This window comes from Kineococcus auxinigenes (assembly GCF_050871525.1).
In the GTDB taxonomy this organism is placed as follows: Bacteria; Actinomycetota; Actinomycetes; order Actinomycetales; family Kineococcaceae; genus Kineococcus.
The window spans coordinates 1-50,603 of the sequence record NZ_JBKBCT010000021.1 but is presented as its reverse complement, the minus strand read 5'-3'; the positions used below and the strand labels follow the sequence as shown (position 1 = coordinate 50,603).

Genomic DNA, 50,603 nt, shown 5'->3' with positions numbered 1-50,603 from the left:
CCCCCCCCCCCCGCCGGCCCCGCCCCCCCCCCCCCCCCCCCCCCCCCCCCCCCCCCCCCCCCCCCCCCCCCCCCCCCCCCCCCCCCCCCCCCCCCCCCCCCCCCCCCCCCCCCCCGCGAGGGGACGGTGGGGTGGCGCGGTGGGGTGAGGTCAGGGGCGGCGCCAGCGCAGGGTGGCGATCTGGAAGGGGCGCAGCTCGACGAGCGCGGCGCCGTCGCGCACCTCGCGCAGGGCGCGCGGTGCGTCCACGTCCCGCTCCAGCAGGTCGGTCTCGGTCACCGACGCGACGGCGAACGAGGGGCGGACCAGCGCGCGGGCGCGCCCGCCGTGGGCCTCGTAGAGCCGGACGACGACGTCGCCGCTGCGGTCCTCGGCGAGCTTGACCGCCTCGACGACCACCCCCTCCCCCTCCACCGCGAGCAGCGGCTCGACCGGCCCGGCACCGCGCACCTCGCGCAGCGGCAGGTTCAGCCGGTACCCCTCGCGCACCGCGTCGGGGATCTGCGCACCCGCGAGCAGCGAGGTGCGCAGGACGTGCCGGCCCTGGTCGGCGTCCGGGTCGGGGAACAGCGGAGCACGCAGCAGCGACAGGCGCACGGTCGTGGTGGTGCCCCCGTCGGGACGGGTGGCGCGGCCGGTGTCGTGCCCGTAGGTGGAGTCGTTCGCGACGGCCACGCCGTACCCGCTCTCCCCCACGTGCACCCACCGGTGCGCGCACGTCTCGAACCGCGCGGCGTCCCAGGAGGTGTTCGCGTGGGTGGGGCGCAGGACGTGCCCGAACTGGATCTCGGAGGCGGCGCGGTCGGCGTGCACGTCGAGCGGGAAGGCGAGCTTGAGGAGCTTCTGCCGCTCGTGCCAGTCGACGTCGAAGGACAGCTCGACGGCCGCGGAGCCCGCCGCGAGGGAGAGCACCTGCTCCACGCGCGAGTCCCCGAAGCGCCGCACGACGCGCACCGCGACGCGCTGCGGGGTGTCCTCCACCAGTTCCACGGACTCCGCGGCGGTGAGGTCGGTGGTGTGCCGGCGGTAGTGCTCGTCGACGTCCCAGGCGTCCCACTGCGTGGGGGTGTCGCGGTGCAGCTGCAGCAGGCCGCCGCGGGCGCCCGGAGCCAGGACCTCCCGCCCGGCGGTCAGGTCCAGCACCGAGGACAGCAGCCCGTCGCCGTCCACGACGACGCGGACGCGGCCGTTCTCCAGGACGAAGCCGCCCGCGGACGCCGACGCACGAGCACCGGCGCCCGGCTGCGGCGCACCGGCCCCCAGGGCGGCGACGCCCCGGCGCGCGAAGGGTGAGGCGTTGAACGCGACCACCTGCCCACCGTCGCCCGCCAGCGCGCCCAGGGACGCACCGATGAGCTCCTCCAGCTCCGCGGCCACCTCGGCGTAGCGGGCCTCGGCCTCCCGGTGCACCCACGCGATGGACGACCCCGGCAGGATGTCGTGGAACTGCTGCAGGAGCACGGTCTGCCACAGCCGTTCCAGCGCCTCGTGCGGGTAGTCCGCACCGCGCTGCACCGCGGCGGCAGCGGCCCACAGCTCGGCCTCGCGCAGCAGGTGCTCGCTGCGCCGGTTGCCGCGCTTGGTGCGCGCCTGGGAGGTGTAGGTGCCGCGGTGGAACTCCAGGTAGATCTCCCCGCTCCACACCGGCGGGTCGGGGTACTCCGCCTGCGCCTGCCGGAAGAAGTCGTGCGGGCCGGCGAGCTCCACGACGGGTGAGCCCTCCAGCGAGCGGGTGCGCGCCGCGGCGGCGAGCATCTCGCGGGTGGGGCCGCCACCGCCGTCGCCGTACCCGAAGGGCAGCAGCGAGCGGCGCGCCCGGCCCTTCTCGGCGAACTGCCGCTCGGCGCGGGCCAGGTCCTCCCCGCCCAGGTCGGAGTTGTAGGTGTCCGCGGGCGGGAAGTGGGTGAAGATGCGGGTGCCGTCGACGCCCTCCCACGCGAACGTGTGGTGCGGCATCCGGTTCACCTCGTTCCACGACGGCTTCTGGGTGAGGAACCAGCGGGCGCCGGCGGCCACGGCGATCTGCGGCAGGGCGGCGGTGTACCCGAAGGAGTCCGGCAGCCACACGTCCAGCGGCTCGACGCCGAGCTCCTCGGCGAAGAACCGCTTGCCCACGACGAACTGGCGGGCCAGCGCCTCCCCGCCGGGCATGTTGGTGTCGGACTCGACCCACATGCCGCCCACGGGCACGAAGCGGCCCTCGGCGACGCGCTTCTTGATCCGCTCGAACAGCTCCGGCTGGGCGTCGCGGACCCACGCGTACTGCTGGGCCGAGGAGCAGGCGAACACCAGGTCCGGGTCCTCGTCCATCAGCGCCAGCACGTTGGAGAACGTGCGCGCGCACTTGCGCGCCGTCTCCCGCGTCGGCCACAGCCACGCGGAGTCGATGTGGGCGTGCCCGACGGCGGTGACGCGGTGCGCGCTGGCCGACGCGGGCTGTGCCAGCACGCCGGCCAGCGCGGCGCGGCCGGCGGGCGCGGTGCCGGCCACGTCCCACGGGTCGACGGCGTCGACCGCGTCGTCCAGGGCGCGCAGCACCTCGGCTCGGCGCGTCGAGGACTCCGGCAGCTGGGCCAGCAGCCCGCGCAGCGTCCAGACGTCCTGCTGCAGCTCCCACACCTGCACGTCGAGCTCGGCGAGGTCCGCTCCCGCGAACCGGTACAGCGGGTCCGTGCCCGCCGTGGCGGGGTCGCCCAGCCGGGTGGGGGTGGCGAACACGCCGTCGCCGGAGACGTCCGGGTTCGAGGAGGCCTCCAGCAGGACCTCCACCGCACCGTCCGGGCCCGTCACCGCGGCCAGCGGCAGGTACCGGTTGCGCGGGTGCAGGCCCTTGAGGACCGTGCCGTCCGGGCGGTACGCAGTCGCCTCGGCCTGGAACCCCGGCTGCACGTCGGAGTAGCCGAGGTCCACGACGACCTCGGCGCGGGTGCCGGCACCGCCGAAGCCCTCCGGGGCGCGACCGGTCAGCCGGAACCACGTGGTGCCCCAGGGCCGCCCCCACGCGGTGCCCACCGCGAACGGCTCGTACGCCGCGGCCGCCGCCTCGGCGAACGGCACGGGCTCACCCGGCGCCACCCAGGCCGCGACCTGCAGCGGGACGCGCCGCCGGTACGTGGCGGGCTCGAGGCGCTCGCGCACGAAGCGCTCGACGCGCATCTCGACGAGGGCGGGGTTGACGTGCACGGGGCGGCTCCTGGGCGGTTCGGGGGTGGGGCGATCGGGGCGGCGGGGCGGCCGTTCGAGCGTGTCAGCCCTTGACGGAGCCCGCCAGGGCGAACGAGCCGCCGGCGAGGCGCTGGACGACGAGGTACAGGACCAGCACGGGCGTGGCGTAGAGGAGGGAGAACGCGGCGAGCTGACCGTAGGCGACAGCGCCGTTGGTGCCGAAGAACGTGTAGATCGACACGGCGGCGGGCTGGCGGGCGGGGTCGAGCAGCAGCACGAACGGGACGAAGAAGTTCCCCCACGCCTGGGTGAACACGAAGATGAACACCACGGCGATCCCCGGGCGCATGAGCGGCACGACGATGCGGCGCAGCGCGGTCATGGCGCTGGCCCCGTCCACCCAGGCCGCCTCCTCCAGCGACACGGGCACGCTGTCCATGAAGTTCTTCAGCATCCACACCGCCATCGGCAGCGAGGTGGCGGCGAGGAAGAGGACGGTGCCGGTCAGCGAGTCCAGCAGCCCCAGCGCGACGAACAGCGCGTACACCGGCACCATGATCGCCGTGATGGGCAGGCAGCTGCCGAAGAGGATGGCGTAGAGGAACGAGCGGTTGAAGCGCATGCGGTAGCGCGACAGCGGGTAGGCCGCCAGGGTCGCCACGGCGACCGTGACGAGCGCCGCGCCACCGGAGACGACCAGGGAGTTCCGCAGCGGCAGCAGCGTCAGCTCGTACGTCAGGACGTCTCGGAAGTTCTCCAGCGTGGGAGCGCCCGGCAGGGACACCGACACGGTGGCGTCGGGGTCCACCGAGGCCAGCACGATCCAGGCCAGCGGCACCAGGAAGACGACGCCCACGAGGAGCAGGGCGAGGTTCGCGGCGATGCTCGCTCCCCGCCGCTGCGGCGAGGTGACGTGCAGGCCGGGGCGCACCGGCGCCGCCGGTGGCACCGCGAGCACCGCGTCGGGCCGGGTGGTCGCTCCCGCACCGGCCATCAGTCCACCTCCGGCTTGAGCACTCGGACGTACACGGCGGCGAACACGGCGCCGACGACCAGGGTGACGACGGCGATGGCGGTGCCGTAGCCGACCTGGGCGAACTTGAACGCCTCCTGGAAGGCGAGCACCGGCAGCGTGGAGCTCTGCGTGCCGGGGCCTCCCCCGGTCATGACCCAGATGAGGGTGAAGACCCCGAGGGTCTGCAGGGTGGTGAGCATGAGGTTCGTGGAGATCGACCGGCGGATCATCGGCAGGGTGATGCGGAAGAAGCGCTGGGCGCCGCTGGCGCCGTCCAGGGACGCCGCCTCGGTGACGTCGGGCGGGACCTCCGACAGCGCCGCGCCGTAGACCATCATCGAGAAGGCGGTGCCGCGCCAGACGTTGGCCAGGACGACGGCCATCATCGGGAACGTGACCAGCCAGGCGGTGTCCCCGGCGCCGACCGCCCCCAGGACGGCGTTGAGGGTGCCGTCGGTGGAGAAGAACGCGTACAGCGCGAAAGCGGCGACGATCTCCGGCAGCACCCACGCGGTCACCACGAGGGCGCTGACGAACGAGCGCAGCGGGCCGAGGGCGACGCGCAGCAGCAGGGCGACGGCCATGCCGAGGACGTTCTGGCCGACCACCGCGGAGGCGATCACGAAGAACAGCGTCAGCCACGCGGACTGCCAGAACTCCCCGCTGGACAGGAGCTGCGCGTAGTTGTCCAGGCCGACGAACTGCGGGTCCGCAGCGCGGTAGCCGCTGAGGGCGGTGTTCGTCAGCGAGCCGTACAGCGCGTAGGCGATGGGCCCGGCGAGGAACACCAGCATGAGCGCGCAGGCCGGCAGCAGGGGCGCCAGCTTGACGATCGTGCCGGACCCGCGCCGGGCGGGGGTCCGCTCCGCCCGGCGCGGGCCGTGGGTGGTGACGGCGGTCGTCACGGTCAGCTCGCGGCCTGGGTGCGGTCCTCGCCGACGATGCCGACGAGCCCCTCGTCGTAGGCCTGGGCGGCCTCCTCCGGGCTCTGGCTGCCCGTGGCGACGGCCTCGGCGGCCACCTGGATGTTCGCGGAGATCTGCGAGTAGTCCGGGGTGGCGGGGCGGAAGTTCGTCACCGGGACGAGCGAGGAGAAGAACTCGAAGGACGGGTTGTACGCCAGGTACTCCGGGTCCTGGGCGACGTCCTTGCGCACCGCGATCTGGCTGTTCTCGGTGTCGTACTTCAGGGCGTTCTCGCGGTTCAGCGCGACCGTGATGAAGTCGAACGCGGCCTGGGGGTCGGCGGCCGTCGAGCCGACCGACAGGAGCCAGCCGCCGGACATCGAGGTGCGGCCGGGGTCCTGGCCGTTCTGCGTGGGCATGGCGGCGATGCCCATCGTCTGCTCCCACTCCGGCCACTCGTTCTCCCCGGAGATCCAGGCGCCGGGGAGCCAGGAACCGTCGATCGCCATGGCCAGCTCCCCCTGCGGGAGCAGTTCGGTGCTGATGCGCGCGCCGAGGGCCGCGTCGAGCATGAGGGAGGCGTCCGGTCCCAGGCCCTCGGAGTACACGGTGTCGTAGAAGCCGAGAGCGTCGCGGAACCCCTGGGACCCGGTGATCCACTTCTGGGTGTCGGCGTCGTAGAGCTCGTCACCGGTGCCGTACAGCAGCATCTCGAACCCCTGCATGGACGTCGCCTCGCCCGCGGCGCGGCCGGCGTAGACGTTCAGGGGGATGACGCCGGGCACGCGCTCCTTCACGGTGCGGGCGGCGGTCAGCACGTCGTCCCAAGTGGTGGGCTGCCAGTCGGTGGGCAGCCCGGCCTGCGCGAAGATCTGCTCGTTGAAGTAGATGCCGCGGGTGTCGGTGCCCATGGAGACCCCGTAGGTCTTGCCGTCGTCGCCGAGGCCCGCCTGCTTGGCGGTCTCGTCGAACTGCGGCCAGTCCTCCCACTCGGCGAGCATGTCGTCGACGGGCGCCAGGTAACCGGCGGCGGCGTCGGAGCGGACCTGGAAGCTGTCCTCGTAGATGACGTCGGGCGCTGTGGACGGCGAGCGGTTCATCAGGGCCAGCTTGGTGAAGTACTGGTCCTGCTCGGCCTCGATGGGGACCAGTTCGACGGTCCTGCCCTCGTTCGCCGCCTCGTACTCGGTCTTGGCCTTCTCGAGGACGTCCTCGAGCTGGGTGAACTGGGCCGTCCGCTGGTAGGCGACCCGGATGGTGCCGTCGTCGTCACCGCCGCTGCTCGCTCCCCCGCACGCCGTCAGTGCGAGGGTCGCGGCCGCGGCCGTCGCGAGGAAGTGCCGTCTGCGCGCCATGGTGCTCCTCCACGTGCCACGGGGTCGCCGTCGACCCGTCACGGAGTATGTAAATCAATTGGACTTGCTCTCGTCAAGAGCTGACGAGCAACACCGAGGAACGAGGGCTGAACGCGTCGTCCAGCACCAGGCAGGCGGCGCCCACGGCGGCCACGTCGCGCCCCACCCGGGTGCCCCGCAGCTGCACAGCGTGCAGCGGTGCCGCCACCTCCCGCGCCCGCACCAACGGGGGCACCACCTCCAGGAAGCGCCGTTCCAGCCGCGGCCACAGCGGCCCGCCGAAGACGACGAGGTCCAGGTCCAGGAGGTTCTGCACCCCCGAGACCGCGCGCGCCACGCGGGCGGCCGCGGCGTCGACGACCGCGACGGCCGCGGGCACCCCCTCGTCGGCGAGCCGGCACACCTCCCCCAGCGCCCGGTCGACGCCGAGCTCGCCGTCCAGCGGCCACGGCCCCAGCCCGGCCGCCTGCGCCTGCAGCACCAGCGAGCGCGTCGCGTTTCGCTCGCCCAGGCAGCCGCGCTGCCCGCACTCGCACACCGGTCCCACGCCGTCCGCGGCCAGGTGCCCGACCTCGCCGGCGTTGCCCGAGGACCCGCGCAGCACCTCCCCGCGCAGCACCAGCCCGGTGCCGATCCCGGTGCCGAGGTAGAAGAACGCGAAGCTGCCCGTCGGCCCCGCGCCGCCGGCCCACATCTCGGCGACGGCGGCGGCGACGACGTCCTTGTCGAGCAGCACGGGCAGCCCGGTGGCCTCGGCCAGGGCGCGGCGCACCGGCACGCGCGCCCACCCGGGCAGGTTCGGGGCGCCCACCACGTCCCCTGCCGGCCCGTCGACGGGGCCGGGCACCGCGACGCCCAGACCCGCGAGGCGCTCGGCCGGCACCCCGGAGGCCGCCACGGTGGCCGCGACCTCCGCCGCGACCAGCGCCAGCGTCTCCTCCGGCGGGGCCTCCGGCGCCAGCGGGGCGTCGGAGCGGGCGACGACCCCGCCGCGCAGGTCCAGCACCACGGTGGTCACCACGACCGGGTCCAGGTGCACCCCGACGGCGTAGCGGCCCGAGGGCGCCAGCTGCAGCATCGTGCGGGGCTTGCCCGGCCCCCCGCCCTGCTTGCCGGCCTCCACGACGAGCCCCTGCTCCAGCAGGTGCCGGCAGATGTTGGAGACCGTCTGCGCCGACAGGCCCGTCAGGGCGGCCAGCTCCACGCGGCTGAGGCCCTCGGCGTGCCGGCGCACGGCGTCCAGGACGACGACCCGGTTGTAGTCCCCGACGCGGGGCAGGTTCGATCCGCGGCGCACCGCGGCGGGACGGGGAGGTGCTGCCACCGCGTCAGGGTGCCACGGCCGGCGGCCGGCCGAGCGAGCCCGCACGGCGGGCGGGCAGCGCCGCCAGGTGCAGCAGGCTGTACCCCCGGTGCGGGAGCCAGCGCCATCGACCGCCCCCTCGGCCCTGCCTAGCGTCTGTGGCACCGCGGACGCCGAGCTCCGCGGGACCATCGACGAGAGGAACCACGCCCGTGCCCACCACCACCGTCGGCACCGAGAACAGCGCCCCGGTCGAGCTGCACTACGAGGACCACGGCACCGGCCAGCCCGTCGTGCTCATCCACGGCTACCCCCTGGACGGGGACTCGTGGGAGAAGCAGCAGCCGGCGCTGCTGCGGGCCGGCTACCGGGTCATCACCTACGACCGGCGCGGTTTCGGCCGCTCCAGCCGCCCCACCACCGGTTACGACTACGACACCTTCGCCGCCGACCTGGACGCACTGCTGACCGCCCTCGACCTGCGCGACGTCGTGCTCGTGGGTTTCTCCATGGGTTCCGGCGAGGTGACGCGCTACCTGGGGCGGTACGGCTCCGAGCGGGTCGCGAAGGTCGCGCTGCTGGCCTCGCTGCAGCCCTTCCTGCTGAAGACCGACGACAACCCCACCGGGGTGGACGGGACGGTCTTCGAGGGCGTCCTGGACGCCGTGACCGCTGACCGGTACGCGTACTTCGAGGCCTTCCTCGCGGACTTCTACAACCTCGACCGGACGCTGGGCGAGCGGATCAGCCAGGCCGCGGTGGACGCCAGCCGGGCGGTGGCCGTCGCCTCCTCGCCGCACGCCGCCTCAGCGTGCGTGCCGACGTGGCTCACCGACTTCCGCGAGGACCTGCTGAAGTTCGACGTTCCGCTGCTGGTCCTGCACGGCACGGAGGACCGGATCCTGCCGATCGACGCCACCGCCCGCCAGACGCTGCGGCAGCTGCCCTCGGCGACGTACGTGGAGGTCGAGGGCGCTCCGCACGGGCTGCTGTGGACCCACCACCAGGAGGTCACCGAGGCGCTGCTGGAATTCCTGGGCGAGCCGGCGCCGGCCGCCTGAGCGGCGCGCGGGTGTCCTCGCCGTGCTCCGCCGCGGTGGCTCGACAACGCCACGACGGGGCCGGGACCATGCCGGCGTGGACGACGCGCTGACCGCGACCGGCCGCTGGCAGGGGCACCTGCGCGGCTTCCGGTTCCTCGTGGACGGCACCGGCACCGCGCTGGCGGCCGGTGCCCTGCTGGTGGCGCTGGCCGTCTGCGCGGCTCTGGTCGTCACCTGGCCCCTGGTGCCGCACCTGCTGCGCGCGGTCGGCGCGCTGGCCGAGTTCGAGCGGCGGCGCACCGGCCGCCACCTGGGGCACCCGCCGCCGGCGCACGCCGCGCTCGCCGGCGCGCTGCCGGTTCCCGCGGTGCGCCGCGACCTCGGTTGGCTGGTGCTGCACGCCACCGTCGGCACGCTGGCCGGGGTCGCCGCCCTGAGCGCACCGATCGGGCTCGTGCAGAACCTCGCCCTGGCCGCCGCGTGGCCGTTGCTCCCCGGCACCGTGTCCACGCTGAACACGCCGGTGGCCTCGTGGGGGCAGGCGGGGCTGACGGTCCTGATCGCCGCCGGGTACGCCGCCGCCGGCTTCCTCGTCGTCCCGCTCCTGGCGCGCGGGTACCTGCGCCTGAGCTCCGCCCGCCTGGCGCCGCCGCCCACGGCGCTGGCCCAGCGGCTGGCGCAGGTCACCGCCACCAGGGCCGCGGCCGTCGACGCCCACGCCGCGGAGCTGCGGCGCATCGAGCGCGACCTGCACGACGGCGTCCAGAACCGCGTCGTGGCCGTGGCGATGCACCTGGGCATCGCCGAGCGCGCGCTCGGGCGCGACCCGTCCGCCGCGCTGCCCGTCGTCCTGGCGGCGCGCACCGCTGCCGAGGAGGCGCTGGCGGAGCTGCGGGGCGTGGTGCGCAGCATCTACCCGCCGGCCCTGGCCGACCGGGGGCTCGCCGGTTCCGTGGCCGGCCTGGCGGCGCACAGCCCCGTGCCGTGCAGCGTGCGGGAAGAACCGCTGCCCGCAGTGGCGGCCGCCGTGGCCTCGGCGGCCTACTTCACCGTGGCCGAGGCGCTGACGAACACCGCCAAGCACAGCCGCGCCACGCGGGTGCGGGTGCACCTGCGCGCCGACGCGGGGCGGCTGGTGGTGGAGGTCCAGGACGACGGCGCGGGGGGCGCCGACGAGCGTGCGGGCACCGGGCTGGACGGCGTCCGGCGCCGCGTCGAGGCCCTGGACGGCACGATGTCGCTGCACAGCCCGCCCGGGGGGCCCACCACGGTCCACGTCACCCTGCCCACGTGGGCGTGACGCGCCGCCGGGCTCAGCCCGGCCGCTCCAGGTAGCGCAGCACGGCGATGACGCGCCGGTCGCTGTCGTCGGTGGGTGCCAGGTCCAGCTTGGCGAAGATGGCGCGGACGTGCTTGTGGACGGCCCCCTCGGTGACGACCAGCCGCCGCGCGATCGCACCGTTGCCCAGCCCCTCCGCCATCAGGGCCAGCACCTCCCGTTCCCGCGGGGTCAGCCGGTCCAGGCCCCGGTCGCCGTGCACGCGGGTCAGCAGCTGGGCGACGACCTCGGGGTCGACGGCCGTGCCTCCCGCCGCCACGCGCTGCAGGGCGTCGAGGAACTCCCGGACGTGGCCGACGCGCTCCTTGAGCAGGTACCCCAGCCCGCCCGCCCCGCCCGCCAGGAGCTCGGTCGCGAAGGTCTGCTCGACGTGGGCGGACAGAACCAGCACCGCCAGGGCGGGGTGGCGCCGCCGCGCCTCGACGGCTGCGAGGATCCCCTCGTCGGTGAAGGTGGGGGGCATGCGCACGTCGACGACGGCCACCTCGGGCCGGTGCTCGTCGACGGCCGCCGAGAACTGCGCGGCGGTGCCGGTGGTGGCCACCACGTCGAGGGACTCCGCGCGCAGCAGCAGCGCCAGCCCTTCGCGCAGCAGCGCGTCGTCCTCAGCGATGACGATCCGCACGCCGACCCCCCGCCCCTGATCGCCCGTCGGTGACGACGCCCTCCAGCAGTTCCAGCGCCTCGCGCGCCCAGTCCGCACGGGCCCGGGCGGCGTGCCGGCCCGCCGAGACGGTCAGCAGGCGGAACACACCGCGGGTGGCGAAGTCGGGTTCCCGCTCGATCTCGGCGCGCAGCTCGTCGTAGTGCTCACAGGCCCGCTCCGCCCCGGTCAGGGCCTCGGTGAGCCAGGTGCGCACGAGCGCGGGCTCGACGTGGTGGCCGAAGAACAGGCGCAGCAGCAGCGGGTCGCGCGGAGGGGGCTGGGAGAAGGGCTGGGCGAGGAGTTCGCGCAGCCGCTCCCGGCCGGCCGCGGTCAGGTGGAAGACGTTGCCGGAGCGGCCGGTCGGCTGATCCCCATCAGGTTCGCGCTCGAGCAGCCCCTCCTCCTCCAGGGCTGCCAGCGCCGGGTAGACCTGCCCGAAGCTCTCCTGCCAGAAGTGCCCGAGCGTCTGCACGATCTCGGCGCGCAGTCGGTAGCCCGTCATGGGCTCGATCGACAGGGCGCCGAGCACGGCCAGCTGCGTCTGCGAGGTCCTCGCCACCCCTTGAGGGTATCTGACAGATACCCTATCTTCCAGACATGTCATCCGCCGCGCTTCCGCTCCCCCGTCCCGGCCGGTCGGCCGTCGCCGCCTGCGCCCTGTGCGGCGGCGTGGCCGCGTTCCAGGTCGCGCTCGCCGCGGGCGCACCGTGGGGCGCCGCCGCCTGGGGCGGGACGAACCCCGGCGTCCTGCCGCCCGGGCTGCGCGCGGCCAGCGCGGGTTCCGCGCTCGCCTACGCGCTGCTGGCCGCGACGGCCGGTTCGCGGGTCGTTCCCGACCGTGCGCGGCGCCGGGTCCTCACCGGCGCAGCCGGCCTGATGGTCGTGGGCGCGGCGCTGAACCTCGCCTCACCCTCGGCCGTCGAGCGGGCGCTGTGGACGCCCGTGGCCGCCACGCTGACCGTGCTGCTGTGGCGGTCGAGACGGCTCTGACCGTGCTCAGTCCCGCACGACGAACGGGTCCACCGACGACCCGTCCCGCATCGAGCTCTTCTCGATCACCGAGAACTCCCCGTCGGCCTGCAGCACCACGGCGGCCACGCCCTGCAGCGATCCCAGGCCGTTCTCGCGGGCGGCGGAGTGGATGTCGGCCTCGGTGAAGCGGTGCCGGCGCATCGTCCCGCGCACGAACTCGCCGTCGTGGAACAGCAGGACCGGGCTCGTCGCGACCAGCCTGTTCACGGCACCGGAGCGGTGGCGCAGGAACGCCATCACCCACTGCAGCACCACCAGCAGGGTGAAGACCACCAGGGCCGTGGCCAGCGAGGTGTCGCTCGAGGTGAGCACCCGGCCGAAGGCCGATCCCAGGGTCACCGTCAGGACGAAGTCGAACGGGGTCATCTTCGCCATGTTGCGGGGCCCGCTGATCCGCAGGATCCCCACGATCCAGACGTAGCCGAGCGTGCCGACGACCAGCGCCCGCACGATCGGGGCCCAGCCGTCCCACCAGAGCGTCACACCGTCCATGCCCGCCACCGTGCCACGGTGACCGGGCACCCGCGCGGTGGCCGGAGGAGCGCTCTCGGCCACCGCGGAGCGGTGACGGCGTCCTCAACCCTGCCGCTGCAGCGCTTCCACGAGCAGTTCCGCCAGGTGCTTCGGGCGCACCCCGGCGAGGTTGTCGGACTGGGTGCGGCAGGAGTACCCGTCGGCCACGACCACCGCGTCCGGGTCCCCCTCGATCCCGCGCAGGGCCGGCAGCAACCGGTGCTCGGCGACCTTCACCGAGACGTCGTAGTGCCCGTCCTCGGCGCCGAAGTTCCCGGCCAGGCCGCAGCAGCCGGACAGGACCTGCGCGTCCACGCCCGCCTTGGCGAGCAGCGCGGCGTCGGGCGCGAAACCCATGACGGCGTGCTGGTGGCAGTGCGGCTGCACCACGGCCCGCACGTCCCCGTCGGGGTCCAGGCGCGGCGGCACCCACTCGGGCCGCTGCTCGGCGATGAGCTCGGCGAGCGTCTTGACGCGGGACTTCAGCGCGTGGGCGCGCGGGTCGCCCGGCAGCAGTTCCGCGGCGTCCTCGCGCAGCAGCGCGGTGCAGGACGGTTCCAGGCCGACGACCGGCGCGTCGGCGGGCAGGCCGGGAGCGCTGAGGGCGTCCAGGGAGGCGCGCAACTGCTTCTTCGCGCCGTCGAGCTGGCCGGTGGAGACCCACGTCAGCCCGCAGCAGACCTTCTCGGTGGTGATGGAGACGTCGAAACCCAGGTGCTCCAGCAGCGTCACCGCGGCCCGGCCGACCTCCGGGGAGAAGTGCTCGGTGAAGGAGTCCACCCACAGCACGACCGGCTGCCCGCCGGTGCGCGCGGGACGGCGCCCGAACCACCCGCGGAACGTCTGCTCGGCGAACTTCGGCAGCGGCCGCTCCTGCGCGATGCCGCCGACGCGCTTGGCCAGCGCGGCCAGGGCGGGCACGCCGGTGAGGGCGTTGACGAGCTTCGTCTCGAAGCGGTGCAGCGTGGCCAGCCTCGACCAGCGCGGCAGCCAGCCGAGCAGGTAGTGGTTCATCGGCCGCAACCGGCCCGCGTAGTGCTTGTCGAGGAACTCCGCCTTGTACGTGGGCATGTCCACGCCGGCGGGGCAGTCCACGGTGCAGCCCTTGCAGGACAGGCACAGGTCCAGGACCTCGTGGACCTCCTGCGAGCGCCAGCCGTCGGTGACGAGGGTGCCGTTGGCCATCTCCTGCAGCAGCCGGGCGCGCCCGCGCGTGGAGTCCTTCTCGTCGCCGGTGGCCAGGAAGCTGGGGCACATGACGCCGCCGGAGTCGGCGCGGCACTTGCCCACGCCGACGCAGCGGTGCACGGCGCGGGTGAGGTCGCCGCCGTCGTGGGAGTAGGCGAACTTCAGCGGCATCCCGAGGGCGTGGGCGGGGCGGGCGGCGGGCACGCGCAGGTCGGCGTCGACCGGTGCCGGGCGCACGAGCACGCCCGGGTTGAGCAGGTCGGCGGGGTCGAAGGCGCGCTTGACCTCCTCGAACGCGGCGACGGACTCCGCGTCGTACATCAGCGGCAGCAGAGCGCCGCGGGCGCGGCCGTCGCCGTGCTCACCGGACAGCGAGCCGCCGTGCTTCGCGACGAGGCGCGCGGCGTCCTCCAGGAACGCGCGGGTGCGCTGCGCGCCGCCGTCGTCGTAGAGGGGGAAGTCGATGCGCACGTGGATGCAGCCGTCGCCGAAGTGCCCGTACGCCAGGCCGTCGACGCCGTGCGAGGCCATCAGCGCGTCGAACTCGCGCAGGTACCGCCCCAGCTTCTCCGGCGGGACGGCGGCGTCCTCCCAGCCGGGCCAGGCGGGCTGGCCCTCCGGGGAGCGCCCGGCCAGGCCGGCGCCGTCCTCGCGGATGCGCCACAGCTTGCGGGCGTCGGCGGCGGTGGGGATGACGACGGAGTCCAGCGCGGCGGAGTCGGCGACCATCGCGCGGGCGGCGGCCAGGGACTCCTCGGCGCTCTCCCCGCCCATCTCCACGAACAGCCAGCCGTCGCCGGTGGGCAGCCCGTCGACGGAGCCGCCGCGGCGCACCACGGCGTCGGCCAGGCGGCGGTCGATGCCCTCCACCGCGAGCGGGTGGTGGGTCAGCAGGGCGGGGGTGGCGTCGGCGGCCTCGTGCATGGAGCGGTAGCCGAGGACGACGAAGGTCGTGGACGGCGACTGCCGCACGAGCCGGACGCGGGCGCGCAGGATCGTCGCCAGGGTGCCCTCGGAACCGGTGAGGAGGCGGGCCAGGGCGGTCCCGCGCGGACCGCCGGTCTCCGGCAGCAGGTGCTCCAGCGCGTACCCGGACACCTGCCGGCCGAACGTGCCGAACCCGGTGCGGATCGTGGCCAGGTGGCGGCCGGCCACCGCCTCCAGCTCGCCCAGCAGGTCCGCGGGCGGCTCGTCCGTCCAGAACCGGCGCCCGTGCCCGTCGAGGACCTCCAGCGCGAGCACGTTGTGGCTGGTGCGGCCGTAGGCGAGGGCGTGCGAGCCGCAGGCGTCGTTGCCGATCATGCCGCCGACGGTGCAGCGGGCGTGGGTGGAGGGGTCCGGGCCGAAGCGCAGGCCGTGCGGGGCGGCCTCGCGCTGCAGGTCGTCGAGGATCACGCCCGGCTCGATGAGCGCGGTGGCGCCCTCCGCGTCGATCTCCAGGACGCGGTTCAGGTGCCGGGAGAAGTCCAGGACGACGCCGGTGCCCACCGCGTTGCCCGCCACGGAGGTCCCCGCCCCCCGGCTGGTGAACGGCACGCCCAGTTCGCGGCAGACGGCGAACACGGCCTCGACGTCCTCGATCGAGCGGGGGAAGACGACGACCTGCGGCACGACGCGGTAGTTCGAGGCGTCGGTCGTGTACTCGGCGCGGCGGCGGGTGGAGGCGTCCACGACGCCGGAGCCGGCAGGGGTGCCGAGCGCGGCGGCGAGGCGGTCCGCGAGCCGGGCGGCGGCCCCCTCGTCGGTGGCGGGTGCCGGGGCGGCGCCGGTCACCGGGGCGGGGTCGGTCATCGTCACGGCACCAGTGTGACGCCTCGCGGAGACGTTCCCGGCCGCCGCCCGCCGGTGTGGTCACCACCACACCCGGAACTACGCGAAGGCGTACTCTCGTTCAAGAAGTCCCGCCGATGCTTGACGACCAGCGTCGCAGATCCGTACTTTTGATGCGTGACCGGGTCCGCGGAGGGGCGGGAGCCGACCGTCTCCGACAAGCTCGACGAGGTCCTCGCGCTGCTGCGCGCGGGTGCCGGCGGCGTGCGGGCGGGCCCGGACGGCGAGCGGTTCTGGGCCCTGGAGGGCCTGCGCGGACGGGTCGGCGAGGACGGCGGCGTGCTGATGGCCGGCACGGTGCGCCTGCCGGGGGACCTGGCGTACGAGTGGCAGCAGGGGTCGACGACCGAGGCGCTGCTGGAGGCCGACTGGTCGGCGCGCGCCGGTGCCCTGGACGCCCTGGCCCACCCCGTGCGGCTGCTGCTGGTGCAGCACGTGCTGCGCGGCACCACCTCCACCGGGGAGCTGTCGCGCCTGGAGGGCGTGGGCACCACCGGGCAGCTGCACCACCACCTGCGCCAGCTCGTCGCCGCCGGCTGGCTGCGCAGCACCGGCCGCGGCCGCTACGAGGTGCCCGCCCCGCGCGTGGTGCCCCTGCTCGTCCTGCTGCTGGCCGCCGAGCGCTGAAGAAGCACCCCCGAAACCCCGACCCCTGCGTGGAGGCCGACGTGAGCCCTCGAACCCCTCCCCCGCTGCGCACCACCGGCTCCGCCCCCGCGCTGCCCGGGCGGGTGCGGGCGCTGGCCCGGCTGCGCGGCGCCGCGAACCGCGGGCTGTGCCTGCTCGTCGTCGCGCTGGTGGCGCTGGAGGTGCTGCCCGGGCCGGGGGTGCCGCTGGCGCTGGAGCCGCTCGTGGTGCCCGCCCTGGTCGTGCTCGTCGTCCTCGTGGTGGTGCTGACGGTGTTCGGGGGCGGCCCCCGGCCGCCCGCGCGGCTGATCGGCCCGGTCGTCACCGGGCGCTGGCAGGCGCTGTCCACGCCCGCCGACCGCGTGCCCAGCCACGGCACCCACGGCTACGGGCAGACCTACGCCGTGGACCTGCTCGCCGACCCGGCCGACGGTTCCCGGCCGCCGTTCGGCGTCGGCGGTGGTCTCCTGCCGCCGCAGCGGTTCCCCGCGTTCGGTCAGCCGGTCCTCGCCGGTTCCGGCGGGCGGGTGGTGCGCGCCTCCGGCCGGGCCCGCGACCACCGCTCCCGCAACAGCTGGCTGGCGCTGCCGTTCCTGTTCCTGGAGGGCGCGCTGCGGGACCTGGTCAGCTGGCGGCTCGTCGTCGGCAACCACGTCGTCGTGGACCACGGCGACGGCAGTTTCGCCTGCTACGCACACCTGCGCCGCGGGTCGCTGCGGGTGCGTCCCGGCGACGCGGTCAGGGCCGGGGACGTGCTCGGGGAGTGCGGGAACTCGGGGAACTCCAGCGAACCCCACCTGCACCTGCAGCTCATGGACCGGCCGAGCCCCGCGCTGGCCGCGGGGATCCCGTTCGCCTTCACCGGCACCGTGCTGGAGGCGGCCGAGGGCGGTGCCGGGCAGGACGACGGGCGCGGAGTGGTTCCCGGCCGCGGGCAGCGTTTCAGCGCCACGGCCGCCGCTCCGCGGTAGGACGGCGGGGCCGGGCTCAGGCACTGCGCTCGGCGGCGGACCCCTCACCGCTCACGGGCAGGGCGTCGGCGTGCTCCACGCGGTCGCCGGCGGTGCGCATGTGCACGTTCATGGCGGCCTCCGCCGCTCGCGGGTCGTGCGCGGCGATCGCCTCGTACACCGCCCGGTGCTCGCGGCAGGCGGTCACGGCCTGCTCGCTGCTGCGCAGGCCCCGCTCGACCCAGACCCGCAGCAGCGAGCGCACGGTCTGCAACAGGTCGCTCATCACCTCGTTGCCCGCCGCCCGGGCCAGCTGCAGGTGGAAACCGGCGTCCGCCTCGATGAAGGCGGGCAGGTCCTCCGTGCTGGCCTCCATCGTCTCCAGGTGGACGCGCAGGAGCTCCAGGGTGTCCCCGTCGCCGCGCTCGGCGGCCAGGACGGCCGCGCGCACCTCCAAGGCGCTGCGCACCTCCGACAGGTGCGCGGTGTGCTCGGCGGAGAGCATCAGCCCCCAGCTGAGCGTGGTGGGCAGCAGCTCGGACATGCTGTCGCGGATGTAGGTGCCCGAGCCGGGACGCACCTGCACCAGGCCGAGGATCTCCAGCGCCGCCAGCGCCTCGCGCACCGCCGAGCGGCCCACGCCGAGGGACTCCGCCAGTCGGCGTTCAGGAGGCAACCGGGACCCGGGGGGGAACTGCCCCTGGGCGATGAGCGAGGTCATCTGGCGGGCGACCTCCGCGACCGCGGACCCTCGCGGGAGGGTCTCCAGCTCCAGCTCCAGCCGGGCGGGGTCGTCGTCTCGAAAGGCCGGCACGTCGTCACGCTAGCCCAGGGAGCACCGCGCAGGGCCCGCCGTCGAGGGTCGTCCCCGGAGGGGTCGACGTGCCCTCGCAGCGGGTGGTGCCCCACGGTCGCAGGTGCACGAGCCGGCCGGCGACGTCGAGGTGCCGGGTGGATCCGGTGAGCTCCGCGAGGAGGACGACGACCCGGCCGTGCCGCCGGGCCGCGACGATCCCGACGCCCGGCACCAGGGGGGTTCCCAACCGCTCCCAACCGCACAGCTCGCTGAGCTGCTGCAGCGGCCCGGCGGCGGGGAACGCGGTGCCGTCGGCCGCGCCGAAGCCCCTGGGACCCCACGTCTCGGCGTAGGTGATCGAGGCGACGCCGGCCACTGAGAACGCCTGGAAGGAGGCGATGAGCCAGGCGGCGAAGCCGCGGCCGGCCTGGCGCGGGTCGTCGGCCCGCCACACGTGCTGCGGCCCGGTGCCCTCGGAGACGACGTCGGCGTCCGCGGGCGGGCGGGGGGACGTGGCCACCGCGTTGAAGCGTGGGCGCAGGGTGACGGGGCCGACGTGCACCGGGCGGTCACCGGCGATCGCGACGGCCTGCTCGGCGGTCAGGCGCTGCGCGGCGAGGGACTCCAGCAGCTGGCGCCGGCCGGTGTCGTGCATCTGCGGGGTGCTGGAGAAGGTCAGCGCCGGCAGGTCCGCAGGCAGGTCGCCGTGGCGCCGGTTCAGCTCGGTGAAGTGCGCGCTGGTGCCGCCGGCCAGCGGCAGGTGGCCGGCGTGCCGCAGGAGGTGCTCCCACAGCGCGGGTGTCGTGGTGTGCCCGGCGGTGTCGTAGGCGGCGACCCGGGCGACGGCGGGCACGGGGCCGGTGGGGCCGGCGGCCGGCCCCTGCCGCAGCGCCGCGAGGACGGGCTCGAGCTGCGCGGGGTCCTCGGCGGTGATGCGCACGTCCAGCGGTGCGGCGCCGGCCTCACGGCGAGCGCGGGCCAGCACGCCGGGCCAGGCGCGACCGGTGGCGTCGAGCTCGACCAGCACAGGCCCGGTCCACCACGGGACGGGACCGGCGACGTCCCCGGGAGCGGTGGAGGCCCCCACCTGCAGCTGCGGCACCGGGCACCCGGTCGGGGCGAGCTCCACCCTGGTGGGGCCGGCGTCGGCGCGGTCGGCGGGAGCGGTCGCGCCGGCCGCGGGCGCCTCCGGCGCACCGGAGGCGCTCACCGTCAACTCGACCGCCTGCGAGAAGCGGTCGCCGGGCGCGACCGGCACGGGGAACGGCAGGTCCAGCGGGGTGCTGTACGTCTTGAACGAGGCGTCGGTCCAGTTGCGCTGGTCCTCCGTCTCGAACACGTCCCCCGCGAAGGTCAGGGACGCCTCGGCCCCGTCGGCGGTCCACGCCAGCCCCGCGACGTCCCGGGCGGGCTGGTGCGGGGCGATCGCGACCGGGAAGGCGGTACCGGTGCTGGTGCCGGCCGGGTGCAGCACGCGCAGCGCGGTGCCGGCCACCTCCGGCGGGTGCAGCACGACGATCCCGATCCGGTTGCGCCGGAACGCGCTCGCGACCCGGCCTTCGACGGCGTACACGACACGGTCACCGTCCACGGTGAGCACGCCCCGCCAGCGCACGTGCGCTCCCAGGTCCTCGTGCTCGGCCTCGAGCACCACCTGCAGGTGCTCACCCTCGACGGTCACCTCGGTGGCGACGGGGCGGGCGGGCACCGTGCGCCAGTCGTGGTCGCGCACCACCACGCGCAGGGAGCTGAGCAGGCGCCGCCCGCGGTGGGTGATGTCGTCCAGGTGCGTGCCGCGCAGGGTGAGGTTCCAGTCCCCGACCCGGACGGGACGTGCTGCCGGTTCGTCGTCGAGCCAGGCGTCCACCGCGTCCGCGGCCGGACCGGGGACGTCCGCGCTCACAGCGACGTCATCCCGCCGTCGACGCGGAAGATCGCCCCGGTGGCGAAGGACGCCTCGTCGCCGGCGAGGTACACCATGATCCCCTCCACGTCGGCGGGGGTCCCGGCTCGGCCCAGCGGCGTGCGCGAGACGATCGCCGCCCGCGAGGCCCGGTCCCCGGAGATGGCGCTCACCAAGGGGGTCTCGGTGTAGCCGGGCACGACGGTGTTCACCCGGATCCCCTCGTGCGCGTACGCGGCGGCGACCGTGCGCACCAGGCCGTGCACCCCCGCCTTGGAGGAGGAGTACGCGGTGAAGTCCTTGCCCTCGCCGTTCAGGCCGGTGGGACTGCCGGTGCAGATGATCGACCCGCCCCTGTTCCCGCCCTCGCCCCCGGTCATGGCGCGCACGGCGTGCTTGACGGTCAGGAACGTCCCCGTCAGGTTCACCTCGAGGGTGCGGCGCCACGTGTCGAGGTCCAGCTCCGCGATCGGTGCGTCCTGCCCGAACAGCTGCACGCCGGCGTTGGCGACGACCACGTCCAGGGGTGCTCCGTCGGCGAGCACCCGCGCGTAGGCGGCCCGGACGCTGTCCTCGTCGGTGACGTCCATGCGCACCGCCACCGCTGCGGGCAGTTCCCGCACGGCCTGCTCGGCGCCGTCCAGGTCGCGGTCGGCGAAGACCACCTGCGCACCCTCCGCCGCGAAGCGGGTGGCCACCGCCCGCCCGATGCCGGAGGCCGCCCCCGTCACCAGAGCGCGCTTTCCTCGAAGTCGCTCGCCCATGCTCACCCGTCCTCGTCGTCGAAGCGTCCCGGCGGGGCACCACGCTACCGCCGAGCAAGGCACCAGCAAACCGGTTGACCTTTTTTCGGTCAACCGGTTGACGCACTCCTCGCTCGTGTCGCAGACTCCTCGCACGGCGCAGCAGCCGTCGGCCGGGTCGGCAGGACCGAGGCCGCGCACCACCCCTCTCCGGCGCTCCGCCGGGCGAGCAGGGCGATCCCCCTGGGAGTCAGCGTGGACACCGCACCCTCCGGCGCACCCGCGCCACCCGCACCGAGCGGGACCACCCGCACCGGTGCGGGTTCGGGGACCTACGCGTACTTCTGGCGCGGTTCGCGACGAGTCGAGCAGCCGATGAGCATCACCGAGATGCTCCAGGACGCCGCCGGCCTGGGCGCGGAGGTCTTCCAGGTCTGCGACGAACCCCGCCTGGACCTGCTGGACGCGACCGGCCTGGCGGACCTGCGCCGCAGCGCGGACGACCTCGGCCTCGACCTGGAGGTCGGCACCCGCGGCACCCGCCCGGAGCACCTGCACCGCTACCTCGGGATCGCCGAGGTCCTCGGCGCACGACTGGTGCGCAGCATGTGGACCGCCGGCCCCGCCGACCCAGCGGATCGACCCGACCGCAGCGAGACCGAGCGCCGGCTGCGCGAGGTCCTGCCCGACTACGCCCGCGCCGGCGTCACGCTGGCGCTGGAGACCTACGAGCAGGTCCCCACCACCGCCCTGGTCGACGTCGTCGAGGCCCTCGGCAGCGAGCACCTGGGGATCTGCCTGGACCCGGCCAACACCGTGGCCGCCCTGGAGAACCCCGCCGACGTGGTCGCCCGCTGCGCCCCGCACGTGAAGAACTGGCACGTGAAGGACTTCGCCTTCACCCGGGCCGAGGGCTGGGTGGGCTTCACCCTCACCGGAGCGCCGCTGGGAGAGGGCCTCCTCGACCACGACGCCGTCTTCGCGGCCGTGGACCCCGTGCGTCGCGGCGTCAGCCGCATCGCCGAGCACTGGCTGCCCTGGCAGGGCGATCCGCAGACCACCACCCGCACCGAGGCCGCCTGGACGGCCACCACCCTCGCCCGGCTGACCCGCCCGGCCCCCGACTCCCACCCGCTCGAGGAGCACCAGCGATGACCGACCTGGCAGAACCCACCACGACCACCGGCACCGGCGCTGCGACCGTGGCGGTCATCGGCGCCGGCGGCAAGATGGGCATGCGCGTGTCGAACAACCTCGACACCAGTGCCTTCACCGTCCGCTACGCCGAGAACTCCCCCGCCGGGCAGGAGCGGGTGCGCGCCGCCGGCCGGGAGGTCGTCGACGCGCACGCGGCCGTCGACGGCGCCGACGTCGTGGTCCTGGCCGTCCCCGACGTCGTGCTCGGCCAGGTCTCCGAGGACCTCGTGCCGCGCATGAAGGACGGCTCGATCCTGCTGACCCTGGACCCGGCCGCCGCCTACGCCGGCTTGCTCGCCTCCCGCGACGGCGTCGCGCAGGCCGTGGCGCACCCCTGCCACCCCTCGGTCTTCCTGGAGCGGCGCACGGACGAGGAGTACGCCGACACCTTCGGCGGCATCGCCGCGCCCCAGGAGGTCGTCGCCGCCCTGCAGGTCGACGACGAGGGGGTGCGGGCGGTCGCCGAGCAGGTCATCACCACCATCTACGCCCCTGTCATCCAGGTGCACTGGGTCAGTGTGAAGCAGCTCGCCGTCCTGGAACCCACCCTGGTGGAGACCATCGCCTGCATGATCGGCGCCCTGCTCAAGGAAGCGCTGGACGAGACGGTGAACACCGTCGGCGTGCCCGCCGAGGCGGCCCGGGCGATGCTGTGGGGCCACGTCGGCATCGCGCTGACGAACGCGCTGCGCGGCTCGAACCCGTTCTCCGAGGCCTGCCACATCGCCATGGACTACGGCCGCGAGTCCATCGTCAAGGACGACTGGAAGAAGATCTTCCGCGACGACGAGCTCGACACCGTCATCGCCCGGATGCTCAAGATCGACGCCGTCCGCCGCTGAAACGCCGAAGCTCTCCGGCGCGCAGCGCCCGGTCGGTACACCCGCTCCACCGCGAACAGCGCTCCGAGGGCGCTGCCACGACTCGATCTCTCAGGAGAGAACATGCAACGGCGCACCTTCCTCACCGCACTGACGGCCACCGCCGGCGTCGCCGGGCTCACGGCGTGCGGTGGTGACGACTCCGGCGGCTCCGCCGACACCAGCACCCTGACGCTCGCGGCGATCGCCGCTCCCCAGCCGTGGGACCTGAAGGACGCAGGGCTGGGCAACAACACCCTGTACTACCAGCCCGTCTACGACTCGCTGCTGCTCCTGACCCCCGACGCTGAGCTCGTCCCGAACCTGGCGACGGAGTGGACCTACGACGAGTCGGCCACAGCCCTGACGCTGACGCTGCGCGAGGGCGTGACGTTCACCGACGGCACGCCCTTCGACGCCACCGCGGTCAAGGCGAACCTGGAGCACACCAAGACCGGCGCCAACGAGGCGGCGACGAACCTGGCGTCGGTGGCCGGCGTCGACGTCGTCGATGCCACCACCGCCGTCGTGCGCCTGTCCGCTCCCGACCCCTCCCTGCTGAGCAACCTGGCCACCGTGCCCGGGATGATGGCCAGTCCCGTGGCCATCACGGGTGGGAACCTGGCGACCACCCCGGTGGGCACTGGCCCGTACGTCCTGGCCGCCCAAGGCACCACCGCTGGCTCGCAGTACACCTTCACCCGCAACTCCGACTACTGGAACACCGACGCGTTCCCTTTCGACACCGTGGTGCTGCGGTACATGAGCGATGCGACCGCGCTGGCCAACGCGCTGCGGTCCGGCCAGATCGACGGCGGGCAAATCACCGACTTCAAGAACGGTGCGGCACTGCAGAACTCCGACCTGAACGTGGTCGAGTACGCACCCGGTGACGTGGATGGTCTCTACATCTGGGACCGCGCGGGCCAGATCGTCCCGGCACTGGCCGACGTCCGAGTGCGACAGGCCCTCAACCATGCCTTCGACCGGGCCGCGCTCGTGGAGTCGGCCAAGGGCGGCCTGGGGACCCCGACGACGCAGGTCTTCAACCCCGAGAGCGACGTCTACGACGAGGCGCTCAACGACCGGTACCCGTACGACGTGGCCAAGGCGAAGGCGCTGCTGGCCGAGGCCGGGTACGCCGACGGCTTCGACGTCACGATGCTGGACCTGTCCAACGGCTTCCCGGCTGCGCAAGCGGCCTTGACCGAGGCCTTGGCGGCGATCGGTGTGCGCGCGAGCTACGAGACCGTGCCGGCGGATCAGATCATCAACGAACTGCTCTCCGGCCGGTTCCCCATGGGGTACTTCATCTTGGCCTCCTTCCGGCCCTGGGACACCGTGCAGATCCAGTTCAAGCCCGACTCGCTGTGGAACCTTTCGCGGTATGAGGACCCGGCGGCCAGCGACCTCATCCAGCGCGCCCAGTCGGCACCGAGCGACGACGAGCGCGAGGTCCTGCTGCAGCAGCTGAACACTTACACCGTCGAGCAGGCGTGGAACGCTCCCTGGACCGCCCTGACGGCGTACTACGCCTCGTCCCAGGACGTCACCGTGCAGATGCGCACCTTCGCCACCGGCCCGTGGCTGTACGACTTCGAGCCGGCGCAGTGAGCCGAGTGGACGCTATGAGCGGGGAGCAGCCGTGCTGACCTTCATCCTGCGGCGCCTGGGTGCTGCGGTCGTCCTCGTCGTGGCGATCGCCACGCTGACGTTCTTCTTGCTGCACTTGACCGGCGGCAACCCGGCGCGCAGCATCGTCGGGCAGTCGGCCACGGCCGCGCAGGAAGCGCAGAAGGCCGCCGAGCTCGGCCTGGACCGCCCGCTGCTGGCGCAGTACTGGACGTGGCTGTCCGGCCTGCTGCGCGGTGACCTGGGCGCCTCCTGGTTCACCGGGCAGCCGGTCTGGCAGACCCTGTCCAACGCTTTGCCGGTGACCTTGTCCATCGTCGTCGCCGGCCTGCTGCTGTCCGCGGTGGTCTCCGTGCTGCTGGGCGTGGCCGCGGCCGTGCGTGGCGGCTGGATCGACCGGGTCCTGCAGGTCGTGGCGGTCGTCGGTTTCGCCGTTCCGGGCTTCCTCGTCGCTCTCGTCCTGGCGCTGTTCGTGGCGGTGCGGTGGGGGCTGCTGCCGGCCACCGGGTACGTGCGCTTCGGCGAGGACCCCGGTGCGTGGGCGCAGTCGATCATCCTGCCGGCCGTCGCACTGGCCGTGGGCGCCATCGCCGCCACCGCGCAGCAGGTGCGTGGCTCGATGCTCGACGTGCTGCGTCGCGACTACGTGCGAACCCTGCGCGCCCGCGGGATCAGCGAGCGCAGCCTGCTGTTCAAGCACGCGCTGCGCAACGCCGCCCCGCCTGCGCTGACGGTGCTGTCCTTGCAGTTCATCGGTCTGATCGGCGGGGCCGTCGTGGTGGAGAGGGTGTTCGGTCTCTCCGGCATCGGCACCGCCGCGATGTCCACCGCGTCCCAGGGGGATCAGCCGGTGGTGCTCGGCATCGTCGTGACCACCGTCGTGCTCATCGCCCTGGTCAACGTCGTGATCGACCTGGCCTACGGCTGGCTCAACCCGAAGGTGCGTGTGGCATGACCGTCCCCGCTTCCCACGGCAGCGCCGGCGCGGCACCGGCAGGACCTGCGATCAAGAGCACCACGGCGCCGAGCGCTGCCGCCCGCGTGGGCCTGGGTCGGCGCCTGCTGAAGGACCCCGCCGCGCTCGCCGCCCTGGTCGTCCTGGGCGTCGCGGTGCTGGTGGCAGTCCTGGCTCCCTGGTTGACCGATCAGGACCCGGCGCGCTCTTCGGTCGCTGACTCCCTCGCGCCGCCCGGGGGTGCCTACCCCCTGGGTGCGGACGGCGTCGGCCGCGATGTGCTGGCGCGCCTGCTGCACGGCACGCGCACCAGCCTGGTCGGTGCGCTCATCGCCACAGGTGTGGCCGTGCTGATCGGGGTGCCGACCGGCCTGGTAGCCGGGTACTTCCGCGGCTGGTTCGACGCCGTCTCCTCGTGGGTGGCCAACCTGCTGATGGCGATCCCGGCGATCATCCTGCTGCTGGTGGTGCTGGCCGTCGTGGGGCAGTCGACCTACCTGGCGATGGCGGTCTTCGGCGTGCTGATGGCCCCGGGCGTCTTCCGACTCATCCGCTCCTCGGTCTCAGCGGTGCGCGAGGAGCTGTACGTCGATGCCGCCCGCGTGGCCGGGCTGAGCGACGCGCGCATCGTCCGCCGGCACATCCTGCCCGTGGTGGCCGCCCCCACGATCATCCAGGCCGCGCAGATGCTGGGCCTGGGCATCCTGATCCAGTCCGGGCTGGAGTTCCTCGGCCTGGGCTCGGCGAACCAGCCGAGCTGGGGCTCGATGCTCTCCGATGCCTTCCAGAACATCTACCTGGCCCCGCGGCTGCTGCTGTGGCCCGGACTGGCCTTGGCCGTCACCGTCATCGCGTGCACCCTGCTGGGCAACGCACTGCGCGATGCGCTGGAGAACGTTGACGGTGGGAGCCGGCGTCGCCGCCGCGCTCGCGCTGCAGCATCCGGGACTGCACTCGTGGACACCCGCCCGCCCTCGGTGCCGCTGGGTGAGCTGACCGGGACCGAGGTGCTCGTCCTGCGCGAGTTGCGCGTGTCCTACCCCCGCTCCGACGGCGGTACCTCCACCGTCGTCGACGGTGTCTCCCTGGCGGTGCGCCGCGGCGAGGTGCTCGGTCTGGTGGGCGAGTCCGGGTCGGGCAAGAGCCAGACCGCCTTCTCCGTCCTGGGTCTGCTGCCCGCGGAAGCCTCCGTGGACGCCGCGGAGATGACCTTCGACGGCACGTCCCTGGTGTCCTTGACCACGACCCAGCGCAACAGGATCCGGGGGATGCGCATCGGGTACATCCCGCAGGAGCCGATGAGCAACCTGGACCCCTCCTTCACCATCGGTTCGCAGCTGATCGAGCCCATCCGCCAGCACCTGGGCCTGTCGAAGGCCGCGGCGAAGGAGAAGGCGCTGGGCCTGCTGGCCCGCGTCGGCATCACCGACCCCGTCCGCGTCTTCGACTCCTACCCGCACGAGGTCTCCGGCGGCATGGCCCAGCGCGTCCTGATCGCCGGTGCGGTCTCCTGTGAGCCGGACCTGTTGATCGCGGACGAACCCACCACCGCTCTGGACGTCACGGTGCAGGCCGAGGTGCTCGACTTGATCCGCTCCCTGCAGCAGGAGCGCAACATGGCCGTCCTGCTGGTGACGCACAACTTCGGGGTCGTCGCCGACATCTGCGATCACATCGCGGTCATGCGGACCGGGCGGATCGTGGAGCAGGCACCGGCCCGTCAGCTCTTCGCCGCCCCGCGGCACGAGTACACCCGGATGCTGCTGGACTCCACCCTGGACGACACCGAGCCGCGTCCACCGCTGGGCACGGGTTCCCGTCCGGCCCGCGCCACGACCTCCGAGGGAGCCCGCCCGTGAGCACGCACGCCAGCGCGCACAGCGCTCCGAGCCGTCCGGCCGGTGACCGTTCCCTGCTGGAGATCGGCGACGTCGTCGTGGAGTACCCCGGCAAGGGGTTCCGGTCCAAGCCGTTCCGCGCCCTGAAGGGCGTCAGCTTGGACATCTCCGCCGGCGAGACCGTCGGTCTGGTCGGTGAGTCCGGCTCCGGCAAGACCACCCTGGGGCGCGCCGTGCTCGGCCTGGCTCCGGTCACCGCCGGGCAGGTCCGCTTCGACGGCCGGGTGATCTCCGGGCTGGGCAAGGCCGAGCGGCGTGCCCTGTCCGACGACATCCAGGTGGTGTTCCAGGACCCGTACACCTCGCTGAACCCGGCGCTGACGGTCAACGACATCCTCACCGAACCGCTGCTGGTAGCCGGCGCCTCCCGCACCGACGCCGACAAACGGGTGCGCGACTTGCTCGACGAGGTACGTCTGCCCGCCGACGCCGGCCAGCGCCTGCCCCGGGAGTTCTCCGGCGGTCAGCGCCAGCGCATCGCCATCGCCCGGGCCCTCTCTCGCAGGCCCCGTCTGATCGTGTGCGACGAGCCGGTCAGCGCCCTGGACCTGTCGACCCAGGCACGCGTGCTGGACCTCTTCATCGAGATCCAGGAACACACCGGGGTGGCGTACCTGTTCGTCACCCACGACCTGTCCGTCGTGCGACACATCAGCCACCGCGTGGCGGTGATGTACCGCGGCGAGATCGTCGAGACCGGCGAGTCGGGCAAGGTGACCGGTGACCCTGATCACCCGTACACCCAGCGGCTGCTGCTGGCCGCGCCCGTCGCGGACCCGGAGCGTCAGGCACGGCGACGCGCGGAGCGCCAGCGGCTCCTCGCCGTGCAGGCCGAGCAGGACGAGCAGGCCGGCGCCGGCATCGGCGCACGCGTCAGCGTGGCCGGCGACGCACCGGCCTGACACCAGCGCCGCGAGGGCCGGGTGCCGGTGGAGCCGCGCACCGGGCACACCAGCGCCCACTCACGGCAGTCAGGCCCCGAGCAGGCACCCCAGCAACCACCATCGGCACCGAGCACGAGAAGCGAGCGGCGAGCAGCATGGGCTACAGCAAGGACTCCCCCGTCAAGGACATCCTGGGCGACCCGCAGGCGCGGCGCCTGGTCGAGCAGGCACTGCCCGGTGTCCTGAACTCCCCCATGGCCACCCAGTTGACCGGCTTCCCCGTCGGGGCGCTGGTCGCGCACTCCCCGGCCATCCAGGACGACGAGCAGGCCTTGAGCGCGCTGTGGGAAGGGCTGGCTGCTCTCGACGGCAGCCCGGCCCTGCGCGCGCACCGCCCGTTCCCGCAGCCGGCGCAGCACTACGAGGATGCCTCCGTACCGCTGGGTTCGGCGACCGTCTCGCACACGGGCAGCGGCCGGGCGCGGGAACCGTACGAGGTGCAGCTGGACGGCCCGACCCACGGCAACCCCTTCGTCGACGTCGAGGTCAGCACGACGTTCACCTGCGGTGAGCGGGAAGTGGTCGTCGGCGGCTTCTACGACGGCCGGGGCCGCTACCTGGTGCGCTTGCTGCCCGAGACCGCCGGCGCGTGGTCCTTCCGCACCTCCTCCACCGCCCGCTCACTGGACGGCATCGTGGGCACCTTCACCGTCGAGGGCGCTGCCGAAGGGCAGCACGGTCCGGTGCACGTGGACGGCTTCCACTTCCGACACGACGACGGCACCCGCCACACCCCGCTGGGAACCACCGCCTACGCGTGGATCCACCAGGGTGCCGACGTGCGCGAGGCGACGCTGCGCACGCTGGAACGGGCGCCGTTCACCAAGCTGCGCATGTGCGTCTTCCCCAAGTCGTACCTGTACAACAGCAACGAGCCGGAGCTGTACCCCTACCCGCGTGGTGAGGACGGTCAGTGGGACTTCACCCGCTTCGAGCCGGCGTTCTTCGCGCACCTGGAGGAGTCCATCCGGCAGTTGGGCCAGCGCGGCATCGAAGCGGACGTCATCCTCTTCCACGCCTACGACCGCTGGGGCTTCTCGGACATGGGCGCCGCGGCCGACGACCACTACGTGCGCTACCTGGTGCGCCGCCTGGCCGCCTTGCCCAACGTGTGGTGGTCGATGGCGAACGAGTACGACCTGCTGTGGGCCAAGACCGAGGACGACTGGGAGCGCATGGCCGCCCTCGTCGTGAAGGAGGACCCGGTCGGACACCTGCTGTCCATCCACAACTGCGGGCCGTTCTACGACTACACCCGGAAGTGGATCACCCACTCCAGCGTCCAGCGCATCGACGTCTACCGCACCGCGGAGAACGTCGACGAGTGGCGACGGCAGTGGGGCAAGCCCGTGGTCGTCGACGAGTGCGCCTACGAGGGCGACCTGGACCAGGGCTGGGGCAACATCAGCGGCCAGGAGATGGTGCGCCGCTTCTGGGAGGGAGCGGTGCGCGGCGGCTACGTCGGCCACGGCGAGACCTACTACCGCGACGACGAGCAGATCTGGTGGGCCAAGGGCGGGCAGCTGACCGGCGAGTCCCCCGAACGCATCGCCTTCCTGCGCCGGATCCTCGAGCAGGCCCCCGACGGGGTCCTGGACCCGCTGCCCTCGGACTGGGACGTGCCGTGGGCCGGCGTGGCCCAGCAGCAGTACCTGCTGTACTTCGGGTTCGGCAGGCCCCGCTTCCGGTCCCTGGTCCTCCCCCCCGGCAACGCCTACTACGTGGATGTCATCGACACCTGGAACATGACCGTGCAGCGCCTGCCCGAGACCGTGCAGGGTGCTTGCCGAGTGCCACTGCCCGGACGCGAGTTCATCGCGCTGCGCCTGACGCGCGCCTGAGCACCGGCGCGGTTCCCCGTCCGCGCTCAGGCGGTGGACGCGCACGAGCGCGGCACCAGCTCGCAGCGACCGTGCGCGCTCCCGCCAGTGGCCCTTCCCCCGACACCCCGATCCCCCGCTGCGGAAGGTTCCTGCCGTGACGACCCCCTCGAGGCCGTGGTTCAACCCGGTCGTGCCGGGGTTCCACCCCGACCCCAGCATCTGCGAGGTGGGCGGCACGTACTTCCCGGCGTGCTCCACGTTCGAGTTCCTGCCGGGCATCCCGCTGTTCACCAGCACCGATCTGGTCACCTGGACGCCCGTCGGCCACGTCGTCACCCGAGCCGGGCAGTTGGAGCTGTTCGACGTGCCCACCGCCGGCGGTGCGTGGGCGCCGACGCTGCGCCACCACGACGGGCGCTTCCACGTCGTCGTCACCGACGCGATGGGGCGCGGCAACCTGCACTTCACGTCCGAGCGGATCGAAGGGCCCTGGTCGGATGGCACACCGATCACCGGTGTCGACGGCGAGCCGCTGGACGGCATCGACCCGGACTTGACCTGGGACGCCGACGGCACCTGCTACCTGACCTTCTCCGGCCTGCTGCTGCGCGACGCGGCAGCCGGCGGCGTGCGCCACCTGGGCATCCAGCAGGTGCGCCTGGACCTGACTGGCGGCAGGGCGCTGGAGGGACCGCGCTCGCTGTGGTCAGGCACCGGCGGCATCTTCCCCGAAGCGCCGCACCTGTACGAGATCGAGGGCACCTGGTACCTGCTGGTGGCCGAGGGCGGCACCGAGCGCGGCCACGCCGTGAGCATCGCGCGCGCCCCCTCCCCGACGGGGCCGTTCACCGGCTGCCCGGGCAACCCGCTGCTCACCGCCCGCGGCACCGACCGACCCGTGCAGAACACCGGTCACGGCGACCTGTTCCGCGCTCCCGACGGGTCCTGGGCGATGGTGCTGCTGGGCGTGCGGCCCCGTGGCATGGTGCGCTCCTTCTCACCCATGGGCCGTGAGACGTTCGCCGCGTCCGTGCGCTGGACCGCCGACGGCTGGCCCGAGGTCGACCCCGTCGCGCTGGACGCCCCGCGACCGCACGTGGTCGAGCACGACGACTTCGACGACGAGCAGCTCGCCCTGCCGTGGATCTCGGTGCGCCGCCCCGCGCAGGAGTTCTCCTCCCTCACCGAGCGCCTCGGGTGGCTCGTGCTCGCCGGGGACGGCTCCACGATGGACGAGGCGCGCCCCTGCTTCGTCGGCCACCGCCAGCAGCACGAGGCCATCGAGGTCCGCGCTCTCGTCGACGCCGGCGGAGGCGTCGGGGCTTGAGCATCCGCATCGACGAGGACAACCACGTCGACGTCGAGCTCGACAACGGCCCCGACGGCCCGGTGGTGCGCGCCCGCGCGGTGCTCGCCCGCGTCGTGAGACCTGGCAGGCGCCCGCACCGGCCGGACCCGTCGAGCTGCACCTGGCGACCGTGCCGCCGTCGGCCGGGTTCGGGCTGCGCTCGATCACCTGCGACCTGGTGCGGGCCGGTTTCCTCGGGCCCGACGGGCTCGTGCAGCTCGCGGAGGTGGACGGCAGGGCCACGACCGCCGAGACCGCCGGCTCCTTCACCGGCCGCTGCGTCGGCGTCTACGCCACCACCGGCCGCGTGGCGGTGGACCGCTTCACCTACGAAGGCCAGGACGACCCCCGCTGACCCCGGGGCAGGACGGAGAACGACGTGGCAGTGATCTCGTTCAACGACGGCTGGGTCTGCCGGGCCCCCCTGGGCCCCTTCGCAGCGGGAGGTGAGGGCGCCCCTGCGGTGCCCGTGCGCCTGCCGCACGACGCTCTGCGCGACGCCCAGCGCAGCCCCGAGGCACCGTCGGGAGGAGCCGGGGCGTACTACCCGCCGGGGGCGTTCACCTACCTGAAGTCCTTCACGGTCCCCGCCGAGTGGGAGGGCCGCGTGGCTCGGCTGGAGGTGCAGGGAGCCTTCCGCCGAGCACAGGTCTTCTGCAACGACGAGTTCGCCGGCAACCGGGCCGACGGCTACGCCCGCTTCTTCGTGGACCTGACGCCGTACCTGCGCCACGGGCGCGAGAACGTCCTGCGCATCGAGGTCCGCTCCGGGCAGGACTCGCGCTGGTACTCCGGCGCGGGGCTGCACCGCCCGGTGCTGCTGCACGTCGACGCCCCCGTGCACGTGGTGCCGGACGGGGTGCGGGTCAGCACCCTGCGGCTGGAGGAGGACCAGGCCGTCGTCGAGGTCGCCACGACGGTGGCCAACGCGGGCTTGAGCACGCGCACGGCCGTGCTCAGCACCACCGTCACCGGTCCCGACGGGCGGCAGGTCGAGCGGGAGGACACTCCCGTGACCCTGGCGCCCGGCGAGCGATCGCTGCTGCGTCAGCGCCTGTACCTGCAGGACGCGGCCCTGTGGAGCCCCGATCAGCCGTCGCTGCACACCGCACGCGTCGGTCTCGGAGGTGATCCGCTCACCGATGTCCTCGTCACCTTCGGGGTCAGGACCGTCACGGTGGATCCCCGCAAGGGCCTGCGGATCAACGGTGATCCAGTGCTGCTGCGCGGTGCCTGCGTCCACCACGACAACGGCCCGCTCGGTGCCGCCGCCGTCGGTCGCGCGGAGGAACGTCGCGTCGAGCTGCTCAAGGCGGCGGGGTTCAACGCGATCCGTGCAGCGCACAACCCCCTCTCCCCCGCCATGCTCGACGCTTGCGACCGTCTGGGGGTGCTCGTCGTGGACGAGGCCTTCGACGTGTGGACGCGGTTCAAGACGCCCTACGACTACGCCGCGGACTTCCCGCAGTGGTGGGCCGCCGACCTGGAGGCGATGGTCGCCAAGGACCACAACCACCCCAGCGTCGTCATGTACTCCATCGGCAACGAGATCGTCGAGGTGGGTACCGCGCACGGCGCCCGACTGGCCCGCACGATGGCTGAGCACGTGCGCACCCTGGACCCGACACGCCTGGTGACCAACGGCGTGAACATGCTGCTCGCGGTGCTCGACGACCTGCCGGCCGTCCTGGAACCCGACGGCGGGCTGAACGAGGCGATGGCGAGCATGGACGACGCCTTCAGCACCATCGGGGCCAGCGAGGCGGCGACCCGCCGCACCACCGAGTCCAGCGCCGCCCTGGACGTGCTGGGGTTGAACTACGCTGAGAGCCGCTACGCGAAGGACCGCGAGCTCTTCCCGCACCGCGTGATCGTCGGCTCCGAGACCTTCCCGTCCAAGATCGGCACCCTGTGGCCGCTGGTGCTGCAGAACCCCAACGTCATCGGCGACTTCACCTGGACCGGGTGGGACTACCTCGGTGAGGTCGGCATCGGCGCCACCGCGTACGCGGAGGACCCGCAGGCCGTCGCCGCCCTGGAGCGCGAGTACCCGTACCTGACCGCCTGGTGCGGCGACCTGGACATCACCGGCTGGCGCCGTCCGATCTCCTACTACCGCGAGATCGTCTTCGGGTTGCGCACCGAGCCGTACATCGCCGTCCTGCGCCCGCAGCACCACGACCACACCGTGACCATGCAGTCGCCGTGGGCGTGGAGCGATTCGGTGTCCTCGTGGACCTGGCCCGGCCACGAAGGCGCGCCGGTGACCGTCGAGGTGTACGCCGACGCCGACGAGGTCGCGCTGCTGCTGGACGGCACCGAACTGACGCGTGCAGCGGTGGGCGCGCAGCGCCCCGTGATCGCCACCTCGGAGACGGTCTACCGCCCCGGCGAGCTCGCGGCCGTCGCCTACCGCGGTGGCCGGGAAGTCGGTCGAACCTGCCTGTCCACCGCCCGGGGTCCCGCGCGGCTGGTGGTGACGGTCGACCGTGAGCGGCTGCGGGCCGACGACGCCGACCTGGCGTTCGCGAGCATCGAACTGCGCGATGCCGCCGGGCGCCTCATCACCGGTGACGACCGCCCCGTCACCGTGCAGGTGGACGGAGCAGCCGTGCTCGCGGGCATGTGCAGCGCCGACCCCGGGACGGCGGCACGGTTCGACGCCTGCACCTGGACGACCTTCGACGGCCGCGCTCTCGCAGTGCTGCGCCCCACCCGCGCTGGCAGGGTCGGCGTCACGGTGACCTGCGGCGCGCTGGAGCCGGTGACCCTGGCCCTGACGGCGGAAGAGATTCCGGCGCAGCGTTGATCACGGTGGCGCGGCGCAGCTTGGCGAAGAAGTCCTCCAGCAGGTAACGGGTGTCGAACTCCTCGCACACCAGGAGCGTGCGCTCCGGGTCGGCGCCCCCGGTCATCGTGCACTCCTCGGTGAACCGGGGCGCCACCCGCCGCCGCCACACCGCTCCCTGCGGGTTCAGCACCGCCCCGATGGCGGGCGAGTCCCCCAGGGAGCGGTGCTCGATGGCCCGGGGGTGGTGCTCGTCGTTCCACGCGACGAGCTGGTCCACGAGGTAGCGGCCGACGCGGCCGCACGGGGCCACCCGCTCCTCCAGCTCCGCGTACCCGACGCCGACGCGCGTGTACACCGAGCGCGGCACCTGCCACAGCTCGACGCCGCTGCCGAACACGACGTTCGCGGCGTGCACGTCGTTGCTGAGGTTGAACTCCGGCTTCGGCCCGTCCCAGACCCCGTCGTAGGACGGCCCGCCGATCCAGACGACCGTCAGGTCGCGCTCGGCGATCCGCGGCTCCAGCAGCAGCGCCGAGGCCATGTCGGTCAGCGGGCCCAGGAACGCCACGAACAGGGGGCGGTCGTCGTCGGCCAGCGCCTCCTGCACGATCAGGCGGGCACCGGGACTGTCCACGGGGGTGCGCTCGTCCGGCAGCGCGACCGGGGCGCCGTCCGCGACCCGGACCGAACCGGAGCGCCCGAGCAGTTCCAGCAGCAGGTCCACCTCGGCGCGGCTGTCCGCCGTGCTCGTCGCCGAGCGGCCGGTGCCGAAGTGGGCCGGCACGATCCCGCGCACGTCCAGCGTCTCGGACAGCAGCGCGTGGACGACCGCGTACTGGTCGTCCGCCTCGTTCTTGGCGTCGGTGTCCACCACCAGGCGAACGGTCGTGGTGGTCCTCCGGGTCGTGGCCACGGCGCCTCCCGTCGTCCCGGTGCTGGTCCCCGCGACCGTAGCCCACCGCCGGCGGACGGCACCATGGACCGGTGCTGACAGCAGTGGAGATCATCACGGGGACCGTGCTCGTCGTCCTCGTCCTCGTCGACGCCCTGGTGACCACGTTGTCCGTGAGCACCGGGGCCGGGCCGCTGACGAGGCGGGTCACGGGAGCGCTGTGGCGGGCCGTGCTGTGGCGCCACCCCCGGGGCCGGGAGGGCACGCCGCTGCGGTTCTCCGGGGTGCTGATGCTGACGGTGACGGCGTCGACGTGGGTCCTGCTGCTGTGGGCGGGGTGGTCGCTGCTGTTCCTCGGCAGCGGCGCGGTCGTGAACTCCACGACCGGCCGGGCCGCGGGGATGCTCGACACCGTCTACTTCGCCGGCTTCTCCACCGCCACCCTCGGCGTGGGCGACTACACCGCGAACCAGCCGGGGTGGCGGTTGCTCGCCGCGGTCGCCGGCTTCACCGGTTTCCTGCTGATCACCCTCGCCGTCACGTACCTGCTCTCGGTGGTTCAGGCCGTCGTCGCCGCCCGGGCCCTGGCGGTGCACGTCTTCGCCCTGGGCGCGCACCCCCAGGAAGTGGTGGCGCGCGGCTGGAGCGGTGGGCGGTTCAGCTCCGCATTCACCCAGCACCTCGTGAACCTCAGCAGCGAGGTGGCCCAGGTGGCCGAGCAGCACCTGGCCTACCCGGTGCTGCACTACTGCCACACCGGCAGGGCCGGGGCAGCGGCATCGCTGGCCGTCGCGACCCTGGACGAGGCCGCGCTGATCCTCAGCGCCGCTGTCGCCGCGGACGCCCGCCCCGACGACAGCACCGTGGCGCCGGTGCGGGAGGCCGTCAGCGGCTACGCGCGGACCGTCGCCGCCACGTCGGCCCTGGTGCCCACCCCCGACGCACCGCCCGCCCCCGCGCTGACCGCGCTCGCGGAGGCGGGTGTCCCCCTCACCGACGGCGGCACCTTCGAGCGGGCGGTCCGTGCGCAGGGCGACCGGCGCGCCGGGTTGCGCCGGGTGGTCGAGAACAGCGGCTGGACCTGGCCGCAGACCGGGTGACGCAGCGGGCCGCCGACCCGCTGCGTCGGGGCCGGTTCAGCGGCCGCTCACTGCACGTCGCCACCGGCGGTGCCCCCGGCGTACGTCTGCGCCGTGCCCGTGGACGTGCGGCGCGGCATGAGCAGCCCGAACAGGACCATGCCGGCCCCCAGGCCCAGGTGCAGCCAGTCGTCGGCGGTGTTCAGCGGCACGAAGTTCGCCTGCGCGTCCTGGGCGACGACGAGGCCGTACACCCACAGGCCCAGGTAGGCGGCGCCACCGACGAGCAGGTACGCCTTCGCGGCGTCCGACCAGCGGGCCAGGACCACCCCGAGCACGCCGAAGAGCAGGTGCAGGACGTTGTGCAGGACGGACACCTGGAAGACGCCCAGCAGGTGCGCGTGGGAGTCGGGCCCGGCCCAGCTCAGCTGCCCGTAGTCGGTGGTGATCCCCGGGATGAAACCCATCACCCCCACGAGCAGGAAGGCGATCCCGACCAGGAGCGAGGTCAGCGAGACGGGCGAGCGGTGGACGGACAGCCGGGACGACGTCGACGTGCGGGTGCTGCTCACGGAGGACCCCCAGGGCGTGGGCGGGCCGGCCCGGGCGTTCGAGCCGTCCCCTCCCACGGTAGGCACCGCGGCCGGGACGGCAAGGCGAGCGGCGCCGGAACCCCCCGTCGCGGCGGCCGGTCGCCGGTAGGGTCGGCGACCGTGCCGGCGACCGCCTCTTCCGTCCTGGCCTCCCCCGTCCTGGCCTACCCCGTCCTGGTGGTCGCCGGTTTCCGCCGCTACTCCGCCTACCGGGCCGCCACGGCGGCCGGGGCGCTGGCGAACACCGTGTTCGGTGCGATCAAGGCCGCCGTGCTGACCGGGACCGTCGCCGCAGCGGGCGGTTCCGTCGCCGGGTACGGCATCGCGCAGGCCGCGACGTTCGCGTGGGTCAGCCAGGCCCTGCTCGCCCCCCTGTCGGTCTTCGCCGACGACCACCTGGCGCGGCGGGTGCGCACCGGCGACATCGCGGTGGACCTGGCCCGGCCGGTGGACCCGCAGCTGGCCGCCTGGGCGGAGGACCTGGGGCGCGCCGCGTTCCAGCTGCTGCCGCGCGGCCTGCCGCCGCTGCTCGTCGGGGCCCTGAGCACCGGCCTGGCGCTGCCGGGCGAACCCGGCGGCCACCTGCTGGGCCTGCTGTCCCTGGTGCTGGGGGTGTCGATCTCCTTCGCGCTGCGCTGGGCCGTGGGCCTCACCGCGTTCTGGCTGGTGGACGTGCGCGGGATCCTGCTGCTGTACACGGTGTGCGCGACCGTCCTGACCGGGTTGGCGGTGCCCGTGGCGTGGTTCCCGCCGTGGCTGGCGGCCCTGGCGGCGGCCACCCCGTTCCCCTCGGTGCTCCAGGCACCCGCGGACGTGTTCACCGGCGTGGTCACCGGGCCGGCGGCGCTGGGCGTCGTGGCCGTGCAGCTGGCGTGGCTGGCGGGGCTCGTCCTGCTCGGGCGGGTCCTGCTGGCCGCCGGTTCGCGGCGGCTGGTGGTGCAGGGTGGCTGAGGACGTGGCTGATCACCGGGTGGCGCTCACGGCGTACCGGGCGGTCCTGGCCTCCCGGGTGCGGGCCCAGCTGACGTACCGCACGTCCTTCGCGGCGGACGTGCTGGCGAACGTCGGCGTGGGCGTCAGCGAGTTCGCCACCTTGTACGTGGTGTTCTCCCGAGTGGACTCCCTCGGCGGGCTGGACGTGTGGCGGGCCGCGCTGGTGTTCGCGCTGGCGAACCTCGCGTTCGCGCTCGCCGACCTGCTCGTCGGGCACGTCGACGAGCTGCCCCGGCACGTGCGCGAGGGCACCCTGGACGCGTTCCTGCTGCGCCCGCTGCCGCTGCTGGCGCAGCTGGCCACCTCGGAGGTGTCGCTGCGGCGGCTGGGTCGCGCAGCCGTGGGGCTGGTCGTCCTGGTGGTCGCGCTGCCCAGGGTGGGCGTGGAGCCCTCCGCCGGCGCGGCCTGGTTGCTGCTCTCCTCGGTGCTGGGCGGCACCGCGGTGTTCTCGGCCCTGTTCGTCGCCGCCGGCGCGCTGCAGTTCTGGCTCCTGGAGGGCCGCGAGGCCGCGAACGCCTTCACCTACGGCGGCGCGAACGCCGCCCAGCACCCCGCGTCCCTGTACCCGGGACCGCTGCGGTGGGCGTTCACCTACCTGGTGCCGGCGAGCTTCGTGGCGTACCTGCCGGTGCTCGCGCTGACCGGTCAGCCCGGGCCCGCCGGGCTGCCGTCCTGGCTGGGCTGGTGCACCCCGCTGGCGGCCGCGCCGGCGTGGGCGGTGGCGCTGCTGCTGTGGCGCGCCGGGGTGCGCCGGTACACGGGAGCCGGCTCGTGAGCGGGCTCGTGGACGGCCCGGCCCTGGAGGTGCGCGACCTGGTGCGCGAGTACGTCCTGCGGGTGCGCGCGGGGCGCCTGCGCCGGCGGCGGCACGTCGTGCGCGCCGTGGACGGGCTGTCCGTGCGGGTGGAGCGCGGCGAGTCGGTCGGGTTCATCGGCGCCAACGGCGCCGGGAAGTCCACCACGGTGAAGCTGCTCACCGGGATCCTCGTTCCCACCTCGGGGACCGTGCGCACCTGCGGGATGGACCCGGCCGCGCAGCGCCGCGACCTCGCCCGCCGCATCGGGGTGGTCTTCGGCCAGCGCAGCCAGCTGTGGTGGGACCTGCCGCTGGCGGAGTCGTTCCGCCTGCTCGCCGCGATCCACGGGCTGCCGCGCGAGCGCCGCCGCGCACGCCTGGACGACCTCGTCGAGCGCCTCGACCTCGCCGCGTTCCTGGCCACCCCGGTGCGGCAGCTGTCCCTGGGGCAGCGCATGCGCGGGGAGGTCGCCGCGGCGCTGCTGCACTCCCCCGAACTGCTGCTGCTGGACGAACCCACCATCGGCCTGGACGTCCTGTCCAGCGAGCGGCTGCGGCGCTTCCTGCGCAGCGAGCGCGAGACGCACGGCACCACGCTGCTGCTGACCACCCACGACATGGGCGACGTGCAGCGGCTGTGCGACCGCGTCCTGGTGGTGGACTCCGGTCGCCTGGCCTACGACGGGGACCTGCCCGGCCTGGCGCGGCGCGTGGGCGCCCGCCGCGTCCTCGTGGTGGACCTGCGCGAACCCGTCCCGCCGCTGCGCGTGCCCGGCGCGGACCTGGTGGCGGTGGAGGCCGAGGGGCTGCGCCAGCGCCTGGCGTTCGACCCCACCACCACCACGGCCGCGCAGGTCCTGGCCGGGGTGTCGCGGCTGGCCGACGTGCGGGACCTGTCCGTGGAGGAACCCGACGTCGCCGACGTCGTGCGGCAGCTGTACGCCTCCGCGCGCCGCTGACGCCGGGTCCTGCGCGGGCCGGTCGGGGTGGAGCGGTCAGAGGGAGCCGGCGAGGCGCCCCAGGATCGGGTTCCAGCCGACGACGCGGCGCTCGGCCACGATCCCCCCGGTGGTGAAGGGGTCCTCGTCCAGCAGCGCCTCCACGGCGGCCGCGTCGGGCGCCTCGAACACCAGCACGGCACCGTCGGCGTCGGTGGGCCCGGACAGCACCAGGCGCTCACCCAGACCGGCGAGCCACTCGCGGTGCACGGGGCGGACCTCGTCGCGGGCGGCGGTGTCGGGCGTGTAGGCGTAGGTGGCGACGAAGTACGGCACGGGGGTTCTCCTCCTGCGGCGGCGGTTGTCGCCCAGGACGCTACCGCCGCGCCGGCACGTGCCCGGCGAGGGTGCGCAGCGCGTCCGCGGCCGCGGTGGCGTTCCCGGGGGGAGCCGGCAAGGGCTCACCGGAGCAGAACCGCTCCAGCAGCGCCTCCACGAGGGCGGCGCGCCCGACGATCCCGGGGCCGTCGGCGCACCCCGGCAGCACCCGCACCTCCAGGGTCGGCGGCCCGGGGTGCGTGCCCAGCACGTGGGTGAGGTTGACGTCGCGGAACTTCGAGTCGCCCGTGGCCGCCGCGGCGGCCCGCAGCTCCTCCCACCCGGTCCACTCCCGCTCCGCCAGCGCCACCAGCCCCGGCGGCAGCGGGCCCAGGCGCCGGCACGCCGGGTTGGTGCCCAGCAGCACGCGCAGGCCCTCGCGCCACGGGCCGAACAGCCGCAGCAGGCCGCAGAAGGCGGCGACGTCGAGGAACGGTGCCGCGTCCAGGTGCAGGTGCACCGCCGCCTCGGCGGGGACGGTGAAACCCAGCTCGCGCGCCGGCGCCAGCAGCGCCTCCAGCGCGGCGAGGTGGTCGGTCACCAGGGGTGGGGTGATGACCTCGCAGGGCCGTTCACGCTCCCCCGGCAGCGGCGCCGCCATCGCCACGCTGGCCCCCGCGCCGTCGTCCACGCGGAACACCGCTCCCACGGCGGTGACCCGGGTGCCGAACAGTTCCGCCACCGGTTCCAGCACCGACCCGATCCCCTCCGCCGGGTCGGTGCGCGCGGCGACCAGGCGCAGCAGGCGCGCGTCGTCGGTGAGCACCCGGTACCAGCCCGGGGCCGGTGCGGCCGAGGGGTCCAGGTCCTGCACGATCGTGGTGTCGTCCACGAGGCGGCACAGCAGCGCACCGTCGGCCCCCAGGACCTCGAACCCCGGCGTCAGGTGCCAGAACCTCGCGACGCCCGCCGTCGCCGACGTCTCGCTGTCCGCGTGGAACACCGGGCGCACCGCGCCGCCGCACCGGCGGGCCAGCTCGCCGGCGAGGTGCCGGCGGCTGGACCCGCGCGGTGCGAGCAGCTCCACCTCCACGCCGGTGCGCCGGCGCAGGAGCAGCTCGTCGTCCAGGGTGCTCAGGGCTGCACCGGCAGCGTCTCACCGGCCAGCAGGCGTTCCCCGGCCAGCGCCTTCGCCTCCCAGGCGTCCACGTTCCACACCGCCCCCAGTTCCACGGCGTCGTCGTACGTGTAGCCGGCCGCGAAGAACGCGTCGCGCTGCGGGGCCCGGTCGTCGGCCGGCACGGCCGGCTCGGTGGCGATCTGCTCGACGGGCTGCTCGACGGGCTCGAACGGCAGCTCCTCGCCGGCCAGCAGGTGCGCCCCCGCGGTCGTCTTGGCCTCCGCGGGTTCGACGTTCCACAGCCGCCCCAGCTCCACGGCGTCGGCGTAGCCGTACCCGGCGCCGAAGTACGCCACGAGCTCCTCGTCCGCCGGTGCGGCGACGTACGGCTCGCCGGTGGGCTCCAGCGGCACCGGACGGCCCGCGAGCAGGTCCGCGCCGGCGGTGGCCTTGGCCTCACCGGGCTCGACGTTCCACGACCGGCCCAGCGCCACGGCGTCGTCGTAGTCGTACCCGGCCGCGAAGTAGGCCTCCAGGGCCCTGGCCTGCTCCACCGCGGCGCGCGCCGCCTCCTGCAGGGCCTCCTGCCCGCCGGCCGGACCCGCGCTGGTCCGCACGTCGGGCTGCACCGCCGGCGCGCCCGAGGCCGCCGGCGAGACCACCGACGTCTCCCCCGGCCGGGACCAGCCGCCCCACGAAGCGACGCCGACGGCGCCCACGGCCGCCGCCGCGGCGGGGGCCGCCAGCAGCGCGCGCCGCCGGTTCGCGCGGCGCCGCCCTCCCCGGCGCGCCGCGGCCGGCAGCCACGCCGGAGCCTCCACGTCCTGCACCGCGGCCGCCATCTCGCGCCGCAGCCGTTCCTCGACCTCGTTCACCACCGGCTCATCGCCCCCTCGTCCTCGTCCGCACCCATGAGCTCGCGCAGCCGGGCCAGGCCCTTGGAGGCCTGGCTCTTGACGGTCCCGCGCGAGACGTCCAGCTCCTCCGCGATGCGCTCCTCGGACCAGTCCTCGAAGTAGCGCAGCACGATGACGGCCCGCTGCCGCGGCGGCAGCCTCCGCAAGCGGTCCACCACGTCCGCGCGCACGGCGCGGTCCGCGGCGCCGTCGGGGACGGCACGCCCGTGCCAGTCCTGCAGCTCCACCTCCCGCGGGCGCCGCGCCACCCGCCGCCACCGGTCGGTGACGGCGCGCGTCATCGCCGTGCGGGTGTAGGCGTGCGGGTCCTCGATGGAGCGCCAGCGCACGTACGCGCGCTCCAGGACGTCCTGCACCAGGTCCTCGGCGGCGGCGCGGTCACCGGTGAGCAGCAGCGCGGTCCGCAGGAGCCTGCCGCCGCCCGCGGCGACGAACTCCTCGAACGACCCTTCCACGGCCCCTCCTCGCGACGACTACCCCCTCAGACGCCGCAGACCCCCACCGGGTTGCCCCACCCACGAACGAACCCGCGGTGATCTTGCACGGGTGAACGCTCAACCGTGCAAGACCACCGCGGGTGGGGGTGGCTGGAGGGGGCTGCGGGGGTGGAGGGGGTGGGGGTCAGCCCTTGACGGCGCCGGAGGCCAGGCCGGCGACGTAGAAGCGCTGCAGGGCGACGTAGAGGATCACGCAGGGGATCATCGCCACGACCGCTCCCGCGACGAGGTAGCCGAAGTTGACGGCCCCGTAGGCACCGGACTGCAGGTTCACCAGCGACAGCGGCAGGGTGTACTTGCGGTCGTCGGTGAGGAACGTCAGCGCCCCCAGGAACTCCGTCCACGAGGCCAGGAAGGCGTACAGGGCGCTGGTGGCGATGCCCGGCACCAGCATCGGCCGCAACACGGAGGTCAGCGTGCGCACCGTGCCGGCGCCGTCCACGTGCGCGGAGTCCTCGATCTCCGCGGGGATGGACTCGAAGGCGTTGCGCATGACGAACACGCCGAACGGCAGGTTGACGGTGGAGTAGAAGAGCACCAGACCGAGCCGGGAGTCGGTCAGGCCCATGGCGTTCATCTGCAGGTACAGCGGCGTGATGATCGCCTGGAAGGGCACCATCATCGTCACCACGACCAGGCCGAACAGGACGTTGCGGCCGCGGAAGCCGAACCGTCCGAAACCGTAGCCGGCGAGGGTGGCCAGGAAGGCCGTCAGCAGCGCCGTGGCGATCGAGACCACGAGGCTGTTGCCGACGGAGCGCAGGATGTCGGCGTCGCCGTTGAACAGGGCCCGGAAGTTCTCCCCCGTGAAGGAGGTCAGCTGCGCCCAGGTGGGCGTGGTGGAGACGATGGCGTCGTTGGGCTGGAAGGACCGCAGCACGGACCACACCAGCGGGACGAGGAAGACCAGCGCCGCCAGGACCCCGCCGACGGCGTACAGGGTGACCTTGGTGCGGCTCTCCGCCCGGGCGCGGTCCGGGCCCGCCGAGGGGCGGGTCCGGGTGCGGCGCTGCGGGGCGCTCGCCGGTGCGGTGGCGAGGTTGGTGGGCATGGTGGTGGACACGACGGCTCCCTCAGTCCTTCTCACGCAGCAGGCGGAACTGGGCGGCGGTGACCAGGCCGATGACGAGAACGAGGACGACCGACAGCGCGGAGGCGGCACCGAGCTGCAGCTGCACGAAACCCCGCTGGTAGATGTACATGACCACGGTCTGGGTGTCCGTCCCCGGCCCGCCGCGGGTGAGGACGTAGAACTGGGTGAACGCCAGCAGCGAGCCGATGACGGAGATGACCAGGCTCATCGCGATCGTCTTGCGGAGCATCGGGACGGTGATGCTGCGCTCGCGCTGCCACCAGCTCGCGCCGTCCATCTCCGCGGACTCGTACACCTCGCGCGGGATGCCCTGCATGCCGCCCATGAGCAGCACCATCGTCAGCCCCGAGACCGCCCAGATGATCATCACGCAGATCAGGCCGGTGGCCAGCGGGCCGTCGGCCAGCCAGGCGGTCGTGCCGTCGGTGATGCCGAGCCCCTCCAGCACGATGTTCACCGCACCTGAGCTGGGCTGGGCCTCCAGGACGAGCAGGAAGCTCAGGGTGGTCAGGCCGATGACGTAGGGCAGGAAGAAGACCGTCCGGAACAGGGTGGAGCCGCGGCGGTTGGAACGCACCAGCACGGCCAGGACGTAGCCGACCAGGAGGATGGGCAGCGTGACGATCGCCGTGTACAGGACGGTGTACCCGACCGACTTCCAGAACACCGGGTCCTGGGCGACCCCGGCGTAGTTGCCGAAGCCGATGAAGTCGTAGGAGCCGATGAGCGGCCAGTTGGTCAGCGACATATAGACCGCGAAGACCAGCGGCACCAGCACGAAGACGACGACGAACGCCAGCGCCGGCAGCACCAGCAGCACACCGGTGCGGGTGGGGTGGGTGAGGGAGTTGCCGCTGCTGCCGCCCCTGCCGGCGGGACGCCCGCCCCGGGCGGGACGGGGCGGGCGCGACGCGGTGCGGTCCGCGACGGCGCTCACAGCTGCGCCTGCTCGAGGATGCGGTCGAAGCCCTCCTGGCCGGTGACCAGGGCGCCGTCGACGTCCCCGTCGAAGACGGCCTGCCGGAAGGCGGCGATCCAGGGCGAGTCCTGCTGGTTGAACAGCAGGTTGTAGGCGAGTGTCACGGGTGCGTACGCCTCCTCGATCTGCTCCAGGGGTGCCACGGCCAGGGGGTACGTCTGGCGGTACTCCTCCGTCGCCGCGTCCGAGCGGACGGGGATGAACCCGCCGGCCGGGAGGTTGGTCTGCTGCGGCAGGTCCAGGGCGAACCGGGCGAACTGCCACGCACCCGAGGCGTTGGACGCCCCCCGCGGGATGCACAGGTTGTCGCCGCCGGCGAACGTCGCCCTCCCGCCGTCGGGGCCCGGCAGCAGCTTCACGCCCGTCTTGGCCTGCATCTGCGGGTCGGCACCGAGGACGGCGACCGAGTAGTTCGCGGGGAACAGCGCCACGTTCCCCTCGGTGAAGGGCGCGCCCCAGCGGGCGCCGTCCCCGGAGAAGTTGGCCTGCGGCATCAGGCCCTCCTCCCACAGCGTCCGGTAGAACTCGAAGGTGCGCCGGACGGCGTCGTTGCCGACGATGTCGCCCTGCTGATCGCCGACCTCGCCGACGATGTTCCGCTCACCGGCGGCCCACACGTGGGGCTGGACGACGAACCCCAGGATGCCCGCGGCGTTGCCGTCGATGGACAGCCCGTACGAGCCGTCGCCCAGCTCCCCCACCGCGCGGGCGGCGGTGAGCATGCCGTCCAGGTCCGCGGTGGCGGTCTCGACGTCCACGCCGGCGCGCTCCAGCAGCTCGGTGTTGTAGAAGAGCGCGGAGTTGTCGGCGATGTACGGGACCCCGTAGTGCCGGCCGTCCCGGGTGGCCAGCCCCAGCTGGCCGGGGTTGAGCCGGTCTGCGAAGTCGAGCTGCTCCACCAGGGGGGTGAGGTCGGTGAAGGTGTCCCGGTAGATGAAGAGCATCGAGTTGATGTCGTCGATGTCGACGATGTCCGGGACGTTGCCGCCGCGGATCGCGGTGGCGAGCTTGGTGACGTACTGACCGTCCAGGACGGGCGTCACCTCCACCCGCACCCGGTCCTGGGAGGCGTTGAAGGCGTCGACGGTCTGGCGGACGCCGCCGACGGTGGCCGCCCGGCACCACAGCCGGACGGTGCCGGTGGCGTCCTGCCCGAACCCGGCGGCGGTGACGTCGGGTTCGGGAAGGGTGGAGGCGCAGGAGGGCAGCAGCGCGCTCAGCGCCGCCAGCCCTCCCAGGCCCAGGACGTTCCTGCGGGGAAGCACCATCGCTCTCCTCGGTCTCTCAGGTGGGCGGGCCGGTTCAGGCCCGCGGCAGCCAGACGCGCATGGGCCCGACCTCGCGGTTGGCCCAGGCGTAGTAGGGGATCGCCGGGACCTCCACGGTCTCGGGGGCGGCCTGCTCGGGCGCCTCGTCACCGGCCGGCCGGTACAGCGGTCCGCTGGCCGCACCGAGGGCGCGGTGCACCGGCAGCTGCAGCACGGAAACGCCACCGAGCAGGTCGGGGCGGTGCTCGGCGCGGGCGCCGCGCAGTTCCGCCACGCGCACCCGGACGTCGTCCGCGACGAGGTCGGCGGGCAGGTCGGGCTGCTCCACGCAGTACACGAGCGGGCCGCGCTCGACGGCGACGGCGCCGCGCACGGCGTCCACGCGCGGGTCGGCCTCGACGACGCGCACGCCCATCGGCAGCACGAGCTCCACGACGTCCCCGGCGGACCACCCGCGGCGCACGCGCAGGTACTCGCCCGCGGTGGCCTCCACGCCCTCGCCGGCGACGGTGGCGGTGGCGCCCTCGGCCCAGCCGGGCACGCGCAGCGCGAGCTCCCACTCGCCCTCGCCGGGCTCGCGGACCTCCACGCGGACGGTGCCGTCCCAGGGGTAGTCGGTGCTGACGGCCAGCTCCACGCCGCCCGCCACGTCGGCGCGCACGGTGCCGGTGGCGAACTGGTGCAGCTGGACGCCGTCGCCGGTGGTGGTCGCCACGTAGGCGTCCAGGCTGGACAGGGTGCGCATGATGTTCGGCGGGCAGCAGGCGCAGTCGAACCACGGGCGGCGGCCGTGCGCGGCGCTGCGCTCCTCGTCGGTGTGGGCGCCGGCGCGCATCTGCAGCGGGTTGACGTAGAAGTACTCGGTGCCGGCCAGCGAGACGCCGGGCAGGAACGCGTTGTAGAGGGTGCGCTCGACGAGGTCGGCGTAGCGGGTCTCGCCGGTGGCCAGCAGCATCCGCCAGGACCACTGCACGCTGCCGATGGCGGCGCAGCTCTCGGCGTAGGCGCGGTCCGGGCCGAGCTCGTAGTGGTCGCCGAACTGCTCGAAGTCCCAGCGCGCCCCGATGCCGCCGGTCACGTACGTCTTGGTGGAGGTCATGCCCTCCCACTGCCGGGTCAGCGCAGCCAGCAGCTCGGCGTCGCCGGTCTCGGCGGCGACGTCGGCGGCACCGGCCGTCAGGTACACCGCGCGCACCGAGTGCCCCTCCACGGTGTCGGCCTCGCGCACCGGCACGCGGTCGGAGAAGTAGGTGGGCTCCTTGCCGTGCTGCTCGATGATGCCGTGTCCGCGCGCGTCGACGAACCACTGCGCCAGGTCCAGGTAGGCGCGGTTCCCGGTCTCCCGGTACAGCTCCACCAGGCCCATCTCGACCACGGGGTGCCCGTCGACCTCTTCCGTCTTCCCCGGGCCGAAGGTGGCGACGAGGTGGTCGGCGAGCTTGACGGCGACGTCGAGCAGGCCGGTCTCACCGGTGGTGCGGTGGATGGCGACGGCGGCCTGGAAGAGGTGCCCGGCGCAGTAGTGCTCGTGGCTCCAGGGCAGGTCGACGTAGCGCGCGCCGTTCCCGCGGACCTGCTGCACGGAGTCGAGGTACCCGTCCTCGGCCTGGGCGGCGGCGACGATCCCGGTGATCTCGCGGATCCAGCCGAGGACCTCCTCGTCGGGCTCGCGCCCGTACTCCCACCCGGCGGCCTCGAGCCACTTGTAGACGTCGGAGTCCATGAAGATCGGCCCGCGCACCTCGCCGGTGGCGGTGCCCGCCGCGATGCGCAGGTTCTGCAGGTTCCCGGCGGTCTCGAGCTTCTCGTAGCCGGTGCGGATCGCCTGGCGGCGGTTGGCGTCCTGGCGCTCGTGCCAGAACCCGCCGGTGATGCGGGCGCGGCCGGAAGGGACCGGGTGCAGCGCGACAGCGGCGTCCGCGGTGGGCGCGGCCGGGGCGACGGGCGCCGGGGTCGTGGTGCTGGGGGCGGGCGCGGTCGTGGTCATCAGCTCTCCGTCGAGTCGGTCCGCCGCTTCCTGGGGAAACGAAGGAACACGTTTTCTGCGGCGCACGCTACGACCCCAGGCAGTCAGCGTCAAGGGAGGTACAGTCGTGGGTCCCCGGGCCGAGGACGTCGCCCGTCGAGGAACAGGAGGCGCGGCATGACGGAAACGAGCGTTCCGGCGGTGAACACCCCGCCGCGGATCGTGGACGTCGCCGCCCTCGCCGGCGTCTCCCCCGGCACGGCCTCCAAGGCGCTGAACGGCACCGGGCAGCTGCGCGCGGAGACCCGCGAGCGGGTGCGGCGCGCCGCCGAGCAGCTCGGCTTCACCCCCGACTCCCTGGGGCGCGGGCTGTCCTCCGGGCGCAGCTACACGGTGGGCCTGATCACCACCGACAGCTTCGGCCGCTTCTCCATCCCGGTGATGCTGGGCGCGGAGAACACCCTGGGCGCCGGGGAGATGGTCGTGCTGCTGTGCGACAGCCGCGACGACCCGCTGCGCGAGCAGCACTACCTGCGCACCCTGCTGGCCCGCCGCGTCGACGGCATCATCGTGACCGGCCGGCGCACCGAACCGCGCCCGCCGGTCGCCACCCCCGGCCACGTGCCGGTCGTGTACGCCTTCACCCCCTCGCAGGACCCGGCCGACACCAGCCTGGTCGTCGACCAGGCCGGTGGGGCCGCCGCCGCCGTGCGGCACGTGCTGGACCTCGGCCGCCGGCGGGTGGCGCACGTGACCGGACCGGCCGACCACCACGCCGCGGTGGTGCGCCGCGACGCCGCCGTCGCCGAGGCCGGCGGGCACCTGCTCGGCGAGCCGCTGCACGGGGACTGGAGCGAGCGCTGGGGCCGCCTGGCGGCGGAGCTGCTGCTGCGCCGGCACCCGGAGGTGGACGCCGTCACCTGCGGCAGCGACCAGATCGCCCGCGGGGTGTGCGACGGGCTGCGCGACGCCGGGCGGCGCGTGCCCGAGGACGTCGCCGTCGTGGGTTTCGACGACTGGGACGTCATCGCCCTGGCCTCTCGCCCGCCGCTGACGACCGTCGCGCTGGGGCTGGAGGCGATGGGCCGCCGGGCGGGGGAACTGCTGCTGGACGCCGTCGCCGGCAACCGGGTCGCGGGCACCACGACGATGCCCACGCGCCTGGTGGTGCGGGCCTCCACTGTGGGGGTGTGAACGCCCCGGGCCGCGCCGGGCCGGGCGGGCCCGCGCGCTTCGCGCTGGTCGGAACCGGCTACCGCGCGGGCATGTTCCTGCGGGTGGCGGCCCGGCTGCCGCGGCACCTGCGCATCACCGCGGTGCTCTCCCGCGACCCCGGCGCCGCCGGGGAGGTGACCCGGCGCTCCGGGCCGCCGGTCGTGGCCGGCACCGCGGAACTGCTGGCCACGGACCCGGAGTTCGTCGTCAGCACCGCACCCCCCTCGGCCGGTGCGGTGCTCGTGCCGGACCTGGTGGCCGCGGGGGCCGCGGTGCTCGCCGAGACCCCGCCCGGCGCGGACGTGCCCGCGCTGCGGCGGCTGTGGGAGCAGGTCGGCGCGAGCGGGCGGGTGCAGGTGGCCGAGCAGTACCCGCTCAACCCGGGCAACGCCGCCCGCCTGGAGGTGGTGCGCCGCGGCCTGATCGGGGCCGTGGGCGACGTGCAGGTCTCCTCCACGCAGCTGCACCACGCGGTCGCGCTGATCCGGGCGTTCACCGGCCTGGGCGCCGAGCCGCTGCGCGTGAGCGCGGTGACGCGCACCGCCGCGCTGGTGAACCCCGTGGACCGCCGCGGCTGGACCGGCGACACCACCGCCCGCCCGACCGCCTCCACCGTGGCGGTCCTCGACGCCGGCGACGGGCGCGGCGGCCTGTACGACTTCACCGAGACGCAGACGCGCAACCCGCTGCGCACCCGGCGACTGGTGGTGCGCGGCAGTTCCGGTGAGATCACCGACGACCGGGTGGTGCGGCTGGTGGACGAGCGCACGGTCGTGGAGTCGGCGATCGTGCGCCGCCAGACGGGCATCCACCAGGACGTGCAGGGCTTCGCCCTGGACCACCTCTCCCTGGACGGTGAGGTGCTGCACCGCAACCCCTTCCCGGGCGAGCGCCTGTCCGACGAGGAGATCGCGGTGGCGACGCTGCTGCTGCGCACCGCCGCGTGGGTGCGCGGCGCGGGCCCGCCCCCCTACCCGCTGGCCGAGGCGGCGCAGGACCAGCTCGTCGCGGCGGCGATCACCGAGGCCGCCGCCACGGGCCGGGCGGTGACGACGACGCGGGAGGCGTGGGCGGCGGCGCTGCGGTGAACCGCCTCAGACCGGCGCGGGAAGGGCGTGCGGGCCGGGACCGCCCACGAGCAGCTCCAGCAGGTGCGGGGCGGCCGAGGCCCCGCGCTCGCGCGGCGCGCTGACGACGCAGACCACCCACCGCGGCGCGTCGTCCGGCAGGGGCACGACGCGCAGGCGCGCGGCCTGGGGCTTGCCCGCGACGTGCCGCGGGACGAGGGCCGCGCCCAGGCCGCGGTCCACGAGGTCCAGCAGGGTGTGGACGTCGCTGACCGTGAACCGCACCCGGCGGCGCACCCCGTGAGCCGCGCACGCGGCGTCGTTGAGCGGGCGCACCCCCCAGGAGGGTGCGAAGTCGATGACCTCCACATCGGCCAGGTCCGCCCAGGCGATCCGGTCGCGGGCCGCCAGCGGGTGCTCCGCCGGGCACAGCAGCACCAGGGGCTCGGTGCCCAGGACCGTGTGCGGCAGCGCGCCGAGGTGCTCGGTGGTGGCGACCAGGGCGACGTCGAGGTCACCGGCCCGCACCCGGTCGAGCAGGTCGTGCGAGCCGGCCTGGTCGAAGTGGACCTCCACCTGCGGGTAGCGGCGGTGGAACCGCTCCAGCAGGCCGGAGACGTCGACCAGGCCCAGGCACTGCTCGGCGCCCACCCGCAGCGTGCCGGACAGTTCCCGGCCCGCCTGCACGACGGCGTCGCGGGCGGCGGCCGCCTGCTGGAGCATCGAGCGGGCGAAGGGCAGCAGCGCGCGCCCGGCGTCGGTGGGTTCCACCCGGCGGGAGGTGCGCTCGAACAGCGCCGTGCCCAGCTCGTGCTCCAGGCCGCGGATCGCGGCGGACAGCCCCGACTGCGAGACGCCGGTGAGCGCCGCGGCCCGGGTGAACTGCCGCTCCTCGGCGAGCGTGACGACGTACTGCATCTGCCGCAGGTCCATCCAGAAACCTTGGCGGTCTCAACCGGTCAACGCACCGCCCTTCTTTGATCATGGCGGGGTGGGTGTGGAGGTGGGGCCGGTGCAGACCTTCGGGTTGAGTCCGCAGCAGCAGGACCAGGTGTGGGTGCGCTGGCGTGC

At 74.1% G+C, this 50,603-nt stretch carries 44 protein-coding genes; 21 read left to right on the top strand and 23 right to left on the bottom strand.

Features of this window, described 5'->3' with window-relative positions:
• Nucleotides 1-150: 150 nt before the first annotated feature.
• The 5 genes from ACRYR9_RS08460 to ACRYR9_RS08440 all read right to left on the bottom strand — a co-directional run bounded on the left by ACRYR9_RS08460 (nucleotide 151) and on the right by ACRYR9_RS08440 (nucleotide 7,764).
• The gene (locus ACRYR9_RS08460; RefSeq protein ID WP_432494743.1) at nucleotides 151-3,183 is read right to left on the bottom strand and encodes an alpha-mannosidase; all 3,033 of its coding nucleotides are present in this window, start codon (nucleotides 3,181-3,183) and stop codon (nucleotides 151-153) included.
• A 64-nt stretch (nucleotides 3,184-3,247) separates the two neighbouring features.
• Nucleotides 3,248-4,159: a carbohydrate ABC transporter permease gene (locus tag ACRYR9_RS08455; protein WP_432494741.1), complete on the bottom strand. Its 912-nt coding sequence runs from the start codon at nucleotides 4,157-4,159 to the stop codon at nucleotides 3,248-3,250.
• Nucleotides 4,159-5,091, bottom strand: a complete 933-nt coding sequence (locus ACRYR9_RS08450; protein ID WP_432494753.1) for a carbohydrate ABC transporter permease — start codon at nucleotides 5,089-5,091, stop codon at nucleotides 4,159-4,161. Before ACRYR9_RS08450 ends, ACRYR9_RS08455 begins: the two co-directional genes overlap by 1 nt.
• On the bottom strand, nucleotides 5,088-6,440 hold the full coding sequence (locus ACRYR9_RS08445; RefSeq protein ID WP_432494739.1) for an extracellular solute-binding protein: 1,353 nt from the start codon (nucleotides 6,438-6,440) through the stop codon (nucleotides 5,088-5,090). The genes ACRYR9_RS08450 and ACRYR9_RS08445 overlap by 4 nt, the downstream gene beginning before the upstream one ends.
• A gap of 73 nt (nucleotides 6,441-6,513) precedes the next feature.
• On the bottom strand, nucleotides 6,514-7,764 hold the full coding sequence (locus tag ACRYR9_RS08440) for an ROK family transcriptional regulator (protein WP_432494737.1): 1,251 nt from the start codon (nucleotides 7,762-7,764) through the stop codon (nucleotides 6,514-6,516).
• A gap of 191 nt (nucleotides 7,765-7,955) precedes the next feature.
• Between ACRYR9_RS08440 and ACRYR9_RS08435 the strand changes: the two genes are divergently transcribed.
• Together ACRYR9_RS08435 and ACRYR9_RS08430 are read left to right on the top strand one after the other, a co-directional pair.
• Nucleotides 7,956-8,804: an alpha/beta fold hydrolase gene (locus tag ACRYR9_RS08435; RefSeq protein ID WP_432494735.1), complete on the top strand. Its 849-nt coding sequence runs from the start codon at nucleotides 7,956-7,958 to the stop codon at nucleotides 8,802-8,804.
• 76 nt (nucleotides 8,805-8,880) lie between these two features.
• Nucleotides 8,881-10,086: a sensor histidine kinase gene (locus ACRYR9_RS08430; protein ID WP_432494733.1), complete on the top strand. Its 1,206-nt coding sequence runs from the start codon at nucleotides 8,881-8,883 to the stop codon at nucleotides 10,084-10,086.
• Between the two features lie 13 nt (nucleotides 10,087-10,099).
• Here the strand turns inward: ACRYR9_RS08430 and ACRYR9_RS08425 are convergent, their stop codons facing one another.
• Together ACRYR9_RS08425 and ACRYR9_RS08420 are read right to left on the bottom strand one after the other, a co-directional pair.
• Entirely contained in the window at nucleotides 10,100-10,750 is a 651-nt protein-coding gene (locus ACRYR9_RS08425) for a response regulator (protein ID WP_432494731.1), read from the bottom strand.
• A complete protein-coding gene (locus ACRYR9_RS08420; protein WP_432494729.1) occupies nucleotides 10,731-11,330 on the bottom strand; it encodes a PadR family transcriptional regulator in 600 nt (199 codons plus the stop codon). Before ACRYR9_RS08420 ends, ACRYR9_RS08425 begins: the two co-directional genes overlap by 20 nt.
• A 38-nt stretch (nucleotides 11,331-11,368) precedes the next feature.
• Here ACRYR9_RS08420 and ACRYR9_RS08415 point away from each other — a divergent pair, with 38 nt between their 5' ends.
• The gene (locus tag ACRYR9_RS08415; RefSeq protein WP_432494727.1) at nucleotides 11,369-11,761 is read left to right on the top strand and encodes a hypothetical protein; all 393 of its coding nucleotides are present in this window, start codon (nucleotides 11,369-11,371) and stop codon (nucleotides 11,759-11,761) included.
• 6 nt (nucleotides 11,762-11,767) lie between these two features.
• Here the strand turns inward: ACRYR9_RS08415 and ACRYR9_RS08410 are convergent, their stop codons facing one another.
• Together ACRYR9_RS08410 and ACRYR9_RS08405 are read right to left on the bottom strand one after the other, a co-directional pair.
• Entirely contained in the window at nucleotides 11,768-12,295 is a 528-nt protein-coding gene (locus ACRYR9_RS08410; protein WP_432494725.1) for a DUF421 domain-containing protein, read from the bottom strand.
• Nucleotides 12,296-12,379: 84 nt separating this feature from the next.
• Nucleotides 12,380-15,295 carry an FAD-binding and (Fe-S)-binding domain-containing protein gene (locus tag ACRYR9_RS08405; protein ID WP_432494751.1) on the bottom strand — a complete coding sequence of 972 codons (2,916 nt, stop codon included), beginning with the start codon at nucleotides 15,293-15,295 and terminating at the stop codon, nucleotides 12,380-12,382.
• A gap of 156 nt (nucleotides 15,296-15,451) precedes the next feature.
• On the opposite strand from ACRYR9_RS08405, the gene ACRYR9_RS08400 reads away from it, so the two are divergent.
• Both ACRYR9_RS08400 and ACRYR9_RS08395 read left to right on the top strand, forming a co-directional pair.
• Nucleotides 15,452-15,961 carry an ArsR/SmtB family transcription factor gene (locus tag ACRYR9_RS08400; RefSeq protein WP_432494723.1) on the top strand — a complete coding sequence of 170 codons (510 nt, stop codon included), beginning with the start codon at nucleotides 15,452-15,454 and terminating at the stop codon, nucleotides 15,959-15,961.
• Between the two features lie 41 nt (nucleotides 15,962-16,002).
• Nucleotides 16,003-16,932 (top strand): M23 family metallopeptidase, encoded by a 930-nt coding sequence (locus tag ACRYR9_RS08395; protein ID WP_432494721.1) that lies wholly within the window; start codon nucleotides 16,003-16,005, stop codon nucleotides 16,930-16,932.
• Nucleotides 16,933-16,948: 16 nt separating this feature from the next.
• On the opposite strand, the gene ACRYR9_RS08390 is transcribed toward ACRYR9_RS08395, so the two are convergent.
• From ACRYR9_RS08390 to ACRYR9_RS08380, 3 genes are read right to left on the bottom strand one after another with little or no spacing between them, the layout of a single operon-like run.
• Complete coding sequence (locus tag ACRYR9_RS08390) at nucleotides 16,949-17,725, bottom strand: FadR/GntR family transcriptional regulator (RefSeq protein WP_432494719.1); 777 nt, start codon at nucleotides 17,723-17,725, stop codon at nucleotides 16,949-16,951.
• A 4-nt stretch (nucleotides 17,726-17,729) separates the two neighbouring features.
• Nucleotides 17,730-19,610 carry a hypothetical protein gene (locus ACRYR9_RS08385; RefSeq protein WP_432494717.1) on the bottom strand — a complete coding sequence of 627 codons (1,881 nt, stop codon included), beginning with the start codon at nucleotides 19,608-19,610 and terminating at the stop codon, nucleotides 17,730-17,732.
• Nucleotides 19,607-20,374 (bottom strand): SDR family NAD(P)-dependent oxidoreductase, encoded by a 768-nt coding sequence (locus ACRYR9_RS08380; RefSeq protein ID WP_432494749.1) that lies wholly within the window; start codon nucleotides 20,372-20,374, stop codon nucleotides 19,607-19,609. The genes ACRYR9_RS08385 and ACRYR9_RS08380 overlap by 4 nt, the downstream gene beginning before the upstream one ends.
• Nucleotides 20,375-20,728: 354 nt before the next feature.
• On the opposite strand from ACRYR9_RS08380, the gene ACRYR9_RS08375 reads away from it, so the two are divergent.
• From ACRYR9_RS08375 to ACRYR9_RS08330, 10 genes are all read left to right on the top strand, one after another.
• Complete coding sequence (locus ACRYR9_RS08375; protein ID WP_432494747.1) at nucleotides 20,729-21,508, top strand: sugar phosphate isomerase/epimerase family protein; 780 nt, start codon at nucleotides 20,729-20,731, stop codon at nucleotides 21,506-21,508.
• Nucleotides 21,505-22,392, top strand: a complete 888-nt coding sequence (locus ACRYR9_RS08370; RefSeq protein WP_432494715.1) for a phosphogluconate dehydrogenase C-terminal domain-containing protein — start codon at nucleotides 21,505-21,507, stop codon at nucleotides 22,390-22,392. The genes ACRYR9_RS08375 and ACRYR9_RS08370 overlap by 4 nt, the downstream gene beginning before the upstream one ends.
• 102 nt (nucleotides 22,393-22,494) lie before the next feature.
• Entirely contained in the window at nucleotides 22,495-24,024 is a 1,530-nt protein-coding gene (locus ACRYR9_RS08365; RefSeq protein ID WP_432494713.1) for an ABC transporter substrate-binding protein, read from the top strand.
• 31 nt (nucleotides 24,025-24,055) lie between these two features.
• Complete coding sequence (locus ACRYR9_RS08360; RefSeq protein ID WP_432494711.1) at nucleotides 24,056-24,997, top strand: ABC transporter permease; 942 nt, start codon at nucleotides 24,056-24,058, stop codon at nucleotides 24,995-24,997.
• On the top strand, nucleotides 24,994-26,856 hold the full coding sequence (locus tag ACRYR9_RS08355) for a dipeptide/oligopeptide/nickel ABC transporter permease/ATP-binding protein (RefSeq protein WP_432494709.1): 1,863 nt from the start codon (nucleotides 24,994-24,996) through the stop codon (nucleotides 26,854-26,856). Before ACRYR9_RS08360 ends, ACRYR9_RS08355 begins: the two co-directional genes overlap by 4 nt.
• Complete coding sequence (locus ACRYR9_RS08350) at nucleotides 26,853-27,797, top strand: ATP-binding cassette domain-containing protein (RefSeq protein WP_432494707.1); 945 nt, start codon at nucleotides 26,853-26,855, stop codon at nucleotides 27,795-27,797. The genes ACRYR9_RS08355 and ACRYR9_RS08350 overlap by 4 nt, the downstream gene beginning before the upstream one ends.
• Before the next feature lie 137 nt (nucleotides 27,798-27,934).
• On the top strand, nucleotides 27,935-29,680 hold the full coding sequence (locus tag ACRYR9_RS08345; RefSeq protein WP_432494705.1) for a DUF5605 domain-containing protein: 1,746 nt from the start codon (nucleotides 27,935-27,937) through the stop codon (nucleotides 29,678-29,680).
• A 136-nt stretch (nucleotides 29,681-29,816) separates the two neighbouring features.
• Nucleotides 29,817-30,989, top strand: coding sequence for a glycoside hydrolase family 43 protein (locus ACRYR9_RS08340; RefSeq protein WP_432494703.1), 1,173 nt, complete (start codon nucleotides 29,817-29,819; stop codon nucleotides 30,987-30,989).
• 151 nt (nucleotides 30,990-31,140) lie between these two features.
• Nucleotides 31,141-31,365, top strand: coding sequence for a hypothetical protein (locus tag ACRYR9_RS08335; protein ID WP_432494701.1), 225 nt, complete (start codon nucleotides 31,141-31,143; stop codon nucleotides 31,363-31,365).
• A gap of 24 nt (nucleotides 31,366-31,389) precedes the next feature.
• Complete coding sequence (locus tag ACRYR9_RS08330) at nucleotides 31,390-33,819, top strand: glycoside hydrolase family 2 TIM barrel-domain containing protein (RefSeq protein ID WP_432494699.1); 2,430 nt, start codon at nucleotides 31,390-31,392, stop codon at nucleotides 33,817-33,819.
• Here the strand turns inward: ACRYR9_RS08330 and ACRYR9_RS08325 are convergent.
• Nucleotides 33,746-34,714 carry a nucleoside hydrolase gene (locus ACRYR9_RS08325; protein WP_432494697.1) on the bottom strand — a complete coding sequence of 323 codons (969 nt, stop codon included), beginning with the start codon at nucleotides 34,712-34,714 and terminating at the stop codon, nucleotides 33,746-33,748. The genes ACRYR9_RS08330 and ACRYR9_RS08325 overlap by 74 nt on opposite strands.
• A gap of 71 nt (nucleotides 34,715-34,785) precedes the next feature.
• On the opposite strand from ACRYR9_RS08325, the gene ACRYR9_RS08320 reads away from it, so the two are divergent.
• Nucleotides 34,786-35,793 carry an ion channel gene (locus ACRYR9_RS08320; RefSeq protein ID WP_432494695.1) on the top strand — a complete coding sequence of 336 codons (1,008 nt, stop codon included), beginning with the start codon at nucleotides 34,786-34,788 and terminating at the stop codon, nucleotides 35,791-35,793.
• Nucleotides 35,794-35,840: 47 nt separating this feature from the next.
• Here ACRYR9_RS08320 and ACRYR9_RS08315 read toward each other — a convergent pair whose 3' ends face one another.
• Nucleotides 35,841-36,344, bottom strand: coding sequence for a DUF4383 domain-containing protein (locus ACRYR9_RS08315; protein ID WP_432494693.1), 504 nt, complete (start codon nucleotides 36,342-36,344; stop codon nucleotides 35,841-35,843).
• A gap of 141 nt (nucleotides 36,345-36,485) precedes the next feature.
• Here ACRYR9_RS08315 and ACRYR9_RS08310 point away from each other — a divergent pair, with 141 nt between their 5' ends.
• The 3 genes from ACRYR9_RS08310 to ACRYR9_RS08300 are packed head-to-tail and all read left to right on the top strand — an operon-like array spanning nucleotide 36,486 to nucleotide 39,113.
• Entirely contained in the window at nucleotides 36,486-37,316 is an 831-nt protein-coding gene (locus tag ACRYR9_RS08310) for an ABC transporter permease (RefSeq protein ID WP_432494691.1), read from the top strand.
• Between the two features lie 4 nt (nucleotides 37,317-37,320).
• Nucleotides 37,321-38,133 (top strand): ABC transporter permease, encoded by an 813-nt coding sequence (locus tag ACRYR9_RS08305; protein ID WP_432526017.1) that lies wholly within the window; start codon nucleotides 37,321-37,323, stop codon nucleotides 38,131-38,133.
• The gene (locus tag ACRYR9_RS08300; protein ID WP_432494687.1) at nucleotides 38,130-39,113 is read left to right on the top strand and encodes an ABC transporter ATP-binding protein; all 984 of its coding nucleotides are present in this window, start codon (nucleotides 38,130-38,132) and stop codon (nucleotides 39,111-39,113) included. The genes ACRYR9_RS08305 and ACRYR9_RS08300 overlap by 4 nt, the downstream gene beginning before the upstream one ends.
• Nucleotides 39,114-39,149: 36 nt before the next feature.
• On the opposite strand, the gene ACRYR9_RS08295 is transcribed toward ACRYR9_RS08300, so the two are convergent.
• From ACRYR9_RS08295 to ACRYR9_RS08260, 8 genes are all read right to left on the bottom strand, one after another.
• Nucleotides 39,150-39,428, bottom strand: a complete 279-nt coding sequence (locus tag ACRYR9_RS08295; protein ID WP_432494685.1) for a YciI family protein — start codon at nucleotides 39,426-39,428, stop codon at nucleotides 39,150-39,152.
• A 40-nt stretch (nucleotides 39,429-39,468) separates the two neighbouring features.
• Nucleotides 39,469-40,521: an amidoligase family protein gene (locus tag ACRYR9_RS08290; protein ID WP_432494745.1), complete on the bottom strand. Its 1,053-nt coding sequence runs from the start codon at nucleotides 40,519-40,521 to the stop codon at nucleotides 39,469-39,471.
• 23 nt (nucleotides 40,522-40,544) lie between these two features.
• A complete protein-coding gene (locus ACRYR9_RS08285) occupies nucleotides 40,545-41,405 on the bottom strand; it encodes a hypothetical protein (RefSeq protein ID WP_432494683.1) in 861 nt (286 codons plus the stop codon).
• Nucleotides 41,402-41,902 (bottom strand): SigE family RNA polymerase sigma factor, encoded by a 501-nt coding sequence (locus ACRYR9_RS08280; RefSeq protein WP_432494681.1) that lies wholly within the window; start codon nucleotides 41,900-41,902, stop codon nucleotides 41,402-41,404. Before ACRYR9_RS08280 ends, ACRYR9_RS08285 begins: the two co-directional genes overlap by 4 nt.
• Before the next feature lie 166 nt (nucleotides 41,903-42,068).
• Nucleotides 42,069-43,007 (bottom strand): carbohydrate ABC transporter permease, encoded by a 939-nt coding sequence (locus ACRYR9_RS08275; protein WP_432494679.1) that lies wholly within the window; start codon nucleotides 43,005-43,007, stop codon nucleotides 42,069-42,071.
• A 10-nt stretch (nucleotides 43,008-43,017) separates the two neighbouring features.
• The gene (locus ACRYR9_RS08270; RefSeq protein ID WP_432494677.1) at nucleotides 43,018-43,974 is read right to left on the bottom strand and encodes a carbohydrate ABC transporter permease; all 957 of its coding nucleotides are present in this window, start codon (nucleotides 43,972-43,974) and stop codon (nucleotides 43,018-43,020) included.
• Entirely contained in the window at nucleotides 43,971-45,284 is a 1,314-nt protein-coding gene (locus ACRYR9_RS08265; protein ID WP_432494675.1) for an ABC transporter substrate-binding protein, read from the bottom strand. Before ACRYR9_RS08265 ends, ACRYR9_RS08270 begins: the two co-directional genes overlap by 4 nt.
• Nucleotides 45,285-45,318: 34 nt before the next feature.
• Nucleotides 45,319-47,271, bottom strand: coding sequence for a glycoside hydrolase family 127 protein (locus ACRYR9_RS08260; protein ID WP_432494673.1), 1,953 nt, complete (start codon nucleotides 47,269-47,271; stop codon nucleotides 45,319-45,321).
• 156 nt (nucleotides 47,272-47,427) lie between these two features.
• On the opposite strand from ACRYR9_RS08260, the gene ACRYR9_RS08255 reads away from it, so the two are divergent.
• Nucleotides 47,428-48,444, top strand: coding sequence for a LacI family DNA-binding transcriptional regulator (locus ACRYR9_RS08255; protein WP_432494671.1), 1,017 nt, complete (start codon nucleotides 47,428-47,430; stop codon nucleotides 48,442-48,444).
• Nucleotides 48,441-49,553, top strand: coding sequence for a Gfo/Idh/MocA family oxidoreductase (locus ACRYR9_RS08250; RefSeq protein ID WP_432494669.1), 1,113 nt, complete (start codon nucleotides 48,441-48,443; stop codon nucleotides 49,551-49,553). Before ACRYR9_RS08255 ends, ACRYR9_RS08250 begins: the two co-directional genes overlap by 4 nt.
• A 6-nt stretch (nucleotides 49,554-49,559) precedes the next feature.
• Here ACRYR9_RS08250 and ACRYR9_RS08245 read toward each other — a convergent pair whose 3' ends face one another.
• Nucleotides 49,560-50,465 carry a LysR family transcriptional regulator gene (locus ACRYR9_RS08245; protein ID WP_432494667.1) on the bottom strand — a complete coding sequence of 302 codons (906 nt, stop codon included), beginning with the start codon at nucleotides 50,463-50,465 and terminating at the stop codon, nucleotides 49,560-49,562.
• Nucleotides 50,466-50,603 lie beyond the last annotated feature (138 nt).

What these genes read in the sequence shown, in the direction of transcription:
- ACRYR9_RS08245 (WP_432494667.1), bottom strand. Translation starts at nt 50,465, where the DNA reads ATGGACCTGCGGCAGATGCAGTACGTCGTCACGCTCGCCGAGGAGCGG.
- ACRYR9_RS08260 (WP_432494673.1), bottom strand. Translation starts at nt 47,271, where the DNA reads ATGACCACGACCGCGCCCGCCCCCAGCACCACGACCCCGGCGCCCGTC.
- ACRYR9_RS08375 (WP_432494747.1), top strand. Translation starts at nt 20,729, where the DNA reads ATGAGCATCACCGAGATGCTCCAGGACGCCGCCGGCCTGGGCGCGGAG.
- ACRYR9_RS08445 (WP_432494739.1), bottom strand. Translation starts at nt 6,440, where the DNA reads ATGGCGCGCAGACGGCACTTCCTCGCGACGGCCGCGGCCGCGACCCTC.
- ACRYR9_RS08415 (WP_432494727.1), top strand. Translation starts at nt 11,369, where the DNA reads ATGTCATCCGCCGCGCTTCCGCTCCCCCGTCCCGGCCGGTCGGCCGTC.
- ACRYR9_RS08265 (WP_432494675.1), bottom strand. Translation starts at nt 45,284, where the DNA reads ATGGTGCTTCCCCGCAGGAACGTCCTGGGCCTGGGAGGGCTGGCGGCG.
- ACRYR9_RS08455 (WP_432494741.1), bottom strand. Translation starts at nt 4,159, where the DNA reads ATGGCCGGTGCGGGAGCGACCACCCGGCCCGACGCGGTGCTCGCGGTG.
- ACRYR9_RS08410 (WP_432494725.1), bottom strand. Translation starts at nt 12,295, where the DNA reads ATGGACGGTGTGACGCTCTGGTGGGACGGCTGGGCCCCGATCGTGCGG.
- ACRYR9_RS08380 (WP_432494749.1), bottom strand. Translation starts at nt 20,374, where the DNA reads ATGGGCGAGCGACTTCGAGGAAAGCGCGCTCTGGTGACGGGGGCGGCC.
- ACRYR9_RS08370 (WP_432494715.1), top strand. Translation starts at nt 21,505, where the DNA reads ATGACCGACCTGGCAGAACCCACCACGACCACCGGCACCGGCGCTGCG.
- ACRYR9_RS08355 (WP_432494709.1), top strand. Translation starts at nt 24,994, where the DNA reads ATGACCGTCCCCGCTTCCCACGGCAGCGCCGGCGCGGCACCGGCAGGA.
- ACRYR9_RS08365 (WP_432494713.1), top strand. Translation starts at nt 22,495, where the DNA reads ATGCAACGGCGCACCTTCCTCACCGCACTGACGGCCACCGCCGGCGTC.
- ACRYR9_RS08405 (WP_432494751.1), bottom strand. Translation starts at nt 15,295, where the DNA reads ATGACCGACCCCGCCCCGGTGACCGGCGCCGCCCCGGCACCCGCCACC.
- ACRYR9_RS08255 (WP_432494671.1), top strand. Translation starts at nt 47,428, where the DNA reads ATGACGGAAACGAGCGTTCCGGCGGTGAACACCCCGCCGCGGATCGTG.
- ACRYR9_RS08345 (WP_432494705.1), top strand. Translation starts at nt 27,935, where the DNA reads ATGGGCTACAGCAAGGACTCCCCCGTCAAGGACATCCTGGGCGACCCG.